The organism is Acidiphilium acidophilum, assembly GCF_033842475.1.
Taxonomy (GTDB): domain Bacteria; phylum Pseudomonadota; class Alphaproteobacteria; order Acetobacterales; family Acetobacteraceae; genus Acidiphilium; species Acidiphilium acidophilum.
The window spans coordinates 954,444-1,011,295 of the sequence record NZ_JAWXYB010000018.1 but is presented as its reverse complement, the minus strand read 5'-3'; the positions used below and the strand labels follow the sequence as shown (position 1 = coordinate 1,011,295).

Genomic DNA, 56,852 nt, shown 5'->3' with positions numbered 1-56,852 from the left:
ACACCCAGAAAACCGTGCGGATGATCAAGGGCAGCCACATCATCACCCGCAAACTCTACGAGGGCGATTTCGCCTTCATCCTCCAGAACCCCGACAAGCGCATCGTCTTCGCGGTCCCCTACGAACACGATTTCACCCTGATCGGCACGACGGATATCCCCTACGAGGCCGATCCCGCGAAGGTCGAAATCACCCCCGCCGAAACCGATTATCTCTGCGACAGCGTCTCGCGCTATTTCCGCACGCCGGTCACCCCGGCCGATGTCGTGCGCACCTATTCCGGCGTCCGCCCGCTCTATGACGACCACGCCGCCAACGCCTCCGCCGTCACCCGCGACTATGTGCTCGATGTCGAAGGCGGCACAGACCGACCCGCCCTGCTCTCGGTCTTCGGCGGCAAAATCACCACCTATCGCAAACTCGCCGAACACGCGCTGGAAAAACTCCTACCCGCCATGGGCCGCCCGACCGGCACCAGCTGGACCGCGAGCAAACCCCTGCCCGGTGGCGACATGCCCAACGCCGATTTCGATGCGTTTTTCGCCGGGCTGGTCAAACGCTACAGCGCCCTGCCCGAGCCGATGCTGCACCGCCTCGCCCGCGCCTACGGCACCCGCGCCCCGCGCATCCTCGGCAACGCCGTCATCATGGCGGATCTCGGCGAAAACTACGGCGGCGACCTGACCGAAGCCGAAATCGACTACCTCGTGACCCACGAATTCGTCCGGGACGTCGAGGACATCCTCTGGCGGCGATCGAAACTCGCCCTGCATGTGCCGGAAGGTACGGCCTCACGGGTCGCGGCACGGCTGCAGCGGAAAAAAGTCAGGGAAGGCGCTTCTTTTTTGTAAAAAAGAAGCAAAAAACTTTTTGGACTGGGTCACGGGAGGTGAAACCAGCACAGACCAAGGCAAAGGAATTTTTTTGCTTCTTTTTTTACAAAAAAAAGAAGCTTGTTACGTCCTGAATAAAAACCCACGGGGGAAATCAACATGACCAGTTACGTCGGCGCCATCGATCAGGGCACCACGAGTTCGCGCTTCATCGTGTTCGACAAAGGCGGCAACATCGTCTCGGTCGCCCAGAAGGAACACAAACAAATCTACCCCAAACCCGGCTGGGTCGAGCACGACCCGCTGGAAATCATGGCCAACACCAACGAGGTCATCGGCGCCGCCCTCGCCCGCGCCAACCTCACCGCGTCCGATCTGGTCGCGGTCGGCATCACCAACCAGCGCGAAACCACACTCCTGTGGGACCGTCACACCGGCCAGCCGCTCTGCAATGCCCTGGTCTGGATGGATACCCGCACCGACCAGCTGGTCCAGCGCTTCACCCGCGATGGCGGGCAGGACCGGTTCCGCGCCAAAACCGGCCTGCCGCTGGCCACCTATTTCTCCGGCCTGAAACTGCTCTGGATTCTGGAAAACATCGAAGGCGCCCGCGCAAAGGCCGAATCGGGCGATGCCCTGTTCGGCACGATCGACTCCTGGATGACCTGGAACCTCACCGGCGGCACAAATGGCGGCGTTCACGTCACCGATGTCACCAACGCCAGCCGCACCATGCTGATCGACCTCGCCACCTGCGACTGGGACGACGAAATGCTGAAGCATTTCAACATCCCGCGCGCCTGCCTGCCGAAAATCGTGCCCTCCTCGGCGATCTACGGCGAAATCCACACCGCCCCGCTGCGCGGCACCCGGCTCGCCGGCATGCTCGGCGACCAGCAGGCCGCCCTGGTCGGCCAGACCTGCTTCTCCCCCGGCGAGGCGAAAAACACCTACGGCACCGGCTCCTTCATGCTGATGAACACCGGCACCGAACCCGTGCAATCCAAAGCCGGCCTGCTCACCACCCTCGCCTATCAGTTCGGCGATGAAAAACCCCGCTACGCGCTGGAAGGTGCCATCGCCATCACCGGCGCGCTGGTGCAATGGCTGCGCGACAATCTCAAACTCTTCGATGTCGCCCCGCAGATCGAACCCCTCGCCGCCAGCGTCGCCGATAACGGCGATGTCTATATCGTCCCCGCCTTTTCCGGCCTCTACGCCCCCTACTGGAAAGACGACGCCCGCGGCGTCATCGCCGGCCTCACCCGCTACGCCACCCGCGCCCATCTCGCCCGCGCCGCCCTCGAATCCACCGCCTATCAGGTGCGCGACGTGGTCGAAGCCATGCAGGCCGATAGCGGCATCACCCTCGCCGCATTGAAAACCGATGGCGGCATGGTCGCGAACGAATTGCTGATGCAATTCCAGTCCGACATTCTCGACGCCCCGGTGGTGCGCCCGAAAATGACCGAAACCACCGCCCTCGGCGCAGCCTACGCGGCGGGTCTCGCCGTCGGTTACTGGAAAAACGTCGAGGATCTCCGCGCCAACTGGGGCATCGACAAGACCTGGGAACCCAAAATGACCGCCGAAGCCCGCAATCATCACTACAAATCATGGAAAAAAGCCGTCCAGCGCTCTTTCGCCTGGGTCGACTGAACAAAAATCAAGGGGAACTCGTTTTATGTCCAACACAACCGAATACCAGATGGAAAGCACGCCACAACCCGCCTCGCGGCCCTTGATGGGCGTGAAGTCGGGCTGGCGCGCCACCTCGATCTACGCCGAAATGATCGCCGAATTCCTCGGCTGCGTCGTGCTGATCGCCTTCGGTGCCGGCGTCGTCGCGGTCGCGGTGGTCGGCCTTACCGAATCGGGTCGCACCGCGGTCATCTTCAACGGCGCGGGCGGCTGGCTGCTGATCACCTGGGGCTGGGCCTTCGCGGTCACCCTCGCGGTCTATGTCGCCGGCGGCGTCACCGGGGCGCATCTCAACCCGGCAGTCAGCCTCGCCTTTGCGGTCAAGGGCGATTTCCCCTGGCGCAAGATCCTGCCCTACTGGGTCGCCCAGGTCGCCGGCTGCTTCACCGGCGCCGCCCTAGTCTACGCCGATTACTTCCGCGCGATCGATGCCTGGAACGCCGCCCACCACGTCGCCTCCTACGCGGCCAAAGGCGGGCTGACCACGTTCAGCATCTTCGCCACCTTCCCCGCCTCCTATCTCGGCGCGCACATGGACCTTGCCTTGCTCGACCAGATCATCGGCACCTTCTTCCTGCTGCTGTTCATCCTCGCGATCTCCGACAATCTGAACCTCAGCCCGCAATCGAACATGGGTCCGTTCATGGTCGGCATCGCGGTCGCGGTGATCGGCATGTCCTACGGCGTCGATGCCGGTTACGCGATCAACCCGGCCCGTGACTTCGGCCCGCGCCTGTTCACCTGGGTCGCCGGCTGGGGCTCCAACGCCTTCCCCGGCCCGCATGATTACTGGTGGGTCCCGGTCGTCGGCCCGATGATCGGCGCCGTCCTCGCGGTCTACGTCTATAAATGGGCGATCGGCCTCACCCTGATCGCACGGGACCAGTTGCTGAAATCCCAGCACCCGAAACCTGCCCAGGACGGCATGGGCTACAGCCTCGAACAACTCCAGGCCGCGCTCGACCGTGCAAAACAGGCCCACGGCCCGCTCGCACGCTGATCCGACATCACCGCAACGCAAAAAGGCCGGTCACAAGACCGGCCTTTTTTTCGGTATCTTCAAAAAATCCGGCAGAGCCGACCCGGCACGCAGCCGAAATCAGGCGTTCTTCTTGCCGCGCGGCGTCGGTGTCGCCGGAGCGGCGGCGGGTGCTGCGGCAGCCGCGGCGGGCTTGGTGCCGAGGCCGATCTTCTTGGCCAGATTGGAGCGCTGCTTGGCATAGCTCGGCGCGACCATCGGATACTCGGCAGGAAGCTGCCAACGCTCACGATACTGTTCCGGCGTCAGATTATAGGCCGACTTCAGATGACGACGCAGCATTTTCAGCTTTTTGCCGTCTTCGAGGCAGATGATGTAATCGTTGAACACCGATTTCTTCGGATTGACCGCCGGCTCCGGCGGCGCCGCAGCCTCGACCACCGGGGTTTCAGTCCCGCTCAGGCTCTGATAGACTTCGCGGATGAGCGCCGGCAGCATATCCGTGGTCACCGAATTATGCGACACATGCGCTGCAATAATCTGCGCGGTCAGTTGCAATAGTTGGCTGTTGGATTGTGACTCAGACATCATTAGTCCTTCGGAATGCGTTGTTACGGGGTGACTGGGCAAGTGTTTGGCGTATTTTCATCGCGAATGCAACAAACGCCATGAAATTCCCCCCGATCGGCCAAATCAGAACAGGCGACCATTGGTCAAACTTTTGCGGATGATTGGAAAACCTTAATGCAGCGCATCAACATCGCAGAGATGCCCCCGCACGACCGGGCGATCGACATTACTGGCGAAACCTGCCCCATGACTTTCGTCCGCACCCGGCTCGCGCTCGATTCGCTACCGGAGGGTGCGATTCTACTGGTGCGACTCACCGGAACCGATCCGCGCGCCAATGTTCCCCGCGCCGCCGCCGATCAGGGTCACGACCTGCTCGACATGTTCGATCTCGATGATGGCAGCGCCGTGCTGGTCATTCGCAAAGGGACCGCCTGAGCACCACCGCATCGCGCCCCGCACCGTAGTAATCGGCGCGAACACCACACTCCTCGAACCCGGCGCTGCGGTAAAGCGCACGCGCCGCCGCATTCCCCGCCGCAACCTCCAGAAACAGCGTCGTCGCCGCCCGGCATCGCGCTTCCGCGATCACCCGATCGAGCAAGCCCCGCGCAAGACCCTGCCGTCGCATCGCGGGCACCACGCCGATCGTCAGGATTTCGGCCTCATCCGCCACCGCCCGCGCCATCACCATCCCGCCGGCTTCGCTCAGAAAGCCGAACACCAGCGGCGTGGCGAACAGAGTGGCGATCTCCCGCGCGGACCACGCCTCCACCCCGAAAGCCGCCCGATGCACCGCCGCCATCGCCTCGCACTGCACGCCCGAGACCGCGACGATATCGCCCATCATTGCGGCGCGGGGCGCAACCCGCCGCTCGGCAGCCTCGCTTCCGGCGGATCGACATAAAGCGGCATCGCCGCCCGCAATGGCAGCCCCGCCGCCACATGAAGCCGCAGCGCCGCCGCCATCGCCGTCGCGGAACAGGCCCGCGCATCGGTCAGCATCACATCGAACCCGCGCGCCGCCAGCCGCGCCGCAACCGCCCCGGCCTGTTCACCGGCCAGCGCGATCGGCCCCTCCGGTTCGGGCAGATCGGTCTCGTCGAACCCGGCAGCCACCCCGTCCCGCTCCAGAAACACCCGCCCCCGCCGCGCGGTCAGCGCAACCCAGAGCGGCCGTCGCAACATGGGAAACGCGGCCGAAAACGCCTCGCCCATGGCAATCCCATGAACCGGCACGTCAGCCGCGAGCCCGACGCCCTGCGCCACCGCGATCGAGGCCCGCAACCCGGTAAAACTCCCCGGCCCGACCGTCACCCCGATCGCACCGAGGTCGCCCGCCGCAATCCCCGCCGCGCCGATGCACTCGGCAATCCAGACCGGCAAAACATCAGCGAGCCCGGTCTCCGGCGCGCCGGATCGTTCGGCCACCACCCGCTCGCCATCGAGCACCGCAACCCGCGCCCCGCGTTGCGCCGCATCGATCACCAGAACATGCCGCGCCATCACGCCAGAACGCAGGCCTCGTCGAAATCGAGTCGCGGCGACCGCTCGAACGCATCCTCCGCGACCCCATGCCCGAGATTGACCAGAAAATTCGATTTCCACCCCTGATCGGACAGAAACAACTGATCCACCTTGGCCCGGTCGAAGCCGGACATCGGCCCGCAATCCAGCCCGAGCGCCCGCGCCGCCATGATCAGATAAGCCCCCTGCAACGTCCCATTGCGAAACGCGGTCTCATCGGCCAGATCCGGATTGCCGGAAAACCAGCCCCGCGCATCGGCATGAGGAAACAATTTCGGCAGCTTCTCGTAAAACAGCGGATCGAACGCAACGATCACCGTCACCGGCGCCGTCATCGTCTTCTCGATATTTCCAGGATTGAGCGCGGGCTTCAGCTTCTCGCGCGCCTCCGGCGTCCGCAGAAACACGAACCGCGCGGGCGAGGAATTCGCCGATGTCGGGCCGAACTTCACGATATCGTAAAGCTGCTGCAAAACCTCGTCGGAAACCGGCTCATCGGTCCACGCATTCTTGGTCCGTGCGGCGCGGAACAGCGTGTCCAGCGCCGCATCGTCAAGACTCACGCGGCCACCTGCTGGACCGAGGTCACCTCCGGCACGTAATGGCGCAGCAGGTTCTCGATCCCCATTTTCAGCGTCGCCGTGGATGACGGGCATCCCGAGCACGCCCCCTGCATATGCAGCGTCACCACCCCGGCGCGATACCCCCGGAACACGATGTCGCCGCCATCGCCGGCCACGGCAGGCCGCACCCGCGCATCGAGCAATTCCTTGATCTGATCGGCAATCGCCCGGTCCTCAGGATCGACATCCTCCGCCGCCGCAGCAGCATCGCTCATCATCACCGGTCGCCCCGACAGATAATGCTCCATGATCGCGCCGAGCACCTGCGGCTTGAGCGCCGGCCACGCCACATCGTCGCTCTTGGTCACAGAGACGAAATCCGAGCCGAGAAACACCCGCTCGACCGCCGGCAGTTCGAACAGAACCTTGGCCAGCGGGCTGATCGCCGCCGCCTCCGCACTGTCGAAATCCGCGGAACCCTGTTCGAGCACCACACGCCCGGGCAGGAATTTCAGCGTCGCAGGATTAGGCGTGACATCGGTTTCGATGAACATGGATATTCTCCTGATAAAACTGGCCCAAAAACCGGCCCGGACAAACCGGACAACTCCAGTCCTTTCTATACCATTGCGACCGCGATCGCAAAAATCAACCGCTCCGCCAACATGCAAGCCGTCGCGCACGAACAACCCTCGGCCATGATTCCGCCACGCCCGTGCCGACATCCGGTCATCACCAAAGCTCTAAACTTACCGACATCCACCCGCCCCTCGTGAAGGAGACCGCTCATGCGCTTGCGCAACCCATCTGCCCCGACCCTCGCTCCCGCCTTGGCCGCCCTGATCCTCGCCGCCGGCATCGCCACGTCAGGCATCGCCACCGCCGCCACCACCACCACCGCCACCGCCAAGGCCGACAAAACCACGACCGCCACAAAATCCACCACCGGCACCACGACAACCATGACCCCGGCCCAGAAAGCCATGATCGCCCATGTCGACGCCAATCTCGCGAAATTGAAGAAATCGATCGGCATCACCACCGCCGAGGAATCGAGCTGGCACGGCTTCACCCAGGTCTCGCGCACCAACGCCCTCAACCTCGCCACCCTCTACCAGCAGCGCAGCAAAACCCTCTCGACCATGAACGCGGTCCAGAACATGGAATCCTACGCCGCCATCGCAGCCAAAAACGCCGACGACATGAACGCCCTCTCAGCCGCGTTCCAGACCCTCTACGCCAAGCTCACCCCCGCCCAGCAGAAAAAGATCGACACGGTGTTCCGCGCCCGCGCCGAAGCGATGACCGCGAAACATCTGAAAAAACTCAAACATAGCTGATATGCGTCTACCCTGACCGCGCCAGCACCAGCCGCCGGCGTCCCTGCATCAGCGGGATCACGCCGGCGACATCCTTCACCGCCTCGGCCACCACCACCCCGCCCAGTTGCGGCATCGCCCGCCGCCCCAGCCGCTCCAGCAGGTCGGCGGTGCTCAGATCCTTCCCGAACCCCAGCGGCGGAATCAGCAACGCGACATCCCGACGCTCGACCCGGAACAACGACCCCGCCAGCAACCGCCCGAGCTGCGCCGCGCTGTAAGGCTGGCCATGCCCGAACGGGGTCCGCTCCAGATACGCCCAGAGCGAGGCCCGGTTGGGCACCACCACGATCATCCGCCCCTCCGGCCGCAACACCCGCCACGCCTCGCGCAGCATCCGCCGCGCCGATTCCGCATGTTCCAGCCCGTGGATCAGCAGGAGCCGGTCGATACTGACATCCGCGAGCGGCAGGCAATCCTCCTCCGCCGCCGCACTGGCATTGGGTCGCGAAGCCGGCCAGCGCGCCGCCCCCATCTGCGCCGGCGTAATCATCACGCACCGCGCCGCCTGCTCGCGCCACAGCCGCACGTAAGGGGCCGCATAACCCAGCCCCAGCACATCCAGCCCGGTCGCATCCGGCCACAACACCCCGAGACGCGCACGGATCTGGCGCGCCGCCATCACGCCGTGGCGCGTGGCATAGAAATCCGCCATCGTCGTCGCATCTATACTCATGCGAACGTTATAGCACTTCTGAAAGATCGATCATGTCCATCGCCTACGCCGGCTACACCATCACCCGCGTCCCCATGCTGACCGACAACTACGCCTGGTACCTCTCCCGCGACGACGCCACCGCGTTCATCGACCCCGCCGATGCCGAAGCCGCCATCCTCGCGGTCGACCGCGAAGGCTCGAAGCTCGACTACGTCCTGCTCACCCACCATCACGACGACCACATCGCCGGCGCCCAAGCCCTCGCCGCCCGTTTCGGGGCCAAACTCGTCGGCAACGCCGCCGACGCGCACCGCCTTCCCCCGCTCGACATCGCCCTGAACGACAACGACACGATCGATTTCGGCAGCGCCAAACTCCGCATGATCACCACCCCCGGCCACACCACCGGCCACGTCACCTACGTGTTCGACGACATCATCGCCGCCGTCGGCGACACCTTGTTCAGCCTCGGCTGCGGCCGCATGTTCGAAGGCACGCCCGAGACCTTCCACACCAGCCTGCACCGCATCGCGACCCTCCCGCCCGACACCATGCTGCTCTGCGGCCACGAATACACCCTCGCCAATGCCCGCTTCGCCCGCAGCGTCGATCCCGACAACGAAGCCCTGATGGTCCGCGCCCGGGAAGTCGAACGCCTCCGCGCCGAGCGCGAACCCACAATCCCGGTCCGCCTCGCCGAGGAGCTTTTGACCAACCCCTTCCTCCGCGCCCAGACCCCCGAGGAATTCGCCCGCCTGCGCACCGCGAAGGACCAGTTCTGATGTCATAAACCTGTCTTTCTCACCCCCCACCCGGCGCGCTAACCCATCGGTCCCACCAATTCAGAGGGCGGCATGACAAAACATCACCACGGCAAACCCAACCCCCACCGTTTCGGCACCCCGATCGCCGAACATCACGGCCTGCACTCCCAACTCGCCCCGCTCAGCGAAGGCGCCGGCTTCCAGCCCCTGCCCCCGCCGACCGGCGAAGCCCCCTACCGGCTCGACCTCGCCAGCATCATCCCCGATCAGGTCGCCGCCATGAAAAAAGCCGGCGGCATGGCCCTGCACCTCATCGCCGATACCGGCGGCGTGCTCGACCCCACCCCCCAGGAACTCGTCGCCGCCGGCATGATCACCGATGCCGCCATCACCGGCCCCTACGGCAAACCCGCCTTCGCCTACCATTGCGGCGACGTGATCTATTTCGACGGTCAGGCGAGCCGCTACTACCCCCAGTTCTACCTGCCCTACGAATACTACCCCCTGCCCATCCTCGGCGTCCCCGGCAACCACGATGGCGACATCTACGATAACGGCGTCATCGTCGATAACGTCCCCTCCCTCACCGCCTTCATGCAGAATTTCTGCGCCGCCACCCCCGGCACCCACACGCCCGAAGCCATGGACATCCCGCGCACCGCGATGACCCAGCCGAACTGCTACTTCACCCTCGAAACCCCCTACGCCACCTTCATCGGCCTCTACGACAACGTCCCCGAAGGCGGCGTCGTCCAACAGGACCAGCGCGACTGGTTCGCCGGCGAACTCCAGGCCGCCGCCACCGACAAACCCATCATCGTCGCGATGCACCACCCGATCCACTCGCTCGATGCCTATAATTCCGGCAGCAAAGTCATGCAGGAGGTCCTCACCGAAGCCGAAACCGCCTCGGGCCGCCAGGCCCACATGGTCTTCGCCGGCCACGTCCATAACTACCAGCGCTTCACCATCACCGAGACAGACGGCAGCGCCAAACCCTTCATCGTCGCGGGCTTCGGCGGCTATCACAACCTCTCGCGCATGCAATCGGTCGATGGCCAACCCCCCACCGTCCCCCTGACCCCGCCCGACCAGCCCAACGTCACCCTCGACGCCTATATCGACGACCGCTTCGGCTTCCTCCGCCTCGAAATCGACCCCGAAATCATCACCATCCGCACCTACACCGTCCCCCGCCCACAGGAACCCTACCGAACCCCACCCCGCCTGCGCGACACCCTCAAATTCGACTGGAAATCCCGGCGCGTGGTGGGGTGATAAAAACCAAAGAAAGCGCAGCGCTTCTTTTTTGTAAAAAAGAAGCAAAAAACTTTCATTCGTAAGACTATCGGGGGCGAAATGGCGTCGAACGCCTCGCCCCCGACAGGCGCGTAACGCCTATCCGATTTTTCGGATCATATTCCAGACTGCTTCTAGATTTTGATGCCAAACATGTATAAAAAGTCATTGAAGCTTTAAGGAATAGGAAAATGTCCGGTTCGCAGATCTCTTTCGTCGCATCGTCCGAGATCACCGATACGTTCTCGATCGCCAGCCCCCTCGCCCCGTCGGTCCAAACCCTGCTCACCAACGACATCACCACCCTGATCCTGTCGCCGAACCCCTATGTCGGCGTCGCGGTCGGCACGCTCGACACCGGCTCCGGCGTCATCGACACCAGCATCGCCGCGCCGGGCACCACGGCTTCGACCGGCTATTTCGAAGAGATCACCGGCACCGCCAGCGGCACCCTGTCCCTGCCCGCCTTCAGCGGCGCAGGCGGTGCCTTTGCCGGCCTCATCGTCACCGATCCCGCAACCCTGACGCTCGATGGGTCCATCGCCGAAAACGGCTTCCTGATCCTCGCCTCCGGCACCAACATCACGGATAATCTCGTGCAGACCAGGCCGGGCCAGACCTCGATCTATGCCGGCGGCACGTCGAGCACCCTGAACGTCTCGAACATCAACACCCAGATCGTCGTCGGCAGCGGCAAAAATACGCTCAACCTGTCCGATGCCCCCGCCTCGCTCAGCCCGTCCGGCTATACCTACGACAACATCACGACAGACCCCGGAACCACCAACACGATCAACGTGACCGGCGCCCTCGTCGGCGCCACCATCACCTCCGGCGGAACCGACCTGATCAACGTCGCCGGCATCGGCGCGGGCGCCTTCACCGACATGATCTCCGTCACCGGCAACTCGACGATCAACCTCGCCGCCACCGAAAGCGGGGCCTTTGTCACCCTCGCCGGACAGGACATTCTCGATATCGGCGGAACCGGCAATTCGGTCTCGGTCGCCGCAAGCTCGACGCTCGACGTCACCGGTTCCGGAAACGACATCCTGATGACCGGCGGCACCGATACGGTCATGGCGAGCGGCAGCGCCACCACCCTCACGGTCCGAACCGCCGGCGCGATCGTCTCCCTCACCGGGGACAACAGCTATCTCGGCCTCGGCACCGCGGCGACCGGCGCGCTCATCACCATCGCCGGCCTCGACCAGACCGCCAATATCGGCGGCTCAGCCGACACCATCATGGCCTCCGGCGTCACCGGCGATCCGTCGCACATCAACATCTTCGGCTCGAACGACCAGCTTACGGTCGGCAGCGCCGGCGGCGTCGAAATTCTCGGCGGCAACGACACGGTCTCCTCCACCGGCGCCGCCGTGGCCGATTTCGGCACCCACAACACGGTCTCGGTCTCAAACGCGCCGATCGTCTACCTCTACGGCACCGACGGAACCATGACTGTCGGCAACGGCACCACCTATGTCATGACCAACGGCTCGAACAACACCGTCACCGCCTCCAGCGGCATCGTCCGCGGCCAGATGACCGATGGTGCCGTCACCGCCAGCGGCACCGCCAGCGTCATCCTCGGCAACTCAGCCGCGAATGACAGCGTCATGATCACCAGCAACGCCAACAACATCATCGAAGGCGGCGATCAGGTCACGACCTCCGGCTCCGGCTTCGTCGATCTCGCCGGCGGCAACAACAGCCTCACCTTCACGGGCCCGACCAATATCGCCTTCACCTCGAACGGCAGCGACACCATCGAGGCATCCGGCGCCAGCACCATCTACGGCTCGAACGCCGACGTCACCATGCGCGGCGGCACCTCGACCAGCTTCAACAACGGCTCCGGCTCGGTCTCCTTCATCGGCGGCTCCGGCGCCTCGGTCGTGCAGGGCGGCACCAACGGAAACAACAATCTCTCCGGCGGCGCGGGCGCGGCCACCCTGTTCGGCGCGGGCACCGACAACACACTGACCGGCGGACACGCGGGCCTCAACCTCCTCGTCGCCGGCGCGGGCGGCAATGAAAGCCTCACCGCGATGGGCGGCGCCACCACCCTGGTCGGCTCCACGGTCCCGGGCGGCACCACGTCCATGACCGGCGCCGCCGGAGCCAATTCCTTCGTGCTCGGTGCCGGGTCGAACCTCATCACGACCGGTGCTGCCAACACCATCTTTGCAGGCGACCCAGCCGCGAAAGGATCAGTGACGATCATCCAGGGCTGGACCGCAGCGGATCAACTCGACATCGCACCGGGCATCACCGTCACCTCCACCTCCGCCGGGCTGATCGCCCTGAGCCCGGGCACCATCGGCATCGCCTCGGTCGTCCAGCTCAGCGACGGATCGACCCTGCGCTTCATGGGCTTCGGCAGTTCGATCACCACCGCCAGCAACGTCACCCCCCCGATCATCTCCTGAAGGGCGCGCCACCCCCCCCCCCCCCCGCCGCACCAGAATCGCCCCACCGTTCCGCCGAGCGCCGGTATCTGGTACGATCCCCGCACCATGCCGCCCTGCTCCATGCCGTCCTGTTCAACGAATCAACCCGCCACCGCCCCCACCGGAGCGACTTATCCCCACCGGGAAGTTATCCACAAAATCCGGGATAAGCCTGGGGACAAGCGCTTGGCCGATCGCAAACCTCCGCTCAGCAAGCGGAATGTCGCCAAACCCTCCCCCGCCCGCGCCGCCAGCCCGTCGATCGCAGAACGGTCCCGGGCATGAAACAGGCCCTGCACCAACTGACCATCGCGACCACGGGCAAAGGCCTGACCGACCTCACCCGCCCGATCATCGAGTGGACCGCAACCCAGGGCATCGCAACCGGCCTCCTGACGGTCTGGTGCCGTCACACCTCGGCCTCGCTCACGGTGCAGGAAAACGCCGATCCCACCGTCCGCGCCGATATCCTGCGTTTCTTCGAGGCACTCGTGCCCGAAGCCACCGGCCGCTACGCCCATGAGGACGAAGGCCCCGACGACATGCCCGCCCATCTCCGCACGATGCTGACGCAAACCCAGATCAGCATCCCGGTCGCAGCCGGCCGCCCGGTTTTCGGCACATGGCAGGCGCTCTATCTGTTCGAACACCGCCGCCACCCCAACCGGCGCGAAATCGTCTTGCATTTATTCGGCGCGTGACGCAGGGGATCGTCACCACCCAACCGACGGAGACACCGGCAATGGCCGACCATAACCTCGAAGCCCTGTGGGAAGAGCACTGCCGCCACGAATTCGAGACCCGCGATGTCGATGCCACGATGGCGACCATGGTGGCCGAGCCCTACGTCAACCACATCCCGACCATGACCGGCGGGGTCGGCCACGACCAGCTCAAGCGCTTCTACAAATACCATTTCATCGGCGGCAACCCGCCCGATACCCGCATGATCCCGGTCAGCCGCACCATCGGCCCCGACCGGATCGTCGATGAAATGATCTTCAGCTTCACCCACACCTCGGCGATCGACTGGATGCTCCCCGGCATCCCGCCCACCGGGCGCACCGTCGAAATCCCCCTGGTCGCAATCATCCATTTCCGCGACGGCAAACTCGCCCACGAGCACATCTACTGGGATCAGGCCTCCGTCCTGGTCCAGCTCGGCCTGCTCGACCCCACCGGCCTCCCGGTCGCCGGCGCCGAAACCGCCCGAAAAGTCCTCGACACGTCCCTGCCGAGCAACACGCTCATGGCCGAAACTTGGCACCGCAGCGCCGGCAAACCGATCTGAGCGCCCTCCCGCCACCCGGGACGCCACCGCCGAAATCCCCGCTTTCTCACCCCCCACCCCATGTGATTAATAGCGAGGGTGTCCAGCATCGCGCCCACTCACCCCCACCACCCCGTCGCCCAGTTCGTCCGGATCCTGCGGGATCTCGTGGTCAGCGTCGCGCGCAAAACCCCCAGCCCCACCATGTCGGACTTCACGGTCGAAATCCTCCTCCGCCACCTCGACTTCTTCATCCGCCGCCTCACCCGCGCCATCACCTCCTCCGGCACCCAACCCGGACCCACACCCAAACCCACACCCAGCCCAGCGCCCAAACCCGTCCCGCCGCGCCCACGCCCCAACCCCAACACCACTCCGGGCATGATCATGCGCTGCCCCGCCTGGCTGCAGCACCTCACCCCGCGCTATCTGCCGGACGCCGCCGACGACATCGCCGCCGCCACCGCCGCGCTCACCGCCCTCCTCGCCGCCGAAGCCACCGCCGACCTCATCGCCCAAACCCCGAAATCCACCCCCACGTTGCGCTCGCTCTGCCGCATGTTCGGCATCGCCCCGCCCTCATGGCTGCAACTCCCCAAACCCGTCCCGGAACCGAAACCACCCCAACCGCCCAAACCCCGCAAACCCCGCGACTACGGCTTCACCCTGGTCGGCATCTACGACACGCCCTGCTGGAATTCATGGTCCCACCGCTGGCCCGGCCCCGCCAAAAAACCCGCCTGACCCGCCGCGCCTAACCACGCCCACTTCGTTACGAAATCATAACAAAATACGCCGCGACAAAACCGAGTTACAAAAAACGCGAAAAAACTCTAACCTATTCTAGATAGCGCGGCGTCCAACCGGGCCAGTTCCGCATGCGCCGCTTCCAGCCGGTCCCGGTTCTCCACAATGATATCTTCCGGCGCCTTGCTGACGAAATCCTGATTCTCCAGCTTGCGCGCAATCTTCTCGGCATCGCTCGCCGTCTTCGCCCGCGTGCTCGCAAGCCGCTTCCGCTCCGCCGCCAGATCGATGATATCGGCCAGCGGCAGAATCAGCGTCGCCTCGCCCAGAATCGCCTGCGCCGCCCCATGCGGCATGTCACCCTGCAATGCCTCCAGGCTGGAAATCCGGGCCAACCGCGCAATCTCCTCGCGCCACCGCCCCGCCCGCGCCAGCGTCTCCTCCGAAGCATCGCGGATCAAAATCGGAATCCGCGTCGCCGCCGGCACGTTCATCTCGCTGCGCACCGCCCGGATTTCCGAAATCGCGGCAATCACCCACGAAACCTCGTCCCGCGCCGCCGCCGCCTCGCTCACCACCTCGCGCTCCGGCCACGGTTCCCGGATCAACGACCCCACCGCGCCATACCCCAACTCATCCCACAATGCTTCGGTCACGAACGGGATCATCGGATGCAGCAACCGCAGCAACACCCCGAGCACATGCGCCGCGACCGCCCTGCGTTCCACAGCGTCGGCATCCTCGCCCGCAAGCCCCGGCTTGGCCAGTTCGAGGAACCAGTCGCAGAAATCACCCCAGGTGAACCGGTAACAAACCTGCGCATACTCCGCGACCCGATACGCCTCCAGCGCCCCCGTCGCCTCGATCACCGCCCGGTTGGCCGCATCCAGAATCCAGCGCGACAAGGCCAGCCGCGCCGCCTCGGGCCGAAACGCCGGATCGGGCTGGCACGCATTCATCTCGCAGAACCGCGCCGCATTCCAGATCTTGGTAATGAAACTCCGGTTCGCCGCCACCACGGTCGGCCCCAGCTTGATCGACCGCCCCGCCCCGCTCTGTGCACTCACGGTATAGCGCAGCGCATCGGCGCCATAATCCTCGATCAGCGTGATCGGATCGACCACATTGCCCTTGGTCTTGCTCATTTTCTGGCCGCGCTCGTCGCGCACCAGCCCGTTCATCATCACGGTGCGGAACGGCACCTCGCCCATCACGTACAGCCCCATCATCACCATCCGGGCGACCCAGAAGAAAATGATGTCGAACCCGGTGACCAGCACATCCCCCGGATAGTATTTCGCAAGTTCCGGCGTCGATTCCGGCCACCCCAGCGTCGAGAACGGCCACAGAGCCGAGCTGAACCAGGTATCCAGCACGTCCTCGTCCTGCCGCAACTCAACCTTGTGGCCGAAATGCTCCTCGGCATCGCGATGCGCCTCGGCCTCGGACTCGGCCACGAAAATCATCCCCTCCGGCCCGTACCACGCCGGAATCCGATGCCCCCACCATAACTGCCGCGAAATGCACCAGGGCTGGATATTCCGCATCCAGGCGAAATACGTGTTCTCCCACTGCTTGGGTACGAATTCGATCCGGCCCTCCTCCACCGCGGCGATCGCCGGTTTGGCCAGCACCTCGGCATTGCAGAACCACTGCTCGGTCAGCAGCGGCTCGATCACGGTATCGCCCCGTTCCGCCTGCGGCACGGTGTGGGTATGCGGCTCGACCTTCTCCAGCGCTCCGATCGCATCGAGATGCGCCACGATCTCCTGCCGCGCCGCAAACCGGTCGAGCCCTTCCAGACTCTGGAAAAACATCGGATCGGGCGGGTTCGCCCCGTCGCGCACCTCGGCCAGCGTCACCCGCGCCGCCCGATCGAAAATCGAGGGTGTCGCCAGCCCATGCCGCTGCCCCACCGCGAAATCGTTGAAATCATGCGCCGGCGTGATCTTCACCGCCCCGGTGCCTTTTTCCGGGTCGGAATACTCATCGGCAATGATCGGAAACCGCCGCCCGGTGATCGGCTGGATCACGGTCCGCCCGACCAGCGCGGCATAGCGCTCATCGCCCGGATGCACCGCCACGGCCGTATCCCCCAGCATGGTCTCGGGCCGCGTGGTCGCCACAATGATCACCTCGTCGCTACCCTCGACCGGATAGCGCAGATGCCACAAATGCCCCTTGACCTCGCGCATCTCGACTTCGAGGTCCGAAATCGCCGAGCCGAACGCCGGGTCCCAGTTCACCAGCCGCTTGGCCCGGTAGATGAGCCCGTCATTGAACAGCCGGACGAAAATCGTCCGCACCGCACGGGTCAATCCCTCGTCCATGGTGAACCGCTCGCGCGACCAGTCGGGCGAGGCCCCCAGCCGGCGCAACTGCTTCGTGATCGCCCCGCCCTGCTCCTCTTTCCAGCGCCAGACCCGTTCGAGAAACGCCTCGCGCCCGATCTCCTTGCGGCTGCTGCCCTCGCTCTGCAAATCGCGCTCGACCATCAGTTGCGTCGCGATCCCGGCATGATCGGTGCCGGGCTGCCACAGCGCATCGCGCCCGTTCATCCGCTGAAACCGGATCAGCACGTCCTGCAGCGTCATGGTCAGCGCATGACCCACATGCAGCCGCCCGGTCACATTGGGCGGCGGGATCATGATCGTGAACGGCTTCGCATTGCGCGCCGGATCGGCCGCAAAAGCGCCCTCGCCTTCCCAGGTGTCGTAAAGCCGTGCTTCGAAAGCAGTCGGGTCGAAATTCTTGTCCAGCATGGCGTAATTATGCGCGAAACGACAAGATCATGAAAGTCCGCCCAACCCGATCCCACGGCACATTGGCGATGATGCCGATTTGGGCTAGGCAGCCCGAATGAATCGCACCGCCACGCTGACCCGCAAAACCTCGGAAACCGCAATCGAGCTCCTGCTCGATCTCGACGGGTCCGGCCGCACCGAAATCGCCACCGGAATCGGCTTCTTCGACCACATGCTGACCGCTTTGGGCCGCCACGCGATGTTCGACCTCGACATTTCGGCGGAAGGCGATCTGCACATCGATGCCCATCACACCGTGGAGGATGTCGGCATCGTGCTCGGCCAGGCGATCCGCGAGGCGATCGGCGACAAACGCGGCATCACCCGCTTCGGCCATGCGGTGATCCCGATGGACGAAGCCCTGTGCGAAGCCGCGATCGACCTCTCGGGCCGGGGCTATCTCGGCTTCGAGGTGCCCTTCGAACGCCCGATGCTCGGTGACATGGACACCCAACTCGTCCAGGAATTCTTCCAATCCCTTGCCGCCAACGGCCAGTTCGCTCTGCACATCCGCCTGCGCGCCGGGCACAACGCCCATCACGTCGCCGAAGCCGCGTTCAAATCGGTCGCCCGCGCCCTGCGCATGGCGGTCGCACCCGACCCCCGCGCGGCGGGCGCGATCCCCTCGACCAAAGGCGTGCTGTGAGAATTGCGGTAATCGACTATGGCAGCGGCAACCTCGCCTCCGCCGCGCGCGGTCTCGAACTCGCGGCCACCCGCCTCGGCATCGCCGCCATTGTCGCCATCACCGACCGCCCGGACGAAATCGCCGCCGCCGACCGCATCGTCCTGCCCGGCCAGGGTGCCTTCGCCGATTGCGCCGCCGGCCTCGCCGCCCGCCCCGGCCTTGCCGATTCCATGCACCGCCGGGTCGATGCCGGCGCGCCGTTCCTCGGCATCTGCGTCGGCATGCAACTGATGGCCGCGCGCGGCCTCGAACACCGGATCACCCCCGGTTTCGGCTGGATCGCCGGTGATATCGCACCGATGCGCGCCGAAGGTCTGCGCCTGCCGCACATGGGCTGGAACGAACTCCACTTCACCCCGGGCGCCCACCCGCTGCTCGACGGGCTCAACCCCGGCGATCACGCCTATTTCGTCCATTCCTACGCGCTCGACCGCATCGCCTCACCACCGGTGATCGCCACCACCGACTATGGCGGCCCGGTGGCGGCGATGGTCGCGACCGGCAACCGCGCCGGCACCCAGTTTCACGTCGAAAAGAGCCAGGAGGTCGGATTGACGATACTCGGTAATTTCCTGCGCTGGAGCCCGGCATGAACACCGCCCCGATCCGCGATCTGCCCCCCCCCGAAACCCTCGCGGTCGACCGGCTCACCGTGATCGGCGATGACGACATGCAGGCGCTCTGCGAAGCCGCCGATGCCGCGATCATCGATGGCGGCGGCTTCGGCTGGATCAAGCCGCCGGGCCGCGCCGCGCTCGAACAATATTTCCGTGGCGTGGTCATGGTCCCCGAACGGGAATTGTTCGTGGGCCGGATGGACGGCACGATCTACGGCGCGGCCCAGCTCGTCCGCCCGCCGCGCAACAACGAGGCCCAGGCCTTCGGCGCCACCCTCGCGCTCAATTTCGTCGCCCCCTATGCGCGCGGTCACGGCCTCGCCCGGCTGATCGTCCACCGCCTCGAAGATCGCGCCCGCGCCCTCGGCTATCAGGTCCTCAACCTCGACGTCCGCGAAACCCAGACCGCCGCCATCGCCCTCTACGAAGCCGCCGGGTTCCTCCGCTGGGGCACCCATCCCGCCTATGCCCGCACCGAGGGCCGGACCGTCGCCGGCTATTTCTATTACAAGATGCTGCGGGCCCAGTGAGCATGGCCCTCACACTCTACCCGGCGATCGATTTGAAGGATGGCGCCTGCGTCCGGCTCCGGCGCGGCGCGATGGATCAGGCGACGATCTACGCCGATGATCCCGCATCCCAGGCCCGGGCCTTCCAGCAGGCCGGGTTCGAGGCGCTGCACGTGGTCGATCTCAACGGCGCCTTCGCCGGCCACGGCGTCAACCAGGCGGCGGTCCGCGCGATCAGCGAGGCGGTTTCGCTCCCGATCCAGCTCGGCGGCGGCATCCGCGACATGGCCGGGATCGAGGCGTGGTTCGATCTCGGCATCGCCCGCATCATCCTCGGCAGCGTCGCGGTCAAAAACCCCCAACTCGTCCGCACCGCCGCCGCCGCCTTCCCCGGCCGGATCATCGTCGGCATCGACGCGTCGGACGGCATGGTGGCGACCGAAGGCTGGGCCGAGATTTCCACCATCAGCGCAACCGACCTCGCCGTGCGGCTGGAGGATGCCGGGATCTGCGCGATCATCCACACCGATATCGCGCGCGACGGCATGCTCGCCGGCCTCAACCTCGAAGCGACCGAAGCGCTGGCACGAAGCGTCACCATCCCGGTGATCGCCTCCGGCGGTGTGGCGGGCCTCGCGGACATCATCGCCCTGCGCGAGGCAGCGTCGCGCACGCCCAACCTTGCCGGCACCATCATCGGCCGCGCCCTGTACGATGGCCGTATCGATGCCGCCGCCGCCCTCGCGGCGGCACGCGCATGCTGAGACCGGCATGCTGAAGCTGCGGGTGATCCCCTGTCTCGACGTCAAGGATGGCCGCGTGGTCAAGGGCGTCAATTTCGTCTCCCTGCGGGATGCGGGCGATCCGGTCGAACAGGCCGCGATCTACGATGCCGCCGGGGCCGATGAACTCACCTTTCTCGACATCACCGCCAGTCACGAAAACCGCGACACCATCATCGACGTGGTCGGCCGCACCGCCGCGAAAGTGTTCCTGCCCCTCACCGTCGGCGGCGGCATCCGCAGCACCGAGGACATGCGGCGGCTCCTGCTCGCCGGGGCGGATAAATGCAGCATCAATTCGGCTGCCATCGCGCGCCCCGATTTCATCAACGAGGCCGCACATAAATTCGGCAGCCAGTGCGTGGTCGTCGCGGTCGATGCCCGCCGTACCGGCGATGGCTGGGCGATCTTCACCCATGGCGGCCGTAACCCGACCGGGATCGACGCGGTGGAATGGTGCGCCGAAATGCAGGCTCGCGGTGCCGGCGAAATCCTGCTGACCTCGATGGACCGGGACGGCACCGGAACCGGCTTCGATCTCGATTTATTGAAGACGGTGGCAGCGCGGATCACCATCCCGATCGTCGCATCCGGCGGGGTTGGCACCCTCGCCCATTTCGCCGAAGGCGCCGCCGCCGGGGCCACCGGTCTGCTCGCCGCCAGCGTGTTCCATTTCGGCCAGTTCACCATCGCCGAAGTGAAATCGAGCCTTGCCGAAGCCGGACTGCCGGTGCGCCCCCTGCCGACCCCGCGTTAGGAGACTCCAATGGCAAAAAAACCGACCAAATCAACGGGCAAGACGGCGGCAAAACCAAAGGCCAAAACCGCGAAAGCCAAGCCCGCGAAAGCCAGAACGGTCGGCACCAAACCGGTCAAGACCGCGCGCAAGCCGAAACTCGCCGCCATCCTGCCGGTCCCGCCGCTCGATCCCGCCGCCCCCGATGCCAAGGTGCTGGACCGGCTGTGGTCCACCATCGTGGCGCGCCAGGCCGCCGATCCGCTGGTCAGCCATTCCGCCCGGCTGCTCTCGCGCGGCATCAACAAGGTCGCCCAGAAATTCGGCGAGGAGTCGGTCGAATGCCTGATCGAGGCGGTCGCCGGCAACCGCGAGGCACTGATCGCGGAAAGTGCCGATGTGCTCTATCATCTTCTGGTCATGTGGGTCGCGTGCAGCCTGCGCCCCGAAGATGTCTGGACCGAACTCAAACGCCGCGAGGCGATTTCCGGCATCGCCGAGAAAAACGCCCGCCCCGTCCTGCTCTCGATCGCTGAAACCAGGAAAATCCCATGACCCCGAAACAAGGCGTCAGCGGCAAACCGCCCTATGACGATAACAACATCTTCGCCAAAATCCTGCGCGGCGACATCCCCTGCCGCAAGGTCTACGAGGACGAATTCGCCCTCGCCTTTCACGACATCAACCCCCAGGCGCCGCATCACATCCTGGTCATCCCCAAAGGCCGCTACGTCGCCTTCGCGGATTTCGCCGCGACCGCCCCGGAGGCCGAAATCACCGGCTTCATCCGCGCGATCGGCCATGTCGCGCACATGCTCGGCTTCGAGGATACCGGCTACCGCCTGCTCGCCAATATGGGGCCGGACAGTCATCAGGAAGTCCCGCATCTGCACGTCCACCTGTTCGCCGGCCGTCCCCTGGGCCCGATGCTCGTCACCTGAGCCATGATCCTCGCCGCGCCGCGCCTGTTCCGCGACGGAAGGTTCGAGGCGGAGGGCGCACTCGTGATCGAGGCGGGCCGGATCGTCGCGGTGCTCGGCCATATCCCGGCCGATGCCGATCTCATCCTGCCCCACGGCATCCTCGCCCCCGGGCTGATCGACCTCCACAATAACGGCGCCTTCGGGATCGACTGCGCGACGGCGGATACCGACGGTTTCGAACATCTCTGCCGCAGCCTCGCCCAATCCGGCGTCACCAGTTTCCTTCCCACGATCATCACCGCCCCGATCCCCGATCTGCACGATGCCGCCGCCCGCATCCGCACCGCGATCGGGGCCTTGACCGCCGCACCCCTCGCGCAAATGCCCGGACTCCATCTCGAAGGCCCGTTTCTCGCCCGCGCCCGGCGCGGCGCGCATCGCGCCGACTGGCTGCTGACCCCCGACGCGCCGACGCTGGAGACATTGCTCGCCCCCGACGCCCTGCGCGCCACTCTGCGCCTGATCACCCTCGCCCCGGAACTGCCGCACGCCATCGCCGCCATCGAGCGCCTGACCCGATCGGCCATCGCCATCGCCCTCGGCCATACCGATGCGGATGCCGCGACCGCAACCCGCGCGATCGAGGCCGGTGCCCGCCTCGCAACCCATGTCTTCACCGCGATGCGCCCGTTCCACCATCGCGATCCGGGGATGATCGGCGTCGCCCTGACCGATCCGCGCCTTGCCGCCTGCTTCATCGCCGATGGCGTCCACTCTGACCCGATCGCGCTGCGCCTCGGCTTCGCCGCCACAGGGATGCGCGCCGTCGCGGTGACCGATTCGATCAGCCTCGCCGGACTGCCGAGAGGCAGCACGACCGCCTTTGGCGGTGCAGGCGCGATCGCCGAAGGCGGTGCCGCCCGCCGCCCGGACGGCACCCTGACCGGCGCGACCATCACCCTCGATGAGGGTATCCGCCGCCTGATCGCCGCCGGCATCCCGCCCGAAGCCGCGCTCCACGCCGCCACCCAGGCCCCCGCCCATGCCATCGGCCTCACCGACCGGGGCCGCCTCGCTGCCGGATGCCGCGCCGACCTGATCTGGCTCGACGATGATTTCAACGTCCAGAACACCTGGATCGCCGGGGTGCCGATCCGCCCGGTCGCGAGCGCACCACCCCGCAAGCCCCGCCTGCCCGCGACCGAAACGCTCAATCCCTCGGCGACCGATCTCGATGAGCAACCGAGCGAGGCGATCATCGCCCTCCTGTTCGCCCAGGAAGCTCACGCCCAGCACGCCTTGCGCCGCATCGCCCCCGCCCTCGCCACGCTCGCCGATGCCGTCGCGCTGAAACTCCGTGAAGGGGGCCGCTTGTTCTACGCCGGGGCCGGCACCTCGGGCCGCCTCGCCGTGCTCGATGCGGTGGAATGCGGCCCGACCTTCTCCCTGCCGCCGGGCATCATCATCCCCCTGATCGCCGGAGGCGATGCGGCAATCGCCGGTGCGGTCGAAGGGGCGGAGGACGATACCGAAGCCGCATCCCGGCTGCTCGCCCACCACGGTATCGGCCCCGGCGACGCCCTGATCGGCATTGCCGCCTCGGGCAGCACGCCCTTCACCCGCGCTGCCCTCAGCCACGCCAAAGCCGCGGGCGCGCTCACCGGCTGCATCGTGAACAGTGCCGGCATCATGACCGACGAGGTCGATCATTCCATCGTCATCGCCTCCGGCGCGGAAGTCCTTGCCGGCTCGACCCGCCTTTCCGCCGGCACCACCCAGAAAATCGCGCTGAATGCGCTCTCCACCACCATCATGATCCGCCTCGGCAAGAGCTTCGGCCCCTACATGGTCGATCTCCGCGCGACCAACCTCAAGCTGCGCGACCGCGCCACCCGCATCGTCGCCGCGATCGCCGGCTGCGATGCCGCAACCGCGCGCGCCCTGCTGGAACGCTGCGATTTCGAGGTCAAAACCGCACTCGTCATGCACCGCCACGATCTCGACCCCACCGCCGCCCGCGCCCACCTCGCCGGCCACCGATCCCACCTGCGCCACGCCCTCAGTTCGAGACCCACAGCATGATCACCGCCCTCATCGTCGCCGGTGGCCGGGGCCAACGCCTCGGCGGCCCGATCCCCAAGCAATATCGCCTGCTCGATCACCTGCCGATCATCCGCCACACCATCGCGGCCTTCCAATCCCACGGCGCGATCGATCGCGTCCGTGTCGTGATCCATCCCGACGATCAGGACCTCTATCATCAGGCCACCGCCGGTGCCGATCTGTCGCCACCTCTGCTCGGCGGGGCCACCCGCCAGGAATCGGTGCGGCGCGGCCTCGAAGGCCTCGAATCCGACCCGCCCGACCTCGTGCTGATCCACGATGCGGTCCGCCCCTTCATCGCTGGTGCCACGATCGGCGCGGTGATCGCCGCCCTGCGCCACACTCCGGGTGCCATCGCCGGCGTGCCGCTCGCCGACACGCTCAAGCGCTGCCGCGACGGCAAAATCACCGGCACGGTGGAGCGCACCGATCTCTGGCGCGCCCAGACCCCGCAGGGATTTCACTACCGGCCCCTGCTCGACGCCCACCGCGCCGCGTTCCGCGACAACCCGGACCGTCAGGATTTCACCGACGATGCGGCCATCGCCGAAGCCGCCGGCCTCGCCGTCGCCATGGTCCCGGCGAGCGACGATAATTTCAAGATCACGACCGAAGACGATCTCGCCCGCGCGATCTTCATCCTGCAGAACCGCTGAGCTACCCGATCCCGCCCGCCGCGATCAGCACCACGCCCAGCCCGACCATCACCAGCCCGACGCTTTCGCCCCGCCGCGTCCGCTCCTTGAGATAAAAATGCCCGACCGCGAGGGTGAACAGAATTTCGATCTGCCCGAACCCGCGCACCAGCGCCACATTGGTCATGGCGAACCCCGCGAACCAGCAGCCCGACCCCAGCGCCGATAACGCCCCCACCGGCGCCGCCCGCCGCCACAGCCGCAGGCACGAGGCCAGTTCCGCCGGACTCCGCCACGCCATGTAACTGCCTTGCGCCAGCGTCTGGAGCGAATTCGCCACCGCCAGCACCAGCAGCGCCCGGAGCAGCACCGGCGTTGCCACCGGCAGCGCCAGTGTCGCGTTGCGCAGCAAAATCGCGGTCACCGCAAAGGCGAATCCCGAACCCAGCCCGCACAGCGCCGCCGGCTGCACCGAGGCGCGCAGCAGGTCGCGCGGCGTCAGCGCCGTATCCGCGAAAGAAAGCGCCAGCACCCCCGCGACCGCGAGCATGATCCCGACGATCGCGAGCACCGGCAGATGCGCGCCGAAGATCAGCACGGAAAACACCACGAGCTGCGCCGCCTCGGTCTTGGCATAGGCGGTGCCGACCACGAAGTTGCGATAGCCGAACGCCATGATCAGCAGATTGGTCCCGAAAATCTGCGCGATCCCGCCCGCGAGGCACAGCAGCACGAAATCCCAGCCGAACGCCGGCACCCCCAGCCCGGTCAGCGCGAGCCCTGCCGCCAGCAACACGTAATCGACCGGCAGCGCATAGATATAGCGCACGAAGCCCGCCCCCGCCGGGGTCAGCACCCCCCGCAGCCTTGCCTGCAACGCGGTGCGCCACACCTGAAAGATCGCCGCCGCCAGCGTCACCGGAATCCAGTCCGGCACGCCGCCCAGCGCGGGCGTCATGATCGTCCTGCTTCGTTGACGCAGAACCGCGCGATGAGCGCGACCAGATCATCCACCACCGCCGCCCCCAGCGCGGCATCCGCCCCGGTCGCATCGCCCGCGGCGGAATTGGGCGCGACTTCATGATATTCCACCGGCGCGTCGATCTCGATCCCCTCGAACCGGATCGCGCCGAACCCCGCGACCTGATACCCCGCCACAACCCCCGCTCTGGCCGGCGCCACCGCGAAATCGGGCCGCATGGCATCGCCGCGCAGCGCCAGCCCGATCGAGGCGAGCGGCTCGCCGCCATGGCCGAACCTGGCATCGCCGGTGCCGAGCCGCCGGATCATCAGCTCCCGGGCGATCTTCCATAAATAGACCGAAGGGATCACCGGCCCCCCGGCGCGGCGGATCGCCAGCGTCACCTCGTGAATGATCGGCACATTCCCGCCATGGCCGTTGAGCAGAACGATCCGCTCCAGCCCGTTGCGCCGCAGATCCCCGATCAGATCATGCAACACCGCGCGAAAACTCGCGGGCGACAGCGCAAGCCCGCCCGGCACCATCCCGAAATGATCCGCCGTCCCGAACGGCAGGGTCGGTGCCACCAGCACGGCGGACCCCAACGCCCGGGCCGCCTCCGCGATCCGCCCGGCAATCGCCCCGGCGAGCCGGAAATCGCCCATCGGCGCATGGGCCCCCTGATCCTCCTGGCTGCCGAGCGGCAGCAGCACCAGCGGATGCCGCGTCATCGCCGCGCGCAGTTCCGCGCTAGTCAGATCCTCCAGAAATACTTTCGATGCCGCCTGATTCGTCATTTTCCCTCGCCCGCCATGCTGGACGCAAAACCCGTGCGCTGGCAATGAAGCGCGCATGACCGAAGGGGGCCTGCATGGCTGACGAGACTGTAACGCGCAACGAAACGATCGTTCCGGTGATCCTTTCGGGCGGCACCGGCACCCGGCTGTGGCCGGTTTCGCGCAAGGCCTACCCCAAGCAGTTCTGGCCGCTGGTCTCGGCCCAGACCATGCTGCAGGAAACCGCCGGTCGCGCCAGCGGCACCGGCTTCGCGCCGCCCGTTGTGGTCGCCAACGAGGAACATCGGTTCATCGTTGCCGAACAGCTCCGCGAATCCGGCATCGCCGGGGCCCGCATCCTGCTCGAACCGATGGGCCGCAACAGCGCCCCCGCCATCGCCGCCGCGGCACTGATGATCGCCGAAGCCGACCCCGATCAGCTTCTCTGGATCATGGCGGCGGATGCCGCGATCACCGATGCCGATGCCCTGCACGCCGCCCTCGCCACCGCCGCCAGCGCCGCGCGCGAAGGCTTCATCGTCACCTTCGGCATGCACCCGACCGGCCCGGAAACCGGCTACGGCTATATCGAACAAGGCGACCCGCTCCCCGGCCAGCACGGCGCGTTCCGCATCGCCCGCTTCGTCGAAAAACCCGATGCCGCGACCGCCACCACCCTGATCGGCGATGGCCGGCATTTCTGGAACTCCGGCATGTTCGTCGCCTCGGCCCGCACCCTGCTCGCCGAAATGGAGCGCCACGCGCCGGATGTCGCCCGCGCGGTCCGCATCGCGTTCGACGCCCGGCGGCCCGACCTCGACTTCATCCGCCTCGATGCCGAAGGTTTCGCCGCCGCACCCGATATCAGCATCGATTACGCGATCGCCGAAAAGACCGATCGTGCCGTGGTCGTTCCGGCCGCGCTCGGCTGGTCGGATGTTGGCTCCTGGGCCGCGATCTGGGATGTCGCGGCCAAGGACAAAGGCGGCAACGCGACCCTGGGCGATGCCGTGGTCGAGCAATCGACCAATTGCTACGTCCGCAGCGAAGGCGCGATCACCGCCGTGCTCGGGCTGCAGGATGTCATCGTGATCACCACGCCGGACGCCGTTCTGGTCACCCATCGCAGCCAGACCCAGAACGTCAAGCGCGTGGTCGACCGGCTCAAGCGCGATAAACGGCCCGAAGCCGAGGCGCATAACCGGGTCTACCGGCCCTGGGGGTTCTATGAAAGCCTGATCCAGGGCGACCGGTTCCAGGTCAAGCGCATCGTGGTGCTGCCGGGGGCGAAACTGTCCCTGCAGAAGCATTTCCACCGCGCCGAGCACTGGGTGGTGGTCGCCGGCTCCGCCCTGGTGACCCGCGATGCCGAAACCCATCTGATCCGGGAAAACGAGAGCCTCTATCTGCCGCTCGGCTGCATCCACCGCATGGAAAACCCCGGCAAGATCCCGCTCACCCTGATCGAGGTCCAGTCCGGCGCCTATCTCGGTGAGGACGATATCGTGCGCTACGAGGATACTTACGGGCGGAATTAAGCCTTCCTTCATCATTGGGGTCCATCATCCGCCAACCCCTGATGGTTGGACCCATGCCCGACGCACTCGATCTCCCGCCGCCGACCGCAAATATTGCCCCGCACCGCACCACGATCCCGCTCAATTCCAGCGCGATCATGTTCGGCCTCGATGCCGCGCTGATCCTGCTCGCCTGGCCGTTCGCCGCCTGGTTCACCGTGGCGGACCGGATTCCCCGGCTCGATCTCACGATCGCGGGCATCCTCGCGCTCTACCCGGTCGCCAACCTGATTGCACTCTACGCGCTGGGCCTGTACCGGCGGGATGTCATTCTGGCGGTGCGGCGATCGATCCGGCGGCTGCCCTTCGTGGTCGGCATCGGCACGATCGGCGCGACAATTCCGGTGCTGCTGCTCGCGAGCCTCCGCCCGTCATGGTTCCATCGCCTGCCCGATCCCTTGTTCGTCGCCGCCACGATCTGCTTCACCGGCTGCGGCGTCACCGCCCGGCTGGTCTTCCTGCGGCTGCGAAAATCCGGCCTGCTCAAGCGCCGGCTTCTGGTCGTCGGGGCCGGCACCCGCGCCTGGGATCTGGCGTGGATGCTCCGCAACGAAGGGCGCAACCTGCATTACGATGTCCATTTCATCCACGACGAGCGCTTCGGCCTGATCGACCCACGGGTTCAGTCCGAAAATCCCCGCAGCATCATCCGGCGGTCCACTTCCTACCTCGCCACCGCGCGGCAACTGCACGCCGATCAGATCGTCATCGCGCCGGACGAGCGGCGCGGCATGGCGCTCGACCGGCTGATCGACTGCAAAATGGCGGGCTATCCGGTCTATCAATACATGGATTTCCTCGAATCCGAGATCCGGCGGATCGACATCAAGCGGCTCGATCTTTCATGGCTGCTCTATTCGGACGGGTTTGCCGCCACCCTGTTCGACCGGGTGCTGAAACGCGCGCTCGACATTACCGTGAGCCTGCTTCTGCTGGTCGCCGCATCACCGTTCCTGCTCGGCGGCATCGCCGCAGTGTGGCTGCAGGACCGGCACTGGCCGTTCTATTCGCAAACGCGGGTGACCAAGGGGATGCGCACATTCCGCATCCTCAAGCTCCGGACCATGCGGATCGATGCCGAAGCCGCGGGCGCGGTCTGGGCCGGATCGAACGACCGGCGGATCACCAAAGTCGGCAATTTCCTCCGTCGCACCCGGATCGACGAGATTCCGCAACTCTTCAACATCCTGCGCGGTGAGATGTCATTCGTCGGCCCGCGCCCGGAACGGCCGGAATTCATCACCGAGCTCGCGGCCAAGCTGCCGCTTTATAACGAGCGCCACATCGTCAAGGCCGGGCTGACCGGGTGGGCGCAGATCAACTACCCCTACGGCGCCTCGCTCGACGATGCCCGCTCGAAGCTGAGCTACGACCTCTATTACGTGAAAAACGCCTCGATCGCGCTGGATATCCTGATCATCCTGCAAACCCTGCGCGTCGTGCTCTGGCCTTCCGGGGTGCGCTGAAACTCCCGTTCCGGTTTTCATCTTTTGTTCTTGACCATCGATGCGAATCTGTGTGATATCCAGAACGTATCATGAACTCTCGCACGATCATCCCCCGCAACACCTCATTCGCGCCGCGCGGCACGCCGCACGACCCGGCGAACCGCTTCGAAGCGACCAGCACCGATCCGTTCGACGATGGGTGGGACACGCTGGCCGACCCCACCCCGCCGCAGGACACCATCCTGATCCGCGATGCCAGCCGGTCGATCATCAGCCACAACGACAGTCCCGATCTCGGGTTCGATCGCGGCCTCAATCCCTATCGCGGCTGCGAGCACGGCTGCATCTACTGCTACGCCCGCCCGACCCACGCCTATCTCGGCTTTTCAGCCGGTCTCGATTTCGAAACCAAACTGATCTTCAAGCCCGAGGCCGCGCACTTGCTGGAACGCGAATTGTCGCGGAAATCCTACATCCCCGCCCCGATCGTGCTCGGCTCCAACACCGATCCCTACCAACCGGTCGAGCGCCAGCTGAAGCTCACCCGCGCCGTGCTCGAGGTGCTGGACCGGTTCAATCATCCGGTTTCCGTCATCACCAAATCCGCCGGCGTGCTGCGCGATGCCGATATTCTGGCGCGCATGGCCGGGCGCAACCTCGCTCGCGTCCATCTGTCGATCACCACGCTCGATGCACGCCTCGCCCGCGCGATGGAACCGCGCGCCGCCACCCCATCTCGCCGCCTCGCGACCGTCGCGATGCTGAGCGAGGCCGGCATCCCGGTCGGCGTCCTCGCCGCGCCGATGATCCCCGGCGTCAACGATTCCGAGCTTGAGGCCATTCTCGAAGCCTCGGCCAAAGCCGGGGCACGGTCAGCGAGCGCAATCCTGCTACGCCTGCCCCATGAAGTCGGCGCCCTGTTCGAGGACTGGCTGCACCGCACCATGCCGGAGCGCGCCCGCCATGTTCTCAGCCTGATCCGCCAGACCCGTGGCGGGGCGCTGAACGATGCCAAATTCGGCAGCCGCTTCAAAGGCTCCGGCCCCTATGCCGATCTTCTGGCCGCCCGGTTCCGCCGCGCCGCCGCGCAATACGGGCTCAACCATGCTCCCGCCCCGCTCGACTGCGCCGCCTTCGCCCGCCCGAACCCGCCGCCGGGTCCGGGCACGCAACTCTCTTTGGCGTTCTGACCCTATTCCGCCACCGCCGGTCCCGGCGCGCGCGGCAAGCCCGCACGGGTCGGGCGAAAGAACACGATGCCGGCGATCAATCCGCCGATCCCGACGATATTGGTCACCATATTGTACGTCGTCATCGCATAAATCGCCATCGCGAACAGGAACAACGCGCTCGCCCCGGGAAACAGGCACAGCCCGACCCAGCGCAGCACCGACTCCCGATACGCATCGCGCATCACCCACGCCGCCACCAGCCCGGCCAGCCCGTAGTAATAGGCCACCTGAATCGCGATCGCGTTCACCGAATCGGTGATGATCGCATTGATCGAGGGCATCAGCGACGAGACCCACAGCACCACCAGCCCGACCAGGATCAGCACATACATCGCCCGCACCGGCGTTTCGGTCCGCTCATCGACCACGCCGAACCGGCGCGACAGGCCGCCGTCCCGCCCCATCGCGAACAAGGTGCGCGAAAATTGCAGCATCGTGGTCTCGAGCGTCGCGATCGAGGACAGGATCACCGCCACCGAGGCGAACAACCCCCCGGTCCGCCCGAGGCCCGAGGCCACCGCGATATGGTAAATGATATTATCGCTGAACCCCTCCGCATCCTTGAGCGAAAACAGCATCAGCGCCGCCAGCGTGAACGCGACATAATAGGCGATGGTCACGAACACGCTGCCGAACCCGCCATTGCCGGCATTGGTCTCGGCATCGGCGGTTTCCTCGGCGAGGTTGGCGGTGACATCCCATCCCCAGTAGAAAAAAATTACCACCAGCGCCGCCCCGGCGAAGCCCCCGGCGGTGTAATGAAACCCGAACCACGACCACGAAAACGGATTGACCGCCCCGTGCAGCCCGATATGCACGAACGCCGCCCCCGCCACCACCGCGAGAATCACCAGTTCGATCGTGCTCATGAACAGCTGGATCTTGCTGGTCAGCTTGATCCCGGCGATCAGCACCACCGCGATCGCCAGAAACCACAGCGTTGCGACGCCGGTGGTCGCAATCACGTTCTTGGTCAGGGCGGGCGCGATGAAATTGAGCGTCGAGGTCGCAATCGGCAGGCTGCCGGTCACCATGAACACCATCGAGGCCACCAGCAGCGCCCAGCCGGAAAAGAAGCCGAAAAACCGCCCGAACACCTGGGTGGTCCACTGATACGCCGCCCCGGCATCGGCCATCCGCTTCGTCAGTGCCTTGTAGGCCACCGCGATGCCCAGCATCGGCACCGCGAAAATGATCAGGCTCCCCGGCGAGAGAAATCCCGCCGTGCCGATCAGCGCCGCCGTGGTCACCGCAATGGTATAGCCCGGCGCGCTGCCGGCAATTCCCATCACGATCGATTCGATGAACGATAATGAATTCGCACGCAGCTCAGTTCGCATTGTCAGCCTCCTGTACGGTTTGAACTCTCCTGGCGCCGCATCATGTTATTTTGCCCCGATGCGTGGGGGTGGTCGGTCAGGCGTTCTTCAGATAGGCGTCGTACTCCACGTCCGAGACCCGGGTGCGGAACTCCGCGATCTCCTGGCGTTTGCAGGCGGCAAAAATCCCCTGGAATTTCGCCCCGAAAATCGCCGCCGCCCGCGGCGAGGCCGCGAACGCATCGGTCGCGGCACTCCAGGCGATCGGCAGTTTCGGCGCCGCCGCACCGGTCCGGTCGCCCACCGTTTCCGGTCCCGGATCGGCCCCGGTCTCGATCCCGTCGAGCATCGCGCCCAGCATGGCGGCGAAGGCGAGATACGGGTTGCAATCGGCCCCCGCGACCCGGTGTTCCAGCCGCGCCGCGCGCGGATCGGCGTTGATCACGCGGATCGCCGAAAGCCGGTTGTCGTGGCCCCAGTCGCCGAACACCGGCGCATGGGTGCCGGGTGCGAAGCGGCGGAACGAATTGGCGTGCGGGGCCAGCACCAGCATGGTGTCCGGCATCGCCGCCACCAGCCCGCCGAGCGCGTGATAGAGCATGTCGCTCGCCCGCACCGCATCGCCGCTGAACACATTCGCCCCCGCCCGGTCGAGCATCGACATATGCACATGCATCCCGCTGCCGGACCAGTTGCCGAACGGCTTGGCCATGAAGGTCGCGCAGAGGCCGTGCTGGCGGGCAATCTGCTTGACCGCGCGCTTGAACAGCACGGCATCGTCGGCGATTCGCAGCGCATCCGGCCCGTAGCGCAGCGTCACCTCGAACTGGCCCGGCCCGTTCTCGCTGATCAGGGTATCGAGCGCGATATCCTGGGCCGAGGCGGCGCGGAGCAGATCGCGCAAAATCGGCTCGTATTCATGGATTTCCCACAACCCCATCGTATCGGTCTGCCAGCCGCGCCAGAAGCTTTCATCCGCCCCGCGCGGCGCAATCCGCTGGCCGCCCGCCCGGTTGGGATCGACCAGATAAAACTCCAGTTCCACTCCCAGCGCCGGGGTCAGCCCCTTCGCCGCATAGCGCTCCAGCACCCGGGTGAGCACCCCGCGCGGATCGGCGTAGAACAGCGAGCCATCGTCCTCGCGCATGGTCAGCAGCGCCTGCGCCGCCTGCCCCTCGGCCCATTGCATCCGGGTCACCGAATGTGGCACCGCGACGCAGACCCCGTCCGGATCGCCGGTGTCGAACGCAATCCCGCCCTCGAAAATATCCCGCCCCCAGATATCGAGCAGGTAGGCCGAGCGCGGGATCGCAATCCCCGCGCCGAGCAGCGCCGCCGCCTTGTCGCGCTGCAGCCATTTCCCGCGCGGCACGCCGTTGACATCGATGATGAACGCCTCGATCAACTCGCTGCCGGCGAGCAGGGCCAGCCGCTCATCGTGCGAGGATGCGCTGTCCATCGCCCCGCTCACATGATCTCGGAACGAACATCGGCCTGCGTCGCCGCGATCGCCCGGGCCGCGCGTGCCACCATCTCGTCCATCTCGTCATCGGTGATGGTGAGCGGCGGGGAAAACACCATCGTGTCGCGCACCGCGCGCATCACCAGATCGTTGGCGAAACAATGATCCCGGCAGATCGTGCCCACCCGGCCACGCCTTTCGAAAAACCGCCGCGTCCGCCGGTCGGCGGTCAGTTCGATCGCCCCGATCAGCCCGACCCCGCGAATTTCGCCCACGATCGGCATGTCCCCGAGCGCCTCGGCGAGTTTTCCGCGCAACCGCGCGCCCTTCGCCTCCGCCCGCGCTGCCAGCCCCTCGCTTTCCAAAATATCGAGATTGGCGAGCGCCACCGCGCAGGCGACCGGATGGCCCGAATAGGTGAACCCGTGATAGAATTCGCCGGTCTCATTGATCAGCACATCGGCGACCCGGTCGCCCACCAGCACCGCCGAGAGCGGAATATAGCCCGAGGTGATCGCCTTCGCGAGCGTCATGATGTCCGGCGCGATCCCGAACGTCTCGCTGCCGAACATCCGCCCGGTGCGCCCGAAACCGGTGATCACCTCGTCGGCGATCAGCAGAATGTCGTTCTCGCGGCAGATCCGCTGAACCTCCGGCCAGTAGGTCTCGGGCGGAATGATTACCCCGCCGGCACCCTGGATCGGCTCGCCGATGAAGGCGGCAATGCTCTTCGCCCCGATCTCGCGGATCTTGTCCTCGATCTGCTTCGCCGCATACAGGCCGAATTCCTCCGGGCTCATCTGCCCGCCATAACCGTACCAGTAGGGCGGCATGACATGGGCGAAATCCGGCAGCACCGCCCCCTGGCGATGCATGTCCACCATGCCGCCCGCCGCCGCACCCAGCGTGGTCGAGCCATGATACCCGTATTCCCGGCCGAGAATGATCCGCTTGCCCGGCTTGCCCCTGGTGATCCAGTAGGTCCGGGCCATCCGCAGCGCGGTATCGACCGCCTCCGACCCCGAGGAGGCAAAAAAGGCGTGATTGAGATCGCCGGGCGCCATCGCGGTCAACCGGTCGGCGAGGGCGATCACCGGGCGTGTCGCGGTTTTGAAAAACGTGTTGTAGAACGGCAGCGTCTGCATCTGCCGCGTCGCGGCATCAACCAGCTCCTGGCGTCCGTATCCCACCGCGACGCACCACAACCCGGCCATGCCGTCGAGAATCCGGTGTCCGGCATCGTCGGTGAGGTAAACCCCCTCCCCGCCGGTGATGATCCGCACCCGTCCCTGATGCAGCGATTTATGGTCCGAAAACGGATGCAGATGATGCGCGGCATCCGCCGCCTGCCAGTCGTAATCCGGCGTGGGAATCGGTGAAACGATATGATCGAGCATTGAATGATAACTCCGATGTTAGAGCAGGATCGCGGCGACCCGCCGCGCGGCTGAAACGATCAGGAGCGATGCGGGCTGTAGCCGATCCGGGCGCAGAGCCGCAGCAATTCGGCATGGGCGTCGAGCCCGGTCGGCACGCCGCGCCGCTCTGCTCCCGCGCCCGAAATGTTGCCGATTGTCATCATCATCACGGATTGTAACCAGAACCCGAAGCCGGTTCAACAAAAATCCGAACGCCCGATCCAGCAGGCTCAGAAACTGGGCGGCGTGTTGGCACTGATCACCTCGCAGATCTCATCGAACGGATTGCGGAACCGGTGGGGGATCCGGCTGCGGAAATAATACGCATCCCCGGCCCCGAGCGCGCGTTCCTGATCGCCCACCGTCACCACGATCCGCCCGCGCACCACGATCCCGGCCTCCTCGCCATCGTGGCGCAGCATCGCCTCGCCGGTATCGGCCCCCGGGCGGTAGGATTCGTGGAGCATCTGCAACGCCCGGTCCTTGAGCCGCCGCCCGACCATGCGAAACGAAATCCGGTCTTCGAACGCGATCTCGGTGAGATCGCCCGCACTGAAAAACACATCTTCGGGAGCGGCGAGATCGATCGTGAAAAACTCCGCGAGCGACATTGGAATCCCGTCGAGGATTTTCTTGAGCGAGGAAATCGAGGGGCTGACCCGCCCCTGTTCGATCAGCGAAATCGCCCCGTTGGTCACCCCGGCCCGGCGCGCGAGTTCGCGCTGGGTCAGGCCGAACACCTGGCGCATCCGTTTCAGCCGTCCGCCGACGCCGGGCTCCGCCTCATGGTGGGTTTCGTAATCCATCCGCGCGTCAGGCCGCCAGCATCCGGCCCGGATCATGCAATGTCTCGCCAAGGGCGGCCGCCACCGCCGGATGCATGATCCTGCCCTCCGCGACGTTGAGCCCCGCGAGCAGATGCGGGTCCGCCCGCAGCGCCGCCTTCCAGCCGTGATCGGCGAGTTTGAGCGCATAAGGCAGCGTCGCCTGCGCGAGCGCGAAGGTCGAGGTGCGCGGCACCGCGCCGGGCATGTTGGCGACGCAGTAATGCACCACCCCCTCGACGATATAGGTCGGATCGTCATGGGTGGTCGGCCGGCTGGTTTCGAAACACCCGCCCTGATCGATCGCGACATCGACCAGCACCGCCCCCCGGCGCATCTGCCCCAGCATCGCGCGGGTCACCAGCTTGGGCGCGGAGGCGCCGGGCACCAGCACCGCGCCGATGATCAGGTCGGCATGAAACACCGCCTCCTCGATCGCCTCGGTGGTGGCGAAGGCGGTTTTCAGATGCGGGCCGTACAGATCATCGAGCTGCGCCAGCCGCCCGATCGATTTGTCGAGGATGGTGACATCCGCCCCCATGCCGAGCGCGATCCGCGCCGCATTGGTGCCGACCACGCCGCCGCCGAGCACCGCGACCCGCCCCGGCGGCACGCCGGGCACGCCGGCAAGCAGAACCCCGAACCCGCCATTGGCCTTCTGGAGCGACACCGCCCCGACCTGCACCGCCATGCGGCCCGCAACCTCGCTCATCGGGGCCAGCAGCGGCAGGCGGCCCCGCTCATCGGTCACGGTTTCGTACGCGATCGCGATGCAGCCCGAATCCATCAGCAGTTTCGCCTGTTCGGGATCGGGCGCGAGGTGCAGATAGGTGAACAATATCTGCCCCGGGCGCAGCATGCGGCACTCGGCGGGCTGCGGTTCCTTGACCTTCACGATCATCTCGGCGGCGGCGAACAGACCGGCGGCATCCGCCATGATCTCAGCCCCGGCGCGCTGATAGGCCGCGTCATCCATCCCGATCCCGGCACCGGCCCCGGTCTCGATCATTATTTTATGCCCGTGGGCGGATAATTCGCGCACCGATGCCGGGGTCAGCCCGACCCGATATTCGTGATTCTTGATTTCCTTCGGAACGCCGATCAACATGTCGATTGCCCTCATGCGCAGGATGCCGTTTAGAATAATCAACAGCTTCTACCCATCCCGATCGGCGCGCGCAACATAATTTCGCGCCGACATCACCAATTCCGGCTCATTCCCGAGGATCACAAAACGGTCATTGCAGCCTCGTTGATTATTCTTGACGACCGAAAAAACTTTGGCGATGCTGGCGGCGACGGGAGTAAAGCCAGCATGAAACGCAGCGCCGCCAGCCGATCGGGCTGACCGCCGGGGAGATCGAATGCGCGCACCAGCGAACCCGCACCCGCCCGCCGGCAGCATCCGGCTGAACCCGCGCGCATGAGCCAGCCCGCCGTGCTGACCCCGGCACCGGTCGCCGCACCGGCACCATCGGGCGGAATTCGCGGTGCCATCGCCCTGCAGGGCGTCAGCCGGGTGTTCGGCGGTGGCATCGTCGCGGTCGACCGGATCGATCTCGACATCCGGCCCGGCGAATTCTTCACCCTGCTCGGCCCGTCCGGCTGCGGCAAAACCACCCTGCTGCGCATGATCGCCGGCTTCGAGACCCCCGATTCCGGGTGCATCCTGATCTCGGGCCGCGAAATGCAGACGGTCCCGGCCCATAAGCGGGCGGTGAACACGGTGTTCCAGTCCTACGCGCTGTTCTCGCACCTCAACGTCGCCGACAATATCGGCTTCGGCCTGCGGATGCGCGGTGTGGCCAAAGCCGAGCGCCGCGCCCGCACCGAGCAGATCATGGGGCTGCTCCAGATCGATGCGTTCGCCACCCGCAACCCGGCCCAGCTCTCCGGCGGCCAGCGCCAGCGCGTCGCCCTCGCCCGCGCCCTGGTCAACGAACCCGAGGTCGTCCTGCTCGACGAACCGCTCTCCGCCCTCGATGCCAAACTGCGCGCCGAACTCCAGGTCGAATTGATGCGGATGCAGAAACGCCTCGGCATGACCTTCATTTTCGTCACCCACGATCAGCACGAGGCCCTGGTGATGAGCGACCGGATCGCGGTGATGGAACGCGGGCGCATGCTTCAGGTCGGCCCGGTGCTCGATGTCTATGAACAGCCGCGCTCGGTCTTCGTCGCCGAATTTCTCGGCCTGTCGAATATCTGGACCTTCACCGCCCGCCCCGGCAACATCGCCGAAACCCCGATCGGCCCGATCACCGTCACCGCCCCGCTCGGCAGCGCCACGACCGCGATGATCCGCCCCGAAAAAATCTGGCTGCATCCCGAAGCCGCCGCGCCGTCCGACCGGCCCAACCTGTTCCCCGGCACCATCCGCGAGGCGATCTACATGGGGGCCTCGACCCAGTACAATGTCGAACTGCGCGGCGGCGCGGTCATTCTTGCGCTCGATACCAACAATCAGGCCGCCGAGCGCAGCTGGCGCCCCGGCGAGAAAATCGTCCTCGAACTCAAGCCCGACAACATCATGCTGATCGATCCATGAAGCCCGGCCCATGTCCGCGATAGCCGAACACCCCGCCGCGAAAGGCAGCGCCGAGCGCACCGAGCGCGCCGCCCGGGCGTGGCGGCTCTGGATCACCGCCGGGCCGGGCCTGTTCTGGATCATCCTGTTCCTGATCCTGCCCAGCCTGATCCTGCTCGGCATCGGCTTTTTCTCGATCGGCAATTACGGCAACCCCCATCTGCCGCTCACCCTTGAGCCGTTCCGCGAGGTCGCGGGCTATTCAATTCTTGGCTGGAGCCCCGGTAATATCGAGGTCATCCTCCGCTCGCTGGTCCAGGCGATCTCGGCGGCGGGGCTGACCATCCTGCTCGCCTATCCGGTGGTGTTCTTCATCGTCGCCCAGCCGCCCGCGCTCCGCCCGCTACTGCTGCTGTTCGTGATCCTGCCGTCCTGGACCAATCAGGTGGTCCGCACCTATGCGTGGATGGAACTGCTCGGCCCGGATTCGGCCCTGTCGCATCTTGCCCAGGCCGTCGGCTTCATCCCCGCCCATCTCGGCCTGATGCCGGGGATACTCGCGATGCAGATCGGCCTGACCTACAACTACCTCCCCTACATGGTCGTGCCGCTCTACGCCGCCGCCGAAAAACTCGACTGGTCGCTGGTCGAGGCCGGGCGCGACCTCTACGCCTCGGGGGCACGGCTGTTCTGGAGTGCGGTCTTCCCGCAGACCATCCCCGGCCTGCTCTCCGGCATCATTCTCGTCGCGATCCCCGCCTTCGGCGACTACGTGGTGCCCACCCTGCTCGGCGGCGGCAAATCCATGATGATCGGCGCGCTGATCGCCTCGCAGTTCCTCCAGACCCCCAACTGGCCCTATGGCGCGGCGCTGACCATCTTCATGCTGATCTTCACCTGCGGCGGGCTGATCGTGTTCCGGGTGATGAGCCGGCGGCTCGGCAGTTCCGAAGGGAGCATGATTTGAGCGCCTATCTCGCCCGCCCGGTCCGCCGCGCCCTGCTGCTGACCAGCCTGCCGGTCTATGTGCTGCTCTACGCCCCGCTCACCCTTATCGCGATCTTCTCCTTCGCCCCTGCCCCCGGCGCCACCCAGCCGGGCTGGCACTGGTATGCCGACCTGCTCCACGCACCGGATGTCCTCGCCGCGTTCCGCCGCTCGCTCACCCTCGCCTTCGGCTCCTCGATCCTCGGCACCATCCTCGGCACATTGATGGGCTTCGGCCTCAGCCGGTTCCGCTCCCGCGCCCGCTCCGGCTTCGCCGCCGCCCTGCCGAGCCTGATCATCTATACCCCGATCATCATGCCCTCGCTGGTGTTCGGCATTTCCGAACTGATCTTTTTCAACCTGATGCACAAGGCGACCGGCCTGTTCGCGGCGGGGCTGCTGACCATGGGCATCGCCCATGTCACCTTCCAGGCGCCCTACGTCGCTCTCGTGGTGTTTGCCCGGATGTCCGGCCTCGACCCCAACCTGTTCGAGGCCTCGCACGATCTCTACGCCGATGGCCGGCAATCCTTCCTGCATCTGACCATCCCGGTGATCCGCCCGGCGATCATCGGTGGGTTCCTGCTCGCCTTCACCCTTTCGATCGACGATTTCACGATCAGCTATTTCACCGCCGGGCCGGGCAGCACGACCCTGCCGATCTACATCTACAGCGCGATCGCCCGCAAAGGCATCTCGCCCGACATCAACGCCCTGGCCACGCTGATGATTGCCAGTGTCATCGGCATCGGCTTATTGCAGTACGCGTTCAACCGTCAAAAAGAACGGCGCCCCATGCCACGCACCGGCGACTGACCAGACCGAACAACAGGAGGCTGACATGAAAATTCCACCCCGATCCACACGTAAACTCACCCTCGCGGCCTCGATGATCGCCGCCGCCCTCGGCGGCCTCATGGCGATGGCCCCCCCGGCCCAGGCTGCCGGAAAAACCCTCTATCTGTTCAATTGGCAGGATTATATCGGCAAGGGCCTGATCAAGAAATACGAAGCCCATTGCGGCTGCAAAGTGGTGCAGACCTATTACGATTCCAATTCCGCCCTCGCCGCCAAACTCAAGGCCGGCGGCGATTCCCAGTTCGATGTCGTCGTCCCCTCCAGCTACTACGTGCCCCAGCTGATCCACGAAGGCCTGATCGCCAAGCTGAACAAGGCCGAGATCCCGAATTTCCGCAATCTCGCGGCCCAGTTCAAAAACCCGACCTACGACCCGCATGACGATTATTCGATGCCCTACCAATGGGGCACCACCGGCATCGGCTACCTCAAGACCAAAATCGCCAGTCTGCCGGAAAGCTGGGCCGTCCTGTTCGACCCCAAGCTCAACCCGGATTACCCCTTCGCCCTGATGGGCGGCTCCGGGCGTGACACGATGGGTGCCGCCTGCGCCTATCTCGGCTACGGCTTCACCTGCAACAAGAAGAGCCAGTGGATCAAGGCGGCGAAACTCATCGAAAAGACCGAGAAGCGCAAAAACTTCACCGGCTTCGTCGATGGCGACCCCGCCATGGGCCAGATCAAGAAAGGCACCATCGCGATCGGCATGACCTTCAATGGCGATGTCGCCGAATGCTACGATGACAAATCCTGCCTCAACTCGGGCTATCTCCTGCCGAAACAGGGCACCGAGATCTGGGTCGATACCATGGCGATCCCCAAGCACGCGCCGGACCCGAAACTCGGCTACGATTTCATCAATTTCATCCTCTCGGCCAAAGCCGGGGCCGAGTTGTCCAACTTCAATCTCTACGGCAGCCCCAATGCCGCCGCCGGGCCGATGCTCAGCAAGGAACTCAAAACCCCGCTGATCAAACCGACCAGCGCGCAGATGAAATATCTCCACTTCCTGCCGCCGCTCGCCGGCACCAAACTCCAGACCTTCAACGCGATCTGGACCGCCGTGCGCCAACACTGACCGCTCCGACGGCGCGCCCATTCCGGGCGCGCCGCTCACCGCCGAGGCTTTCATGATCGACCTGACCGAATGGTTCAACGAACACCGCATCACCGAGGTGGAGTGTCTGGTTCCCGACATTACCGGCATTCCGCGCGGCAAGATCATGCCGGCCCAGAAATTCCAGCAGGGCGGCGCGCCCCGCCTGCCCGAGAGCATCTTCATCCAGTCGGTCACCGGCGAATACCCCGACGATCCCGAAGACGTGCTGAGCGACCCCGCGATCATCGATATCAAGCTGATCCCCGACCCCTCGACCGTGCGTCTGGTCCCCTGGGCGCATGAGCCGACCGCCCAGATCATCCATGACTGCCAGTACGCCAATGGCCGCCCGGTGCCGATCGCGCCGCGCCAGGTGCTCCGTCAGGTCCTCGCCCTCTACGAACAGCGCGGCTGGAAACCGGTCCTCGCCCCGGAACTCGAATTCTACCTCGTCGGCCGCAACACCGACCCCGACTACCCGCTGGTCCCGCCGATCGGCCGCTCCGGGCGGCAGGAAACCGGGCGGCAGGCCTATTCGATCGACGCGGTCAACGAATTCGACCCGCTCTTCGAGGAAATGTACGATTTCTGCGAAATCCAGGAACTCGACCTCGACACGCTGATCCACGAGGAAGGGGCGGCGCAGGTCGAAATCAACTTCCTCCACGGGGACCCGCTCAACCGCGCCGATCAGGTCTTTTTGTTCAAGCGCACCGTCCGCGAGGTGGCACTCCGCCACGACATATATGCCACCTTCATGGCCAAGCCGATGGGCCAGGAACCCGGCAGCGCCATGCATGTCCACCAGAGCGTGGTCGATGCCGAAACCGGCGAGAACCTGTTCGCCGACCGTGATGGCCGGCCCAGCGCCCTGTTCCTGTCCTTCATCGGCGGGCTGCAGAAATACATCCCCGCGATCATGCCGATCTTCGCGCCCAACGTGAATTCCTACCGCCGCCTCACCCGTTTTTCCAACGCCCCGATCAACCTGCAATGGGGCCACGACAACCGCACCTGCGGCCTGCGCGTCCCGTTCGGCGAACCGGCATCCATGCGGGTCGAAAACCGCGTTCCGGGGGCGGATGCCAACCCCTACCTCGCCTTCGCCGCCTCGCTCGCCTGCGGCTATCTCGGCATGTCCGAAGGCCTCAACGCCACGCCGCCGTTCAAGGGTTCGGCCTATTCCCAGCCCTACAGCCTGCCGCGCGAGCTTTCGCACGCGCTTGAAATGATGGAACAATCCCGCCCGCTCAACGACATTCTCGGTGAAAAACTCGTGCAGGTGTTCGTGGCGGTCAAACGGCTCGAATACGAAACCTATCTCCGCGTGATCAGTTCCTGGGAGCGCGAGCACCTGCTGCTGAACGTCTGACGCCCATGCCGCTCGCGAATTACTACGAGGCCACGGCAAACCTGCCGGCGGCCACCGCGCCGCTCGATCGCGATCATGTCTGCGACGTCGCGATCATCGGCGCCGGCATGACCGGCTGCTCGGCGGCCCTGCATCTCGCCGAGCGCGGCTACCGCGTCGCCGTGCTCGAAGCCCATCAGATCGGCTTCGGCGCGTCGGGTCGCAACGGCGGTCAGGTCCTGCCCGGCTTCGCCGCCGACCAGACCAAGATCCGCCGCCTGATCGGGCCGCAAGCCGCGAAATCGCTGTGGGACATGTCGGTCGAGGCGGTCGATCTGCTCCACGCAAGGATCGCCCGCTTCGCGATCGATTGCGACCCGCGGCGCGGCTACCTCCATGTCGCGGTCAAGCCCCGTCAGGTCCGCGACCTTCAGGCCTGGGCCGAGGAACTCGATGAACTCGGCGCCCCCGGCTTCACCCTCCTGGAAGGGTCCGCCCTGCAATCGCGCCTGCGCAGCCCGCGCTACCTCGCCGGGCTGCACGACCCGATCGCCGGACACATCCACCCGCTCAACTACACGCTCGGCCTCGGCCACGCCGCCATGGCCGCCGGGGCGGATATCTTCACCGATACCAAAGTCACCTCGATCACCAATGGACCCAAAATTCGCCTCGCCACCGCCAGCGGCACCGTCACCGCCGACACGCTGCTGCTCTGCGGCAACGCCTATCTCGGCACGCTCTCGCGCCCGATCGCGGGCTATGTCATGCCGGTCGGCACCTATATCATCGCGACCGAACCGCGCGCCGACATCCCCGACCTGATCCCCGGCAACGAAGCGGTCGCCGACCTCAATTTCGTGCTCGATTATTTCCGCCGCAGCGCCGATGACCGCATGCTGTTCGGCGGCCGGGTCTCCTACTCCACCCTGCCGCCGCCCAACCTCGCCGCCTCGATGCGCGCCCGCGCGATCCGCGCCTTTCCCCAACTCGCCGATATCGGGGTCGATTACGTCTGGGGCGGCAATGTCGCGATCACCCGCAACCGCCTGCCCCATTTCGGCCGGATCGGTCGCAACATCCTGTTCGCTCAGGGATTTTCCGGCCACGGCGTCGCGCTGACCGGCCTCGCCGGCAAGCTCCTCGCCGAAGCCGTCGCCGGGCAGGCCGAACGCTTCGACATTTTCGCACAGATCCCCCATGCCCGCTTCCCCGGCGGGCCGCTCCTGCGCATGCCGAGCCTCGTTCTCGCCACCAGCTGGTACCGCCTGCGTGACCGCCTCTGATTGCACCACCCAACAACCTATGGTTGACTAGCTGGCCTGCAATCCGAGTGACCTGCCATGCGCCGTGCGGCTCCAGCGCCGTTCCTGATCCTTGCCGCCCTTGTCCTCATCGCCATCGCCTGGATGCGCGGCGGCGAATACGATGAGTTCTACAGCGTTTTCCTGATCGCCGGACATCCAAGGCCGGACTGGCCGCATCACCCCGAAACCGTCGCCGCCCTGCGCGCGTTCTACCACGGCCACGCCTCGTTCGGTGCAATCGCCCACGCCCTGCGTACCGGCGATGTCCATCCACCACTCTATTTCTGGCTGCTCGCGCTCTGGCGCGATGGCCTCGGCATCGGCCTGTTCCACCTGCGCCTGCTCTCGGTCGTCGTCACCCTGGCTGCCCTCGGGGTGCTGATCCGCCTCGCCCGCACCATCGGCGCGCCGCCGCTCGCCACCGCGCTGATCACCCTGCTGTGCTACGGCTTCGCCTATACCGGCATCGTCGCGCGCGACTTCGCCCTCGCCCAACTCCTCAGCCTCATCGGCATGCTCGCCCTGATCGAAGCCGATCGCCGCGCCCGCCCGCTCCCCGCCCTTCTCGGCGGCATCGCGCTGGGCGCCGCGTGCTTCTCCAACTACCTCGCCAGCTTCACCACGATCGCGGGGCTGCTCTGGATGCTGGCGGTCAATCGCGCCCGCCCCGCCCTGTGGATCGCCTCCGCCTTCGGCGCGGCGCTGTTCATCCCCGCCGGGGCGTGGTTCTTCCTCGCTCAGCAAGGCACCCGCCCCAGCCAGTTCCATCCGTTCGCCCTACTCCCCGCAATTGTTGGCGGCGGTGAGAATCCGCGCATAAACGGCGCGGGGCGCTTGGAGCGGCAATAATTGCCTTGTGCGGCACCCGGTAGTCGGGTTGCGCTTCCTGCACTGGTTTCGATGGCTCCCGAGGGATTTCGTGGTTGTGTGGACGGCGCGGTGGGTGAGGTGACGCGCTGTCAGGTGCTGGGGTAGGTTTGCCGCTATTGAGGGGCAAGCACGGCGCCGATCTCGACTTGGCGGTTCTGCTCGACGCCGTGCCCCGCACGGTGCCGGAGCACGCATGCAAGGCCAGTATTTCCGCAATCATAATCAGCGTCTACAGGGGAATTGTGACTGTGACGGTACGGCCCCGATATCGGCCCGGATGTTTTTATGTGCAGCCTGCCGCGTGCAGGTGGTGGTGTGTCGGTCTTGTGATCGCGGCCAGATTTATTGTGCGGGAGAATGCGCCCTCCTGGCGCGTTGTTTGGCGCAACGCGCCGCCGCTCAACGTTACCAAACCAGCCGACGTGGGCGATTTACTCATGCAGCCCGGGCACGCCGATATCGGGCTCGATGCAAAAACGTGACGCATCAGGGTTCACTGCCAGCTCGATCTGGTGATCTGCTGGCGTCGAACTCGCCAGCGAGTGCGAGCGGCGCAACGCCTCAGGCAGTCTGCGTCCAGCGATCCGTTGCGCACTGCCACTGGTGCGGGCAGCGATGCTCTGGGCTGGTCCGCCAAGGTTTCCTGCGCCGCCGCGGTCCCGTGCGAGATGTGATGCCATCCCGCGGGAGATCTGGACATGGTGATACCGGCTGACATCGAGGCACAGATCCTCCGCTACTATCATGCCGAGAGATGGACCATCGGCACGATCGCCCAACAATTGCATATTCATCATAGCGTGGTGCGCCGAGTTCTGGGGCAAGCTGGTCTTCCCAGGATTGGTTCGCCGGCCCGCGCGTCGCGGATCGATCCCTATCTGCCGTTCATTCACCAGACCCTGGAGACGTTTCCCAGCCTGACCGCGAGCAGGCTTTATGCGATGGTCTGCGAGCGCGGTTATCGCGGCAGTCCTGACCATTTCCGCCACATCATCGCCTGCCACCGACCCCGGGCAAAAGTCGAGGCCTATTTGCGCCTGCGGACGCTGCCCGGCGAACAAGCGCAGGTGGATTGGGGCCATTTTGGCCACCTCGAGATCGGGCGCGCGCGGCGACCGCTGATGGCCTTCGTCATGGTGCTGAGTTATTCGCGCCAGATATTCCTGCGTTTCTATCCGGACGCGCGGATGGAGAACTTTCTGCGCGGCCACGTTGGGGCCTTTTCTGCCTGGGGCGGGGTTCCTCGTGTTTTGCTCTACGACAACCTTAAAAGTGCGGTTCTGGAACGGCGCGGTGATGCCATCCGCTTCCATCCCACCTTGCTGGGTTTTGCCGGGCATTACCGCTATGAGCCGCGCCCCGTGGCGATCGCCCGCGGCAACGAGAAGGGGCGGGTCGAGCGGGCGATCCGCTACGTCCGCGATAGTTTTTTCGCCGCGCGCCGCTTCACCGATCTTGCCGATCTCAATACCCAAGCCGATGCTTGGTGCAACGGCCCGGCTGCCGACCGCCGCTGCCCCGAGGAATCACTGCGCAGCGTCCGCGAGGTCTTCGCCGAGGAAGCCAAGCGGTTGCTCGCGTTACCCGACAACCCGGCACCTCTGCTCGAGCAGGTGGCGGTCAGGGTCGGCAAGACGCCCTATGTCCGCTTCGACCTGAACGATTACTCGGTTCCCCACGATCATGTCCGGCGCGGGTTGACCATCCTCGCCGATCCGCAAGAGGTACGAATCGTCGATGGTAGCGCAGTGATTGCCCTCCATCCGCGCTGTTACGACAAGGGTGCGCAGATCGAGGAGCCGGCCCATGTTCAGGCTCTGGTCGATCAGAAACGCTCGGCCCGCAAGCATCGCGCGACCGATCGTCTGGTGCGGGCGGCACCTGCCAGTCAGACCTTGTTGATGCGCGCCGCCGAGCGCGGCGAAAATCTCGGCGCCATCACCGCCACCTTGCTGCGGTTGCTCGATCGCTATGGGGCGGGTGAACTGCAAGCCAGTATTTGCGAAGCGCTGACTCGCAACGTTCCTCATCCCAATGCCGTCCGCCTCGCTCTCGATCGGCGGCGCGAGGAACGGGGCGCTGCGCCGCCGGTCGCTGCCGGACTGCCCGCCCATGTTCAGGCCCGCGATCGACCGGTCAAACCGCATGCCCTCGAAACATACGACCAGATCAAGGATTGTTCCGATGACAACAACTGAACCTGAAGCCCTGCGGGCCCGCGCCGAGGCACTGCACCTGCATGGCCTGATCGCACATTGGCCCGAGGTTGCAACCCAAACCTGGTTACCCCCGCTGCTTGCCTGGGAGGAACAAGAGCGATCCTGCCGCAGCCTGGAGCGCCGGCTGAAGACCGCCCACATCGGCCGCTTCAAGCCGCTTTGCGACTTCGACTGGTCCTGGCCAAAGCGATGCGATCGCGCCGCCATCGATGCCCTCATGGCGCTCGACTTCCTCACCGACGCCTCCAACATCGTCTTCGTCGGCCCAAATGGCATCGGCAAGTCGACGTTGGCCCAGAATATTGCACACCAAACGTTGATCGCGGGGCATACCGTGCTGTTCACCAGCGCCGGCCAGATGCTCGGCGACCTCGCCGCACTCGATAGTGATTCCGCTCTGCGCCGTCGGCTCCGCCACTACGCCCGCCCTCAACTCTTGGTCATCGATGAGGTCGGCTACCTGGCCTACTCCAACCGTCATGCCGATCTCATGTTCGAGCTGATCTCACGGCGGTATCAGAACAAGAGTACCATCGTCACCACCAATCGACCGTTCGCTGAGTGGCGCGAGGTCTTCCCCAACGCGGCCTGCGTCGTGTCCCTGGTTGATCGCCTGATCCATAACGCCGAAATCATCGCGCTCGACGGCGAGTCCTACCGCCTCAAGGAAGCGCGCGAACGGGCGGATCAGCGCGCCGGCCAGCGCCGCGCCCGCAATGCAAAATCATGACAAAATCCCGAAAGGGCCGTGCAAAGAATCCGGCGCACTTGCAACCAATTATCCTCGAAATCCCGATCCACTGGACGCCAGATCAGGCCCTTGCGATCTTCGAGCTACTCGACGATCTGAAAGAAAAAATCTGGGTCCGTTATAATTGCCAGATTCAGCGCATGATGCGCGAGCAACACCAAGCTGATCATTTCGAGGATATCGCCCCAATCGGCGGACCACCTCAGGTCTTCTGATCAACCGCCTCCGCGCCTTGGTGTGACGACCCCCCAGGCCGATTGTACACCGCCTCCGCGCTTCTCTTCAGCAACCATCCTGTGGTTCGACTAAAGCGGCCATCCTGTCGTCCCGACCTGCATACCAAAACACCGTCGCGCGCAGTGGCGGTCAAGGATGGCCGGAGGCCACCGCGCTCTTGCGCGGCGCGCAGCGTCCTTGACGGCCGCGAGCACGGCGGAACCATCAAAGCAGAAGGGCAGCACATCACCACCGCTCCATCAGGATCAAGCCGCCTTCGAAATCAGCCGATATATCTTCCCGCGCCGTTTATGCGCGGATTCTCACCGCCGCCAACAGCAATGGCCGATCTCGCGCGCGATCAGGGTGGCGCGCTGCTCGGCGCTCTTCCGCGCGAGGTTTCGCACGCCGCCGCGCGCCCGCTCGAAGCCCTGCTCGCCGCCTTCCTGATCATCCTCGCCATCGTCATCGCCCGCAGTCGCCTCACCGCGCTCGCGCCGCGCCACCGCGCCCTGATCCTCGCCGGCATCGCGGCCCCACCGGTCGGCCTGCTCGCCCTCGGCGCCCTGTTCGATAATATGCCGATCGAAGTGCGTTACCTCTGGCTCGGCCTGCCCTATCTCGGCCTCGCTCTCGCCACCGGACTGCGCCGCCATCCCCGGCTTCTGGTCCCGCTTCTCGCGATCCAGACCGCCGCGATCATCGGCCTCGCCATCGCACCCGGCACCATGCAGCCCGCCGCGCGCACCGAAGCCGCCGCCGCCGCGTTCCTGCGCCCGGATACGCTGGTGCTGATCCCCTTCGGCAATGACGGTGTCGGCATCCCCGGCCCGTTCATCGCCGCAGCCCCCGCGAACATGACCATACTGGTCGCCCGCCGCGCAGCGACGACCCCCAACCGCGCCGCCCCCTACCGGCGCGTGATCATCGCGAATATCCGGGTGGACGCCGCAAGCCGCACCCTCGTCCCGCAGCTTCGCGCCGCGTTCGCCACCGCGTGCTGGCAGCGGGAGACATCCCCCGCCGCCATCACCATTTTCGACAATCTCTGCCTCAGGCCGAAAGCGCCGCCGGCTCGGTCCGCTCCCGCTTGACCATCAGCTTGTTCAGCGCGTGAATATAGGCCCGCGCCGCCGCCACGATGGTGTCGGTATCGGCCCCCTGCCCATCGACGAGCTTGCCGTCCTCTTCGAGCCGCACGCCGCAACGGGCCTGCGCATCGGTCCCCTCGGTCACGGCGCCCACGGTGAACAGCCGCAACTCCGCCTCATGCGGCGCAATCGCGCGGATCGCATTGAACGTCGCATCCACCGGCCCGTCGCCATGCGCCTCGTGCTGATGGATCACCCCATCCACGTCGAGTTCCAGCACCGCGCGCGGCTGCGCCTTGGAACCCGACCACACTTCAAGGGACACGAATTTGATCCGGCTCCGGTCGCGCACCACGGTCTCATCGAACAGCGCGGTGATATCCTCGTCGTAAACCAGCTTCTTGCGGTCGGCCAGATCCTTGAACCGGCGGAACGCATCGTTCAGCGCATTGTCGCCGACCTCGCCATAGCCCAGGGCACGCAGCTTGTCGCGAAACGCCGCACGCCCGGAATGCTTGCCCAGCACCAGGCTGGTCTTCTGCCAGCCCACCGATTCCGGGGTCATGATTTCATAGGTCGCGGCGTTCTTCAGCACCCCGTCCTGATGAATCCCGCTCTCATGGGCAAACGCATTGCGCCCGACGATCGCCTTGTTCGGCTGCACGTCGAACCCGGTGATCGCGGCCAACAGCTTCGAGGTCCGCAAAATCCGCGTGGTGTCGATCCCGTTGTTGAACGGCACCGCATCGTGCCGGGTGCGGATCGCCATCACCACTTCCTCAAGCGCGGCATTGCCCGCCCGCTCACCGATGCCGTTGATCGTGCATTCGATCTGCCGCACCCCGGCCTTCACCGCGGCAATCGTGTTCGCCACCGCGAGGCCGAGATCGTTGTGATTATGGGTCGAGAAAATCACCCCGTCCGCCCCCGGCACCCGCTCGCGCAGCATCGTGAAAATCCGCGCGATATCCTCGGGCACCGCATAGCCGACGGTATCGGGAATATTGATCGTGCTCGCCCCCGCCCGGATCGCCGCCTCGACGCAGCGGCACAGGAAATCGGGATCGGTCCGGCTGCCGTCCTCCGCCGACCATTCGACATCGTCGGTAAACTCGCGCGCCAGCGCGACCGACCGGCCGACCGCTTCGAGCACCGCCTCCGGCTCCATCCGCAGCTTGTATTTCATGTGCAGGGCGGAGGTTGATATGAAGGTGTGGATGCGCTTGCGCTCGGCGGGTTTCACTGCCTCCGCCGCACGCAGGATATCCTCGCGCCCCGACCGCGCCAGCCCCGCGATCACCGGGCCGCGAATGCTCTGCGCGATCCGGTTGACACTCTCGAAATCGCCGGCGCTCGCAATCGGAAACCCGGCCTCGATCACATCGACCCCGAGTTCCATCAGCGCCTCGGCCATCCGCAGCTTTTCGTCGATATTCATCGAGAAGCCGGGGGATTGCTCGCCATCGCGCAAGGTGGTGTCGAACATGATGACGCGGTCATCAGCGATCGCGCCGAAATTAGGATGATTGATGGTCATGAAAACTCTCGCTTCTGCAACAAATCAGATGTGTTGTGCCGACAATCCAATCCCCTGTGCGTTCCGGCGGTCAGCCGGGCGTCACGCCCAGGGGTCGATAAGTCGAAGCGAAAGCGGCGCGCGCCGAAGCAACCCTGCGAGGGTCGAAGCAATCTCGGAACGGATCGCCGTTTCGGTCATGCCACCCGCCTAGCATCCCCATCCCGATCCCGCAAGCCGTTGCAACCCAGCCTCCCGCCCTAGGCCTGACGGGCGAACACCACCACGCTCTCCAGATGCCGCGAGGCCGGAAACTGGTCGACCGGTGTGGCCGCCACCACGCCGAACCCGCCTTGGCGCAGCCATTTCGCCTCGCGCGCCAGCGCCTCGGCATTGCAGCTCACGTAAATCACCCGCGACACATTCGATTCGATGATCGCGCGCATCTGCGGCCCCGCCCCGTCGAATGGCGGATCGAGCACCACCGCCGCCGCGCCCGCCAGTTCTTTCGCCGTCACCGGCCGGCGCGCCAGATCGCGGTTTTCCACCACCACCCGCCCGGTCACGCCCGCGAGCCGCGCCGCCGCCTCCAGCGCCGCGCAGGCGGCCTTGCTGCCCTCGAATGCCTGAACCCGCGCCTGCGCCAGCAACGCCCCGGTCAGCGTCCCCACCCCGGCATATAACTCCACGATGCGCGATTTACGGGTCAGCTTTCCCGGCAACCCCGCCATCACCGCCGCCCGGATCGCGGCCTCACCCGCCACGGTCGGCTGCAGAAACGCCCCCGGCGGCGGTGTCACCACCAGCCCGCCGACATCGAGCGTCACCGCGCCGGCCACCAGCACCGGCTCATCGCCCAGACTGATCCGCACCAGCCCCTGCTCCCGCGCGAACGCCACCAGCCAGGACCGATCCGCCGCACTCGCCTCGCCATCGAGCACCACCGACACATCGAGCCCGTGATCCAGCACGTTGATCAGCACGCTGCCCGACTTCCGGAACCCGCCGAGCCGCCCGAGCAATACCCGCAACGGCCCGATCAGCGCCGCAATCGAAGGCATGGCCAGCGGACATTCGACGATATCCACAACCTCGCGCGACCGCGCGGCATGAAACCCCAGCCGCACCGCGCCTGCCACCCGCATCGCCGCGAAATCGACCCGCCGCCGCGTCCCCATCGGCACCATCACCATCGGTGCGATCGCCGCATCGCCGAACCCGGCCTGCGCCAGCGCATCCACCAGCGTCTGCCGTTTCTCCGCCTGATAGATCGCCGCCGGCACATCCTGCTCGGTACAGCCGCCGCAAATGCCGAAATGCCGGCAAACCGCCGGCACCGTCTCGAAACTGCTCATCGACCTAGTTACCTTCCCGCGCCTCGATGATCACATGCGCATAGGCGTACGGATACTCATCGGTCAGCGATACATGGATAAACGGCGTCTTTCCCGGCGGAATCAAGCGCGCCAACTGCACCGCAGCCCCGCCGGTCAACGCCATGGTCGGCTGGCCCGAGGGCAGATTGACCACGCCGAGATCCGAAAAGAACACCCCGCGCCGGAACCCGGTGCCCAACGCCTTCGCACAGGCTTCCTTCGCCGCGAACCGCTTGGCATAGCTCGACGCCCGCTGGTGCACCCGCCGCTCGGACCGGACGCGCTCGACCTCGGTGAAAATCCGCAACACGAACCGGTCGCCGAACTTGGCGAGGGTCTCCTCGATGCGGCGGATGTCGCAGAGGTCGGAGCCGATGCCGATGATCATGAGGAGAGGCGTTCTTTTTTGAAAAAAAGAACCAAAAAACTTTCGCTCCATTGGGCACCAGCCGCGCCAACGCCCGTGCCCCGACAAATAAAAGTTTTTTGCTTCTTTTTTTCAAAAAAGAAGCCTTTTTCCTCCCGATTCGCTCCTCCCCTCACGTCCGCGCCCGATCCACCTGCGCCACCCCGCCCGCCGCCCGCAGCCCGGCGATTACCTGTGACAGATGCCGCAGATCCCGCACTTCGACATCCATGAGGCACTCGAAAAAATCCTGCTGGCGGTGGACGATTTTCAGATTCGCGATCGCCCCGTCCTGTTTGGCCACCGCGTTGGCGAGGTTGGCGAGGGTATTACCGGCGTTGGAGGCGATCACCGAGATCCGCCCGGTGAAGGGCCGGTCGCGTCCCGCGCCATCCTTGCCGCCTTCGCGGGTCTGGCCGAGTTGCGCGTAATCCCAATCGACATCGATGAACCGTTCCGGCGTGGTCGCGAAGGTCTCCAGCGTCATGCAGTCGCGGGTATGGATGGTGACGCCCTTGCCGGTCGCGATGATGCCGACGATCTTGTCCCCCGGCAGCGGGTGGCAGCATCCGGCGTAATGGACCTCCATCCCCGAAATCAGCCCGGTCAACGGCAGTTCGTTGCCGCGCGAGGGCGTCCGCGGCGGCCGCGCGAGCATTCCCGGAATCATCCGGGGCGAGCGGCTCTCGCGCAATTCCGGATAAACCGCCTGCACCACGTCCTTCGGCCCGAGATTCCCGGTCCCGACCGCGACGTACAGATCATCGAGCGAGGCCTGCTTCAAGGTTTTCAGCGCCGCTTCGAGCACCTTCTCGGAGCCATCGACCCCGTCCTGGCGGAACGCCTTGGCGAGGGCGGCCTTGCCCTGATCGCGATTCTGCTCGCGCACCTGACTCGCCAGAAACCGCCGGATTCGCGCCCGCGCCTTGCCGGTGACGACGAACCGCTCCCACGAGGGCGAGGGCGTGCCCCCGCGCGCGGTCAGGATTTCGACCTGATCGCCGTTCTGCAACTCGTAGCGCAGCGGCATCAGCCGCCCGTTGATCCGCGCACCGACGCAGGTATCCCCCACCTGGGAATGCACCGCATAGGCAAAATCCACCGCCGTCGCCCCGCGCGGCAGCTGGATCAGCTGGCCCTTCGGGGTGAAGCAGAACACCTGATCCTGGTAGAGTTCGAGCTTGGTATTTTCGAGAAATTCGTCGGGTGCCGCCGAGTTTTCCAGAATCTCCAGCAGATCCTGCACCCAGCGGAACTGCCTCACATCGGCGGGCGAGGCATCCGCCTGCTTGTAAACCCAGTGCGCCGCCACCCCGTTTTCCGCCACCGCATGCATCTCCGGCGTGCGAATCTGCAACTCGATCTTCTGGTTGCGCGGGTGGCGCAGCGTCACGCCGGTATGCAGCGACTGGTAGTGGTTGGCCTTGGGCGTCGAGATATAATCCTTGAACCGCCCGGCGATCACCGGAAACGCCGCGTGGATCGCCCCGAGGGCCACATAGCACTGCTCGCGCGTCGGCACGATGATCCGGAACGCCATGATGTCGGAAAGCTGCTCGAACGCCACGTTGCGCCGCTGCATTTTCTCCCAGATCGAGAAAATCGACTTCTCCCGCCCGGAAATCTCAACCACCTCGACCCCCGCCTCGGCGAAGATCCGCAACAATTCGGCGCGCACCTCGTCGATGACATCGGCACCCTGGCCGCGCAGAAAATTCATCCGCGCCTGGATCGAATCATAGGCTTCGGGATCGAGCACCGCGAAAGACAGGTTCTGCAACTCGGTCTTGACCCGATCCATCCCGATCCGCTCGGCGAGCGGCGCATAGATCTCCATGGTCTCGCGCGCGATCCGCGCCCGGCGTTCCGGCTCGCGCATGAAATGGATCGTGCGCATGTTGTGCAACCGGTCGGCCAGCTTCACCAGCAGGACACGAATGTCCTTGCTCATCGCCAGCACAAGCTTGCGGAAATTCTCCGCCTGCTTGGTCCGGTCCGATTGCAGCTCCAGCCGGGTCAGCTTGGTCACGCCATCGACCAGCCCGGCCACTTCCGCGCCGAACCGCGACTGCAGCGCCGGCAGCGTGACCTTGGTATCCTCGATCACATCGTGCAGCAGCGCCGTGACGATACTGTCGCCATCCAGCCGGTACCCCGCCAGAATATCGGCCACCGCCAGCGGGTGGGTGATGTAGGGATCGCCGTTTTCGCGCTTCTGCGCTGCATGCGCGGCCTCGGCGATACCGTAGGCCGCATCGATCACCGCCGGATCGATCTTGGAATCATACCCGCCGATCCGCCCGAGCAGCGGCAGCAGCGCCTCATGATAGGCCCCGCCCGCGAGGCCATCCGGCGCGGCGGCGGGCTGGTTTATCCCCATCCCGTCATGCTGCGCCGCCATGTCCGTGCGCTCTGATCAGCGGCGCGGGCGTCCGCCGCCCAGTTCCGCCTCGATCGCCGCCGCAATATCCTCCGACGTCATCTCTTCGGATTCCGCCGCCAGCGCCGCAGCCTCCTCCTCGGCGGAGACATCCTGCAAACCAAAGATGTTCTGGTCGGTCGGGATCAGATCCTGCACTTCCTCGTCCACCGGTTCCGGATCGGGCACCCGCGAGAGCGACTTGATCAGATCCTGCTCCAACCCGCTGAAATCGACCGAGACATCGGCAATCTCGCGCAGCGCCACCACCGGGTTCTTGTCGTTGTCCCGATCGATCGTGATCGCCGCGCCGCGCGCAAGATTGCGCGCCCGCTGTGCTGCCAGCAAAACGAGTTCAAACCGGTTCGGGATCTGTTCGATGCAATCTTCAACGGTAACGCGCGCCATGAAAAACTCCTTCGCCGCACGCCAACAGGCGCGCGCTTTCAACGATCAACCCAACGAAATAGCAGACCCCCCCGCCCCGCGCAACCGAACCGCGCAGAGGCGCAGGGCAATCGCACTTCAGAATAGTTGTAGGAGGCTGGTGAGGTAGGCATCATCCCATCCGGCCCGTTTGAATTTGCCGCGCAGGGAGCCCCTGGTGGCGTTCTCTTTTTGCATGACGTTCAGGGCCATATGTCGCAGGACTGCGAGATTATTTGGGCTATTGCCCAATCTGCTTCGATCCTGATCCTCGTTCATGACGACATCGAGCCTCCAATGGAGCCGGTTTTCAATGCCCCAATGTGACCGGACAACCTCATTGAAGCGTTCGCTGGAGAGCACAGTGCTGAGCAGGTAGTAGGCGGTCTCAGTCGTGGTTTTGGTGGAGGTTTCGCGCATACGGACAATTTTGCCGATGGCGGCAAGACCCGGCCATCGGTGTCCCTCCTGCAACCAGGCGATATCGTCTGAAACGGTTGCGGTGCGGGTCTCGATACGACCATGATCAGCATCGACTGTGCGCGTCGTATTGGTTTCGTCGCACGGCACGCCGTTGAGAAACATGGAGACATCACCATGCAAGTTGCCTTGGTTCCCCTTCAGCGCGAGAACGTAATCACCTCCTTGATCGACGATTTGTTGCGCGATCGCACGCTGGCAGTTCAACGCATCGGTTGTCACGATCGTGCCTTTCAATGATAGCAACTTCAACAGTTTCGGCACTGCGGTGATTTCATTGGATTTGACGTCTGTGGCGATCTGCGCCAGCACGAGACGCTGTTCGCAACCCCAAGCGCTGACCATATGCAACGCCGATTTGCCGCGGGCATGATCGAAAGATCGACGAAGGACTTTCCCATCGATCGCCACAACACCCTCGATCGTCTTGGAAAATCGAGCCATGAACCGCTGAAACGCAGCGCTGAACTGCTCCGGATCGATCTGACGAAATAGCCGGCTGAACGTGTCATGGCTGGGTAGTCCGTTCTCAAGCTTCAGAAACCCCCGCAGAAACGACTCTTTCGCGCGGGCAAACAGCGCCATGTCGACAGCGCATTGGCCACCGCACAGAACCGTGCACAAGGCTATCATCAAAAGCTCATGGAAGTTGTGCAAAGCGGCATTACTGGTCCGCGGATCTTCCAAACCCTGCCAGCACGCAGCAAATTCCTCCAACGTGTCCTCCCCTGAAGTGTTTCACACGCCGTCGGTAGAATCGCTCCCGCTCAGTCACGCAAGCCCCCCTTATTCTGAAAATTTCAAGTGCGATTCCCCTGCGCAGAGGCGGTTGGGAAAGGAAGGGGAAGCGAGCAAGCGCTTCTTTTTTGGAAAAAAGAAGCAAAAAACTTTTTTGATCTGGTTCCGAGGCGGTTTCACCGACTGGGACCACAGGAATCAGAAGTTTTTTTGCTTCTTTTTTTACCAAAAAAAGAAGAGTCCTTTCTTTTGCCTTGGCGCAAGCACCTACCAAACCACAATCGGCCCCGCCGGATACAGCGGCAACGCCGCCAGCAGCGTCGTCCCCCGCGTCCCTGTTGCCGGATCGCGCCAGTCGGGGGCGATGTCGAGCAGCGGTCTCAGCACGAACTCCCGCAGATGCGCGCGCGGATGCGGCAGCACCGGCGAGCCTTCGTCACGCACCATGCCATTGAGGTCGATGATATCCAAATCCAGCGTCCGCGCCGCGTTCGGCACGCTCCGGGTCCGCCCAAGCTTATCCTCGATCCGGTGCAACGCCGCCATCAATGCCACCGGGTCCGGGCTGCCCTCGAACGCGGCCACCCCGTTGCAGTAATCCGGCTGGCGATCGTCGCGCGGAAACGGCCTCGATCGATACCAGCGTGAAACCGCCACG

At 65.3% G+C, this 56,852-nt stretch carries 57 protein-coding genes (2 of these 57 cut by a window edge); 35 read left to right on the top strand and 22 right to left on the bottom strand.

The window, feature by feature from the left end; all coding sequences use genetic code 11:
• The 3 genes from glpD to SIL87_RS07500 all read left to right on the top strand — a co-directional run.
• Positions 1-851 carry the 3' portion of a glycerol-3-phosphate dehydrogenase gene (gene glpD / locus SIL87_RS07510; protein ID WP_319613558.1) on the top strand. It extends 673 nt beyond the left edge of the window, so the window shows 851 of its 1,524 coding nt (coding positions 674-1,524); the start codon falls outside the window, past its left edge; it ends in the stop codon at positions 849-851.
• 141 nt (positions 852-992) lie between these two features.
• The gene (gene glpK / locus SIL87_RS07505; protein ID WP_319613557.1) at positions 993-2,492 is read left to right on the top strand and encodes a glycerol kinase GlpK; all 1,500 of its coding nucleotides are present in this window, start codon (positions 993-995) and stop codon (positions 2,490-2,492) included.
• A gap of 25 nt (positions 2,493-2,517) precedes the next feature.
• Positions 2,518-3,534, top strand: a complete 1,017-nt coding sequence (locus SIL87_RS07500; protein WP_319613556.1) for an MIP/aquaporin family protein — start codon at positions 2,518-2,520, stop codon at positions 3,532-3,534.
• Positions 3,535-3,633: 99 nt separating this feature from the next.
• On the opposite strand, the gene SIL87_RS07495 is transcribed toward SIL87_RS07500, so the two are convergent.
• Positions 3,634-4,101, bottom strand: coding sequence for a MucR family transcriptional regulator (locus tag SIL87_RS07495; RefSeq protein ID WP_319615928.1), 468 nt, complete (start codon positions 4,099-4,101; stop codon positions 3,634-3,636).
• A gap of 156 nt (positions 4,102-4,257) precedes the next feature.
• On the opposite strand from SIL87_RS07495, the gene SIL87_RS07490 reads away from it, so the two are divergent.
• On the top strand, positions 4,258-4,521 hold the full coding sequence (locus SIL87_RS07490) for a sulfurtransferase TusA family protein (protein ID WP_319613555.1): 264 nt from the start codon (positions 4,258-4,260) through the stop codon (positions 4,519-4,521).
• Here SIL87_RS07490 and SIL87_RS07485 read toward each other — a convergent pair.
• The 4 genes from SIL87_RS07485 to SIL87_RS07470 are packed head-to-tail and all read right to left on the bottom strand — an operon-like array spanning position 4,499 to position 6,727.
• Complete coding sequence (locus SIL87_RS07485; RefSeq protein WP_319613554.1) at positions 4,499-4,933, bottom strand: GNAT family N-acetyltransferase; 435 nt, start codon at positions 4,931-4,933, stop codon at positions 4,499-4,501. The genes SIL87_RS07490 and SIL87_RS07485 overlap by 23 nt on opposite strands.
• Positions 4,930-5,589: a tRNA (adenosine(37)-N6)-threonylcarbamoyltransferase complex dimerization subunit type 1 TsaB gene (gene tsaB / locus SIL87_RS07480; RefSeq protein WP_319613553.1), complete on the bottom strand. Its 660-nt coding sequence runs from the start codon at positions 5,587-5,589 to the stop codon at positions 4,930-4,932. Before tsaB ends, SIL87_RS07485 begins: the two co-directional genes overlap by 4 nt.
• Positions 5,589-6,173: a malonic semialdehyde reductase gene (locus SIL87_RS07475; RefSeq protein WP_319613552.1), complete on the bottom strand. Its 585-nt coding sequence runs from the start codon at positions 6,171-6,173 to the stop codon at positions 5,589-5,591. Before SIL87_RS07475 ends, tsaB begins: the two co-directional genes overlap by 1 nt.
• Positions 6,170-6,727: a NifU family protein gene (locus tag SIL87_RS07470; protein WP_319613551.1), complete on the bottom strand. Its 558-nt coding sequence runs from the start codon at positions 6,725-6,727 to the stop codon at positions 6,170-6,172. The genes SIL87_RS07475 and SIL87_RS07470 overlap by 4 nt, the downstream gene beginning before the upstream one ends.
• 234 nt (positions 6,728-6,961) lie before the next feature.
• Between SIL87_RS07470 and SIL87_RS07465 the strand changes: the two genes are divergently transcribed.
• Positions 6,962-7,513: a Spy/CpxP family protein refolding chaperone gene (locus tag SIL87_RS07465; RefSeq protein WP_319613550.1), complete on the top strand. Its 552-nt coding sequence runs from the start codon at positions 6,962-6,964 to the stop codon at positions 7,511-7,513.
• Between the two features lie 7 nt (positions 7,514-7,520).
• Here SIL87_RS07465 and SIL87_RS07460 read toward each other — a convergent pair whose 3' ends face one another.
• Positions 7,521-8,228, bottom strand: a complete 708-nt coding sequence (locus SIL87_RS07460; RefSeq protein WP_319613549.1) for a class I SAM-dependent methyltransferase — start codon at positions 8,226-8,228, stop codon at positions 7,521-7,523.
• A 32-nt stretch (positions 8,229-8,260) separates the two neighbouring features.
• Between SIL87_RS07460 and gloB the strand changes: the two genes are divergently transcribed.
• The 6 genes from gloB (at position 8,261) to SIL87_RS07430 (ending at position 14,740) form a co-directional block, all read left to right on the top strand.
• Positions 8,261-8,992, top strand: coding sequence for a hydroxyacylglutathione hydrolase (gloB, locus tag SIL87_RS07455; protein ID WP_319613548.1), 732 nt, complete (start codon positions 8,261-8,263; stop codon positions 8,990-8,992).
• 72 nt (positions 8,993-9,064) lie between these two features.
• Positions 9,065-10,252 carry a metallophosphoesterase family protein gene (locus SIL87_RS07450; RefSeq protein ID WP_319613547.1) on the top strand — a complete coding sequence of 396 codons (1,188 nt, stop codon included), beginning with the start codon at positions 9,065-9,067 and terminating at the stop codon, positions 10,250-10,252.
• 212 nt (positions 10,253-10,464) lie between these two features.
• Positions 10,465-12,705 (top strand): beta strand repeat-containing protein, encoded by a 2,241-nt coding sequence (locus SIL87_RS07445; RefSeq protein ID WP_319613546.1) that lies wholly within the window; start codon positions 10,465-10,467, stop codon positions 12,703-12,705.
• 302 nt (positions 12,706-13,007) lie between these two features.
• Positions 13,008-13,427, top strand: coding sequence for a secondary thiamine-phosphate synthase enzyme YjbQ (locus tag SIL87_RS07440; protein WP_319613545.1), 420 nt, complete (start codon positions 13,008-13,010; stop codon positions 13,425-13,427).
• A 41-nt stretch (positions 13,428-13,468) separates the two neighbouring features.
• Positions 13,469-14,017: an ester cyclase gene (locus SIL87_RS07435; protein WP_319613544.1), complete on the top strand. Its 549-nt coding sequence runs from the start codon at positions 13,469-13,471 to the stop codon at positions 14,015-14,017.
• Positions 14,018-14,095: 78 nt separating this feature from the next.
• A complete protein-coding gene (locus SIL87_RS07430) occupies positions 14,096-14,740 on the top strand; it encodes a hypothetical protein (protein ID WP_319613543.1) in 645 nt (214 codons plus the stop codon).
• Positions 14,741-14,829: 89 nt separating this feature from the next.
• Here SIL87_RS07430 and SIL87_RS07425 read toward each other — a convergent pair whose 3' ends face one another.
• Positions 14,830-17,505 (bottom strand): valine--tRNA ligase, encoded by a 2,676-nt coding sequence (locus tag SIL87_RS07425; RefSeq protein ID WP_319613542.1) that lies wholly within the window; start codon positions 17,503-17,505, stop codon positions 14,830-14,832.
• A 97-nt stretch (positions 17,506-17,602) separates the two neighbouring features.
• Here SIL87_RS07425 and hisB point away from each other — a divergent pair, with 97 nt between their 5' ends.
• Genes hisB through ispD form a run of 9 tightly spaced genes read left to right on the top strand, consistent with a single transcriptional unit; the run spans position 17,603 to position 24,561 of the window.
• Positions 17,603-18,193 carry an imidazoleglycerol-phosphate dehydratase HisB gene (gene hisB / locus SIL87_RS07420; protein ID WP_319613541.1) on the top strand — a complete coding sequence of 197 codons (591 nt, stop codon included), beginning with the start codon at positions 17,603-17,605 and terminating at the stop codon, positions 18,191-18,193.
• The gene (hisH, locus tag SIL87_RS07415) at positions 18,190-18,828 is read left to right on the top strand and encodes an imidazole glycerol phosphate synthase subunit HisH (protein ID WP_319613539.1); all 639 of its coding nucleotides are present in this window, start codon (positions 18,190-18,192) and stop codon (positions 18,826-18,828) included. The genes hisB and hisH overlap by 4 nt, the downstream gene beginning before the upstream one ends.
• Positions 18,825-19,382 carry a GNAT family N-acetyltransferase gene (locus SIL87_RS07410; RefSeq protein ID WP_319613538.1) on the top strand — a complete coding sequence of 186 codons (558 nt, stop codon included), beginning with the start codon at positions 18,825-18,827 and terminating at the stop codon, positions 19,380-19,382. The genes hisH and SIL87_RS07410 overlap by 4 nt, the downstream gene beginning before the upstream one ends.
• Before the next feature lie 2 nt (positions 19,383-19,384).
• On the top strand, positions 19,385-20,125 hold the full coding sequence (hisA, locus tag SIL87_RS07405; RefSeq protein WP_319613537.1) for a 1-(5-phosphoribosyl)-5-[(5-phosphoribosylamino)methylideneamino]imidazole-4-carboxamide isomerase: 741 nt from the start codon (positions 19,385-19,387) through the stop codon (positions 20,123-20,125).
• 7 nt (positions 20,126-20,132) lie between these two features.
• Complete coding sequence (gene hisF, locus SIL87_RS07400) at positions 20,133-20,900, top strand: imidazole glycerol phosphate synthase subunit HisF (RefSeq protein WP_319613536.1); 768 nt, start codon at positions 20,133-20,135, stop codon at positions 20,898-20,900.
• Between the two features lie 9 nt (positions 20,901-20,909).
• Positions 20,910-21,434, top strand: coding sequence for a phosphoribosyl-ATP diphosphatase (locus SIL87_RS07395; protein ID WP_319613535.1), 525 nt, complete (start codon positions 20,910-20,912; stop codon positions 21,432-21,434).
• On the top strand, positions 21,431-21,820 hold the full coding sequence (locus tag SIL87_RS07390; RefSeq protein WP_319613534.1) for a histidine triad nucleotide-binding protein: 390 nt from the start codon (positions 21,431-21,433) through the stop codon (positions 21,818-21,820). Before SIL87_RS07395 ends, SIL87_RS07390 begins: the two co-directional genes overlap by 4 nt.
• A 3-nt stretch (positions 21,821-21,823) precedes the next feature.
• Entirely contained in the window at positions 21,824-23,884 is a 2,061-nt protein-coding gene (nagA, locus tag SIL87_RS07385) for an N-acetylglucosamine-6-phosphate deacetylase (RefSeq protein ID WP_319613533.1), read from the top strand.
• Positions 23,881-24,561, top strand: coding sequence for a 2-C-methyl-D-erythritol 4-phosphate cytidylyltransferase (gene ispD, locus SIL87_RS07380; RefSeq protein ID WP_319613532.1), 681 nt, complete (start codon positions 23,881-23,883; stop codon positions 24,559-24,561). The genes nagA and ispD overlap by 4 nt, the downstream gene beginning before the upstream one ends.
• Position 24,562: 1 nt before the next feature.
• Here ispD and SIL87_RS07375 read toward each other — a convergent pair whose 3' ends face one another.
• A complete protein-coding gene (locus SIL87_RS07375; RefSeq protein WP_319613531.1) occupies positions 24,563-25,498 on the bottom strand; it encodes an EamA family transporter in 936 nt (311 codons plus the stop codon).
• A complete protein-coding gene (locus SIL87_RS07370) occupies positions 25,495-26,298 on the bottom strand; it encodes a creatininase family protein (protein ID WP_319613530.1) in 804 nt (267 codons plus the stop codon). The genes SIL87_RS07375 and SIL87_RS07370 overlap by 4 nt, the downstream gene beginning before the upstream one ends.
• A 74-nt stretch (positions 26,299-26,372) precedes the next feature.
• Between SIL87_RS07370 and SIL87_RS07365 the strand changes: the two genes are divergently transcribed.
• The 3 genes from SIL87_RS07365 to SIL87_RS07355 all read left to right on the top strand — a co-directional run bounded on the left by SIL87_RS07365 (position 26,373) and on the right by SIL87_RS07355 (position 30,492).
• Positions 26,373-27,815, top strand: coding sequence for a mannose-1-phosphate guanylyltransferase/mannose-6-phosphate isomerase (locus SIL87_RS07365; protein WP_319613529.1), 1,443 nt, complete (start codon positions 26,373-26,375; stop codon positions 27,813-27,815).
• A gap of 53 nt (positions 27,816-27,868) precedes the next feature.
• Positions 27,869-29,320 (top strand): TIGR03013 family XrtA/PEP-CTERM system glycosyltransferase, encoded by a 1,452-nt coding sequence (locus tag SIL87_RS07360; protein ID WP_319613528.1) that lies wholly within the window; start codon positions 27,869-27,871, stop codon positions 29,318-29,320.
• A gap of 71 nt (positions 29,321-29,391) precedes the next feature.
• The gene (locus tag SIL87_RS07355; protein ID WP_319613527.1) at positions 29,392-30,492 is read left to right on the top strand and encodes a PA0069 family radical SAM protein; all 1,101 of its coding nucleotides are present in this window, start codon (positions 29,392-29,394) and stop codon (positions 30,490-30,492) included.
• A 2-nt stretch (positions 30,493-30,494) separates the two neighbouring features.
• Here the strand turns inward: SIL87_RS07355 and SIL87_RS07350 are convergent, their stop codons facing one another.
• The 6 genes from SIL87_RS07350 to ald form a co-directional block, all read right to left on the bottom strand.
• Positions 30,495-31,874: an APC family permease gene (locus tag SIL87_RS07350; RefSeq protein ID WP_319613526.1), complete on the bottom strand. Its 1,380-nt coding sequence runs from the start codon at positions 31,872-31,874 to the stop codon at positions 30,495-30,497.
• 76 nt (positions 31,875-31,950) lie between these two features.
• Positions 31,951-33,312, bottom strand: a complete 1,362-nt coding sequence (locus SIL87_RS07345) for a glutamine synthetase family protein (protein WP_319613525.1) — start codon at positions 33,310-33,312, stop codon at positions 31,951-31,953.
• 8 nt (positions 33,313-33,320) lie between these two features.
• Complete coding sequence (locus SIL87_RS07340) at positions 33,321-34,712, bottom strand: aspartate aminotransferase family protein (RefSeq protein WP_319613524.1); 1,392 nt, start codon at positions 34,710-34,712, stop codon at positions 33,321-33,323.
• A 59-nt stretch (positions 34,713-34,771) separates the two neighbouring features.
• Positions 34,772-34,903, bottom strand: coding sequence for a hypothetical protein (locus SIL87_RS07335; protein ID WP_319613523.1), 132 nt, complete (start codon positions 34,901-34,903; stop codon positions 34,772-34,774).
• A gap of 60 nt (positions 34,904-34,963) precedes the next feature.
• Positions 34,964-35,539, bottom strand: a complete 576-nt coding sequence (locus SIL87_RS07330; protein ID WP_319615927.1) for a cupin domain-containing protein — start codon at positions 35,537-35,539, stop codon at positions 34,964-34,966.
• Positions 35,540-35,546: 7 nt separating this feature from the next.
• A complete protein-coding gene (ald, locus tag SIL87_RS07325) occupies positions 35,547-36,665 on the bottom strand; it encodes an alanine dehydrogenase (RefSeq protein ID WP_319613522.1) in 1,119 nt (372 codons plus the stop codon).
• A 315-nt stretch (positions 36,666-36,980) separates the two neighbouring features.
• Between ald and SIL87_RS07320 the strand changes: the two genes are divergently transcribed.
• The 12 genes from SIL87_RS07320 (at position 36,981) to SIL87_RS07265 (ending at position 48,836) form a co-directional block, all read left to right on the top strand.
• The gene (locus SIL87_RS07320) at positions 36,981-38,105 is read left to right on the top strand and encodes an ABC transporter ATP-binding protein (protein ID WP_319613521.1); all 1,125 of its coding nucleotides are present in this window, start codon (positions 36,981-36,983) and stop codon (positions 38,103-38,105) included.
• A gap of 10 nt (positions 38,106-38,115) precedes the next feature.
• Entirely contained in the window at positions 38,116-39,051 is a 936-nt protein-coding gene (locus tag SIL87_RS07315; RefSeq protein ID WP_319613520.1) for an ABC transporter permease, read from the top strand.
• Entirely contained in the window at positions 39,048-39,887 is an 840-nt protein-coding gene (locus SIL87_RS07310) for an ABC transporter permease (protein WP_319613519.1), read from the top strand. Before SIL87_RS07315 ends, SIL87_RS07310 begins: the two co-directional genes overlap by 4 nt.
• 25 nt (positions 39,888-39,912) lie before the next feature.
• Positions 39,913-41,007, top strand: a complete 1,095-nt coding sequence (locus SIL87_RS07305) for an ABC transporter substrate-binding protein (protein WP_319613518.1) — start codon at positions 39,913-39,915, stop codon at positions 41,005-41,007.
• A gap of 52 nt (positions 41,008-41,059) precedes the next feature.
• Positions 41,060-42,400 (top strand): glutamine synthetase family protein, encoded by a 1,341-nt coding sequence (locus SIL87_RS07300; protein ID WP_319613517.1) that lies wholly within the window; start codon positions 41,060-41,062, stop codon positions 42,398-42,400.
• A 5-nt stretch (positions 42,401-42,405) separates the two neighbouring features.
• On the top strand, positions 42,406-43,665 hold the full coding sequence (locus SIL87_RS07295) for an NAD(P)/FAD-dependent oxidoreductase (protein ID WP_319613516.1): 1,260 nt from the start codon (positions 42,406-42,408) through the stop codon (positions 43,663-43,665).
• Between the two features lie 57 nt (positions 43,666-43,722).
• Positions 43,723-44,535 (top strand): glycosyltransferase family 39 protein, encoded by an 813-nt coding sequence (locus SIL87_RS07290; RefSeq protein ID WP_319613515.1) that lies wholly within the window; start codon positions 43,723-43,725, stop codon positions 44,533-44,535.
• A 167-nt stretch (positions 44,536-44,702) separates the two neighbouring features.
• Entirely contained in the window at positions 44,703-45,038 is a 336-nt protein-coding gene (locus tag SIL87_RS07285; protein WP_319612377.1) for a hypothetical protein, read from the top strand.
• A gap of 216 nt (positions 45,039-45,254) precedes the next feature.
• A complete protein-coding gene (gene istA, locus SIL87_RS07280; RefSeq protein WP_319612702.1) occupies positions 45,255-46,754 on the top strand; it encodes an IS21 family transposase in 1,500 nt (499 codons plus the stop codon).
• A complete protein-coding gene (gene istB, locus SIL87_RS07275; RefSeq protein WP_319612703.1) occupies positions 46,741-47,505 on the top strand; it encodes an IS21-like element helper ATPase IstB in 765 nt (254 codons plus the stop codon). Before istA ends, istB begins: the two co-directional genes overlap by 14 nt.
• Complete coding sequence (locus tag SIL87_RS07270) at positions 47,502-47,741, top strand: hypothetical protein (protein ID WP_319612704.1); 240 nt, start codon at positions 47,502-47,504, stop codon at positions 47,739-47,741. Before istB ends, SIL87_RS07270 begins: the two co-directional genes overlap by 4 nt.
• A gap of 342 nt (positions 47,742-48,083) precedes the next feature.
• The gene (locus SIL87_RS07265) at positions 48,084-48,836 is read left to right on the top strand and encodes a hypothetical protein (RefSeq protein WP_319613514.1); all 753 of its coding nucleotides are present in this window, start codon (positions 48,084-48,086) and stop codon (positions 48,834-48,836) included.
• On the opposite strand, the gene SIL87_RS07260 is transcribed toward SIL87_RS07265, so the two are convergent.
• The 7 genes from SIL87_RS07260 to folK form a co-directional block, all read right to left on the bottom strand.
• Positions 48,796-50,370, bottom strand: a complete 1,575-nt coding sequence (locus SIL87_RS07260) for a 2-isopropylmalate synthase (protein WP_319613513.1) — start codon at positions 50,368-50,370, stop codon at positions 48,796-48,798. The two genes, SIL87_RS07265 and SIL87_RS07260, sit on opposite strands and share 41 nt — an antisense overlap.
• A 239-nt stretch (positions 50,371-50,609) precedes the next feature.
• Positions 50,610-51,704, bottom strand: coding sequence for a class I SAM-dependent RNA methyltransferase (locus SIL87_RS07255; protein WP_319613512.1), 1,095 nt, complete (start codon positions 51,702-51,704; stop codon positions 50,610-50,612).
• 4 nt (positions 51,705-51,708) lie between these two features.
• A complete protein-coding gene (acpS, locus tag SIL87_RS07250; protein ID WP_319613511.1) occupies positions 51,709-52,113 on the bottom strand; it encodes a holo-ACP synthase in 405 nt (134 codons plus the stop codon).
• A 151-nt stretch (positions 52,114-52,264) separates the two neighbouring features.
• Positions 52,265-54,532: a RelA/SpoT family protein gene (locus SIL87_RS07245; protein ID WP_405055217.1), complete on the bottom strand. Its 2,268-nt coding sequence runs from the start codon at positions 54,530-54,532 to the stop codon at positions 52,265-52,267.
• Between the two features lie 15 nt (positions 54,533-54,547).
• On the bottom strand, positions 54,548-54,958 hold the full coding sequence (gene rpoZ / locus SIL87_RS07240; RefSeq protein ID WP_319613510.1) for a DNA-directed RNA polymerase subunit omega: 411 nt from the start codon (positions 54,956-54,958) through the stop codon (positions 54,548-54,550).
• 117 nt (positions 54,959-55,075) lie between these two features.
• The gene (locus tag SIL87_RS07235) at positions 55,076-56,173 is read right to left on the bottom strand and encodes an ISAs1 family transposase (RefSeq protein WP_319612416.1); all 1,098 of its coding nucleotides are present in this window, start codon (positions 56,171-56,173) and stop codon (positions 55,076-55,078) included.
• Positions 56,174-56,461: 288 nt separating this feature from the next.
• On the bottom strand, positions 56,462-56,852 hold the 3' portion of the coding sequence (folK, locus tag SIL87_RS07230) for a 2-amino-4-hydroxy-6-hydroxymethyldihydropteridine diphosphokinase (protein ID WP_319613509.1). 110 nt of this gene lie beyond the right edge of the window; 391 of the gene's 501 nt are visible here — the last part of the coding sequence; its start codon lies beyond the right edge, outside the window; its stop codon occupies positions 56,462-56,464.

Coding starts and splice junctions, on each gene's coding strand:
- glpK (WP_319613557.1), top strand. CDS start 993: ATGACCAGTTACGTCGGCGCCATCGATCAGGGCACCACGAGTTCGCGC.
- SIL87_RS07500 (WP_319613556.1), top strand. CDS start 2,518: ATGTCCAACACAACCGAATACCAGATGGAAAGCACGCCACAACCCGCC.
- SIL87_RS07495 (WP_319615928.1), bottom strand. CDS start 4,101: ATGTCTGAGTCACAATCCAACAGCCAACTATTGCAACTGACCGCGCAG.
- SIL87_RS07490 (WP_319613555.1), top strand. CDS start 4,258: ATGCAGCGCATCAACATCGCAGAGATGCCCCCGCACGACCGGGCGATC.
- SIL87_RS07485 (WP_319613554.1), bottom strand. CDS start 4,933: ATGATGGGCGATATCGTCGCGGTCTCGGGCGTGCAGTGCGAGGCGATG.
- tsaB (WP_319613553.1), bottom strand. CDS start 5,589: ATGGCGCGGCATGTTCTGGTGATCGATGCGGCGCAACGCGGGGCGCGG.
- SIL87_RS07470 (WP_319613551.1), bottom strand. CDS start 6,727: ATGTTCATCGAAACCGATGTCACGCCTAATCCTGCGACGCTGAAATTC.
- SIL87_RS07465 (WP_319613550.1), top strand. CDS start 6,962: ATGCGCTTGCGCAACCCATCTGCCCCGACCCTCGCTCCCGCCTTGGCC.
- SIL87_RS07460 (WP_319613549.1), bottom strand. CDS start 8,228: ATGAGTATAGATGCGACGACGATGGCGGATTTCTATGCCACGCGCCAC.
- gloB (WP_319613548.1), top strand. CDS start 8,261: ATGTCCATCGCCTACGCCGGCTACACCATCACCCGCGTCCCCATGCTG.
- SIL87_RS07450 (WP_319613547.1), top strand. CDS start 9,065: ATGACAAAACATCACCACGGCAAACCCAACCCCCACCGTTTCGGCACC.
- SIL87_RS07445 (WP_319613546.1), top strand. CDS start 10,465: ATGTCCGGTTCGCAGATCTCTTTCGTCGCATCGTCCGAGATCACCGAT.
- SIL87_RS07440 (WP_319613545.1), top strand. CDS start 13,008: ATGAAACAGGCCCTGCACCAACTGACCATCGCGACCACGGGCAAAGGC.
- SIL87_RS07435 (WP_319613544.1), top strand. CDS start 13,469: ATGGCCGACCATAACCTCGAAGCCCTGTGGGAAGAGCACTGCCGCCAC.
- SIL87_RS07425 (WP_319613542.1), bottom strand. CDS start 17,505: ATGCTGGACAAGAATTTCGACCCGACTGCTTTCGAAGCACGGCTTTAC.
- hisB (WP_319613541.1), top strand. CDS start 17,603: ATGAATCGCACCGCCACGCTGACCCGCAAAACCTCGGAAACCGCAATC.
- SIL87_RS07410 (WP_319613538.1), top strand. CDS start 18,825: ATGAACACCGCCCCGATCCGCGATCTGCCCCCCCCCGAAACCCTCGCG.
- hisA (WP_319613537.1), top strand. CDS start 19,385: ATGGCCCTCACACTCTACCCGGCGATCGATTTGAAGGATGGCGCCTGC.
- hisF (WP_319613536.1), top strand. CDS start 20,133: ATGCTGAAGCTGCGGGTGATCCCCTGTCTCGACGTCAAGGATGGCCGC.
- SIL87_RS07395 (WP_319613535.1), top strand. CDS start 20,910: ATGGCAAAAAAACCGACCAAATCAACGGGCAAGACGGCGGCAAAACCA.
- SIL87_RS07390 (WP_319613534.1), top strand. CDS start 21,431: ATGACCCCGAAACAAGGCGTCAGCGGCAAACCGCCCTATGACGATAAC.
- nagA (WP_319613533.1), top strand. CDS start 21,824: ATGATCCTCGCCGCGCCGCGCCTGTTCCGCGACGGAAGGTTCGAGGCG.
- ispD (WP_319613532.1), top strand. CDS start 23,881: ATGATCACCGCCCTCATCGTCGCCGGTGGCCGGGGCCAACGCCTCGGC.
- SIL87_RS07375 (WP_319613531.1), bottom strand. CDS start 25,498: ATGACGCCCGCGCTGGGCGGCGTGCCGGACTGGATTCCGGTGACGCTG.
- SIL87_RS07370 (WP_319613530.1), bottom strand. CDS start 26,298: ATGACGAATCAGGCGGCATCGAAAGTATTTCTGGAGGATCTGACTAGC.
- SIL87_RS07365 (WP_319613529.1), top strand. CDS start 26,373: ATGGCTGACGAGACTGTAACGCGCAACGAAACGATCGTTCCGGTGATC.
- SIL87_RS07360 (WP_319613528.1), top strand. CDS start 27,869: ATGCCCGACGCACTCGATCTCCCGCCGCCGACCGCAAATATTGCCCCG.
- SIL87_RS07355 (WP_319613527.1), top strand. CDS start 29,392: ATGAACTCTCGCACGATCATCCCCCGCAACACCTCATTCGCGCCGCGC.
- SIL87_RS07350 (WP_319613526.1), bottom strand. CDS start 31,874: ATGCGAACTGAGCTGCGTGCGAATTCATTATCGTTCATCGAATCGATC.
- SIL87_RS07345 (WP_319613525.1), bottom strand. CDS start 33,312: ATGGACAGCGCATCCTCGCACGATGAGCGGCTGGCCCTGCTCGCCGGC.
- SIL87_RS07340 (WP_319613524.1), bottom strand. CDS start 34,712: ATGCTCGATCATATCGTTTCACCGATTCCCACGCCGGATTACGACTGG.
- SIL87_RS07330 (WP_319615927.1), bottom strand. CDS start 35,539: ATGGATTACGAAACCCACCATGAGGCGGAGCCCGGCGTCGGCGGACGG.
- ald (WP_319613522.1), bottom strand. CDS start 36,665: ATGTTGATCGGCGTTCCGAAGGAAATCAAGAATCACGAATATCGGGTC.
- SIL87_RS07320 (WP_319613521.1), top strand. CDS start 36,981: ATGAGCCAGCCCGCCGTGCTGACCCCGGCACCGGTCGCCGCACCGGCA.
- SIL87_RS07315 (WP_319613520.1), top strand. CDS start 38,116: ATGTCCGCGATAGCCGAACACCCCGCCGCGAAAGGCAGCGCCGAGCGC.
- SIL87_RS07305 (WP_319613518.1), top strand. CDS start 39,913: ATGAAAATTCCACCCCGATCCACACGTAAACTCACCCTCGCGGCCTCG.
- SIL87_RS07300 (WP_319613517.1), top strand. CDS start 41,060: ATGATCGACCTGACCGAATGGTTCAACGAACACCGCATCACCGAGGTG.
- SIL87_RS07295 (WP_319613516.1), top strand. CDS start 42,406: ATGCCGCTCGCGAATTACTACGAGGCCACGGCAAACCTGCCGGCGGCC.
- SIL87_RS07290 (WP_319613515.1), top strand. CDS start 43,723: ATGCGCCGTGCGGCTCCAGCGCCGTTCCTGATCCTTGCCGCCCTTGTC.
- istA (WP_319612702.1), top strand. CDS start 45,255: ATGGTGATACCGGCTGACATCGAGGCACAGATCCTCCGCTACTATCAT.
- istB (WP_319612703.1), top strand. CDS start 46,741: ATGACAACAACTGAACCTGAAGCCCTGCGGGCCCGCGCCGAGGCACTG.
- SIL87_RS07270 (WP_319612704.1), top strand. CDS start 47,502: ATGACAAAATCCCGAAAGGGCCGTGCAAAGAATCCGGCGCACTTGCAA.
- SIL87_RS07265 (WP_319613514.1), top strand. CDS start 48,084: ATGGCCGATCTCGCGCGCGATCAGGGTGGCGCGCTGCTCGGCGCTCTT.
- SIL87_RS07260 (WP_319613513.1), bottom strand. CDS start 50,370: ATGACCATCAATCATCCTAATTTCGGCGCGATCGCTGATGACCGCGTC.
- SIL87_RS07255 (WP_319613512.1), bottom strand. CDS start 51,704: ATGAGCAGTTTCGAGACGGTGCCGGCGGTTTGCCGGCATTTCGGCATT.
- acpS (WP_319613511.1), bottom strand. CDS start 52,113: ATGATCATCGGCATCGGCTCCGACCTCTGCGACATCCGCCGCATCGAG.
- SIL87_RS07245 (WP_405055217.1), bottom strand. CDS start 54,532: ATGGCGGCGCAGCATGACGGGATGGGGATAAACCAGCCCGCCGCCGCG.
- rpoZ (WP_319613510.1), bottom strand. CDS start 54,958: ATGGCGCGCGTTACCGTTGAAGATTGCATCGAACAGATCCCGAACCGG.